The organism is Streptomyces sp. NPDC008139 (genome assembly GCF_042957025.1).
GTDB lineage: Bacteria > Actinomycetota > Actinomycetes > Streptomycetales > Streptomycetaceae > Actinacidiphila.
This window is the reverse complement of the sequence record NZ_JBIBHM010000006.1, coordinates 57428-114413: the sequence shown is the minus strand read 5'-3', so window position 1 is coordinate 114413 and position 56986 is coordinate 57428. Positions and strand designations below refer to the sequence as shown.

Below are 56986 nucleotides of genomic sequence, written 5' to 3'. Positions count from 1 at the left end.
AGGCGTGGTCGCCCTCGACCGCGATGCTCACCGGGGAGGCGCCGGACCCGCCGTCCTTGCGGTACGTGGTGAGGAGCACGGTCTTCTGCCGGACGAAAGGCGCCAGTTCGGGGCGGGTCGCTCCGTACACCCTGCCGAACACGTGCCATGCGCGCATCGGGCTGTCGTCACTCATCGTCGTCCTCCAGTCGAACGAGATGGCCCACAGCATTCCGCCGGACGGCACCGGGCGCAACCGGTCGGCCCGCCCCGGCTCCGGCGCCCCGCGAGAGGGCACCGGAGCCGGAACGGAACCGGCTAGGTGGTCGTCCAGACGAACGTCACCGGTGCGGACGCCGCAGCCGAGGACGTACGGGCGGTGACCGTCACCGTGTACGTACCCCGCTCAGTGGCCGCGCCCGTGAACCGCCCCGCCGGGCTGAGCGAGATCGCCGGGGGAAGTCCGGTCGCCGAGAAGGCCGTGCCGCTCGGGGCCTTCTGGTCCAGCGCCCAGTCCACCGCCGTGTGCAGCGGGCTGCTCATGCCGTGCGGATTGGGCACCGCGTACGAGGCGTCGCCGCCCCCCACCCGCGCCGCGGCGGCGTTCACCTGTGTCGGCACGCTGAGCGTGCCGCTCAGCGGGAGATTCCGCGACGAGTCCCCCACCAGGATCTGGTAGCTGCCCGCCGCCGTCGTCCACCCGTTGGTGCCGGTGTTCCAGTACGCCAGGTCGTGCGCGGACACCGTGAAGGTCAGCGTCTGCGACTGGCCCGGATTGAGCGTGACCCGCTGATAGCCGCGGAGCTGGTGGACCGGCTCGCCGGTGGAGGCCGGGTCGCCCACGTAGAGCTGCGCGACCTCGGTACCCGCCCGCGTCCCGGTGTTGGTCACCGTCGCGCGCACGGTGGCGTTCCCGCCGGACAGCGCGCCGACCTGGAGCCCGGAGAAGGAGAAGGTGGTGTACGACAGGCCGAAGCCGAACGGATACAGCGGCTCGATGTTCTGCGCGTCGTACCACTTGTAACCGACCTTCAGCCCCTCGCTGTACTGCACCGTGCCGTTGGTCCCCGGCCACTGCGCCGGGGTGTGCGCGGGCACGTCCGCGAGAGACTTCGGGAAGGTGACGGGCAGCTTGCCCGACGGGTTGACGTCACCGAAGATCAGCGCCGCCATCGCCGTGCCGATCTGCTGGCCCGGATAGAAGCCCTCGAAGACGCCCGCGACCTGGTTCAGCCATGGCATGTTGATCGCCGAGCTGTTGTTGAGCACCACGATGGTGTGCGGATTGGCCGCCGCCACCTGGGCGATCATGTCGTTCTGGTTGGTCTGGGCGTTGCCGACCGGCGGCAGGTCGAGCGTGGTGGTGTCGTGCTCCTCGTTGCCGTAATTGTCGCTGGCGAAGACGATCGCGACATCGGAGGAACGGGCCAGCGTGACCGCCGACGCGAGATTCGACGCGTCGTTGTACTGCACGGTGGTGCCGGTGCCCGCGACCCGGTTCTGGATGCCGGTGATCGGCCAGACCGTGCCAGAACTGGTCACCGTCGCACTGCCGCCGCCGATGGACTGCACGCCCGCGCCGCCGTCCCAGCCGATCACCGCGATCGAGTGGGTGGTGGCGGTGGACAGGGGCAGGATGCCGTTGTTCTTGAGCAGTACGGTGCCCTCCTCCGCGCCCTGGAGCGCGGTCGCCACATGCGCCGGGGTGGTGACGACGGCGTCCCGCGAACCGCTGGGCGCCTTGTCGAAGAGACCGAAGGCGAAGAACTGCGTCAGCAGCCTGCTCACCATCGTGTCCAGCGTGGCCTGGCTGACCGTCCCGTTGGCGACCGCCTGCGCGAGGAAGTCCGCGTAGAAGTAGCCGTTCGGCATCTCCACCGTCAGACCGGCGTTGGCGGACTCGACCGTGGAGTGCGCACCGCCCCAGTCGCTGGTGATGAAGCCGCCGAAGCCCGCCTGCTGGTAGAGCCCGACGTTCATCAGCGCCGGATTCTGGCAGGCCGGTACGGAGTTGACGACGCTGTACGCGCACATCGCCGCCGCCGGCGAGCCCTGCTGCACCGCGGCCTGGAACGCGGGCAGATACAGCTCCTGCATGGTCCGGTTGTCGACGACGACCGTCCCCGCCGGATTCTCGATGTTGTAGACGGCCACGTGCTTCATCTCGGCCATCACACCCTGGCTCTGGATGCCCCGGATGTCGGCCGCCGCCAGCCGCCCGTTGAGGTACGGGTCCTCGCTGAACGTCTCGAAGGCCCGGCCCCAGCGCGGGTCGCGCACGATGTTCAGCGTCGGGCCGAGCGCCACCTGCACACCCTTGCCGGCGAACTCCGCGCCGATCGCCGCGCCGTACTGCTGCTCCAGCGCGTCGTCCCACGTCGCCGCGGACGCGTTCGCCGACGGCATCTGCGTGACGCCGCCGAGGCCGTCACCGACACCGTGCGGCCCGTCCTGGAGGCCGATGTTCGGGATGCACAGCGACGGTACGCCGGTGATGTTGCCGATGTACGGCGTCGCGTTGTTGTTGCCGTGCAGGATCGAGATCTTCTGCGCGTTGGTCATCTGCGCCATGACCTGCTGGACGCGGGTGGCCACCGGAGCCGTGGAACCGACCCACGGGCAGTTGCCGTTGCCCCCGCTCGGCGGCGAGGAGGTCGTACTGCCACCGGGCGTCAGGATCGTGAACTCCCACAGCGAGTAGCCGTACTGCGTCGCCCGCTGCGTGCCGTACATCCGCACATAGCGGCCGGTCGCGTTGAACGACAGATTCTCGGTGCCACCGGCCCCGGTCGTCGTGGAGTACGCGTTGTTCCACGTGGAACCATCGGTGGAGACCTGGATCTGATACGCCTTCGCGTACGCCGCCTCCCACGTCAACTGCGCGCCGCACAGTGTCTGCGACGAGCCGAGGTCGACCTGGACCCACTGCGGGTCGGAGGCCGCGCTGGACCAGCGGGTGCCCGCGTTGCCGTCGAAGGCGGCGGAGGCGGGGGTCCCGGCGTTCTCGGTCGAGGACGCGGTGGCGGGCCTGCCGAGCGCGGCGGTCGTGGTGCCGCAGGTCGCCGGGGGCGTACCGCCGCCGGAACCGCCGTAGACCTGGAACTCCCAGAGCGAGTAACCCCATTGGGTGGCGCGCTGGGTGCCGTACATCCGCACGTAGCGGCCGGTGCCGGTGACGCTGAGCGTCTGGATGCCGCCGGTGCCGGTGGTGGTCGAGTAGACGTCGGTCCAGGCGGTCGCGTTGTCCGAGACCTGGATCTTGAAGGCTTTGCCGTACGCCGTCTCCCAGTTGAGGACGACCTGTGTGATCGGCTGCGACGAGCCCAGGTCGACCTGGAGCCACTGCGGATCGGACGCGGCGCTGGACCAGCGGGTACCGGTGTCACCGTCCACGGCGGCGCTCGCGGCGAACGCGTCCTGGACGGATGACGCGGTCGCCGGCTTGCCCTGCGAGAGCAGGGTCGGCGTCGCCGCGTGTGAGGAGGTGGGCGCCAGGGACAGATACGCCGAGGCGATCAGCACCAGCGCCATCAGCAGGACGCCCTGCGGTGACCGGGTGAGACGGAACCGGAAACGTTTACGGTGCGCGGAGAGCCCTCGTGGGGTGACCCTCATGTGTGCTCCTACGTGTCTACGTGTCGGATGACGGCTCGCGGAAGCCCGCGAGCACGGGCGCGAGAGGGTGAGGAACCGACAACGAGGGCACGTACCGCCGTCCGTGCGGAGATCCACGCGCGGCGAGCGTGCGGCCACGCACGTGACAAGCACGTGACAAGCACGCGGCAACCGTGCGGCGATGTGCGCCGCGTACGCGCGAGCCTCCGGTTGGGGGGTGGACGTCGGTGGTGCCCTGCTGCGGTGTGCGGCACCGACCCCGGTCTCGCGGCCACGATCGGCGTTCGTGCGCGGTGCGGCTGTGCGGAGGTGCGGTCGTACGCGTGCGGTCGTACGGCGGTGCGGTCGTACGCGTGCGGCGGTGCGGCGGCCCGAGGGCGCTGTCCCGCCGCCTCGCCGGACGGCTGTGAGAGCGCTCTCTGGCCGACGTGATGTCTACGCCTGGCGAAAACCGCTGTCAAGGTTCCGCGCAGCCGTGACCGGACGGCGCCGCTTTCTTCAACCGGGCCCAACGCGGGCCGGGGGCAAGGGGGTTGCGAAGTACCACCGTGGCGGGCACGGCCGGGCGCGGCGGCGCGTGGGATCGTAAGAGGATGGACGACAACGACGACGTCGGTGGTGGCGTGAGCGGAGACGGCCGGGACGGCGACGGGAGCGGGGCGGCCGGCGGCGACAAGGGCGGGATCGGCGGCGGCGGCCGGTTCAAGGTCGAGCTGGAGGGCGTACCGGAAACGCTGCTGTGGAATCTGTACAACCGGGCCGCCGAGGCCCGGCGGCCGGGGGCGCGGCTGCTGGACGACCCTCTCGCGGTGGAGCTGGTCGACCGTATCGACTACCCCTTCGAGCGGTTCGGCGGCTCGGGCATGGCGCAGTGGCACGCGCTGCGGGTGCGGTGCCTGGACGACGAGGTACGGCGGTTCGTCGCCGAACACCCCGACGGCACGGTGGTGGCGCTCGGCGAGGGCCTCGAAACGCAGTTCTGGCGGGTGGACAACGGCCGGGTGCGCTGGCTGACGGTGGACCTGCCGGAAACGGTCGAGGTCCGCGACGCTCTGCTTCCGGACGATCCGCCACGGCGCCGTTCGCTGGCCCGCTCGGCGCTGGACCTGGGCTGGATGGACGAGGTCGACGACTCCGAGGGCGTACTGGTCACCGCCCAGGGCCTGTTGATGTATCTGCCGCCGTCCGAGGTGAAACGGCTGATCGCCGCCTGCGCGGAGCGTTTCCCCGGCGGTTGGATGCTCTTCGACGCCCTCCCCCGGGGGATGGTCGCCCGCAGCCAGGCCCAGGCCGACGACCGGGCCCACGCGGACGCCCAAGCGCGGGCCGAGGCGCGCATGGACACGGACGCGGGCGGGACGGCGCCGGAGGCGGGGACGGACGCGGGGAGGGACGCGGGCGTGAGCGCGCCGCGCCCCGGCTACCGCGCGCCGCGCTGGCTGTGGGGCATGGACGGCAAGGAGTACCGCAAGGTCGCGACCGCCTCGCCGCGCATCGCCGAGGTCCGCAGCCTGCGCCTGCCGCGCGGTCGCGGCCCGTACGTCATCGCGCCCGTCTCGCATCTGATCCCGCTGCTGCGCGGGATGCGGATGTCAATTGTGTCGCTCCGCTTCGGCACCGCCGATTACCGTAACGGCGACCGTCCGTAGGGGAGTCCAGGTCGGCCGGGCGCACGGATCCGGCCACCAGGCCCGCCCCGGACCCCCGTATCGAGAGAAGAGGCGCGCGCCGAGTGACGACCGATTCCCAGCACCCACCGCAGTCCCCCGACCGGCCCCGGCCCGCGGCCCCCGCCCCGTACGCGCTGCCGACGCCCGGCCCCGCGCCCGCCGCGCCGGACGGCGAACTGCTGCCCGCCACCCGCCGCGCCCTGCTGCGCCGGATCGCGGTCGGCCAGGCCGAGGGCCGTACGCCGTCGATCGTCGGCGCGGTCGTACGGGACGGGCGGATGGTCTGGTTCGGCTCGCGCAGCATGATCGACGGGCACGCGCCGGACGCCGACACGCAGTACCGGATCGGCTCGATCACGAAGACGTTCACGGCGGTGCTGGTGATGCGGCTGCGCGACGAGGGGCTGCTGGAGCTGACCGATCCGCTGGCGCGGCACCTGCCGGACCTGCCGGACCTCACGGAGGACGTGGCCGGTCTGACGATCGGCCAACTCGTCACCCACACCTCCGGTCTGGCCTCGGAGACGCCGGGCCCCTGGTGGGAGCGGACCCCCGGCGACCTGCGGCCGGAACTGGCCGACGTCCTCGGCCCCGCCCCCGTCAAACACCCGGCCGGACGGCGCTACCACTACTCCAACCCCGGATTCGCGCTGCTCGGCGCCCTGGTGGAGGCCAAACGCGGCGTGCCGTGGGCCGAGGCCCTGAAGGCCGAAGTGCTCGACCCGCTGGGCATGCCGCGTACGACGGCGCTTCCGCAGGCCCCGGCCGCCGGGGGCTTCGCCGTGCACCCGTGGGCGGACGTGATGCGGCCCGAGGTCGTACAGGACACCGGACTGATGGCGCCCGCGGGCCAACTGTGGTCGACGGCCGAGGACCTGGCGCGCTGGGCGGGCTTCCTCGCGGCCGGGCACCCGGACGTGCTGGCCGCGGCGACACTGGCCGAGATGCGCGCGCCCGCCGCGCCGCCGCCGGACGCGGCCGACCCCGACTCGGGTTACGGCCTCGGCCTCCAGCTCACCCGGCACGGCGACCGCCCGCTCGCCGGTCATACGGGCTCGATGCCGGGCTTCCTGGCCACCGTGTGGGTGAGCGTCGCGGACGGCGTGGGCGCCCTCGCGATGGCCAACTCCACCTCGGGGCCCGCGATCGGCACCATCGCCGCCGACCTGCTGGCGATCACCGCCGACGCCGAGCCCGGCCTGCCCGCGCCCTGGCGGCCCGCCGACGCGCTCGACCCGGCGCTGCTCGACCTGGCAGGCCCTTGGTACTGGGGCACGTCCGGCTACAGCCTGCGCGTCCAGGCCTCCGGCGACCTCGCGCTCGCGCCGCTGACCGGCCAGGGCCGCGGCGCGCGCTTCCGCGCGGAATCCGACGGCACCTGGACCGGTCTCGAGGGGTACTACGCGGGCGAGACGCTGCGGCCGGTGCGGCGCGCTGACGGCTCGGTCGGCCATCTCGACCTGGGGTCCTTCGTGTTCACACGCGTGCCGTACGACCCTTCGGCGCCGCTGCCGGGCGGCCCTGGCCCTGGTCCCGGCCCTGGTCCCGGCCCTGGCTCCGGTTCCGGGCAGGGGAACTGGCCGGTGCGCTGAGGCCGTCGTCCTCGGGAGTGCGGTCGGCGCCGTCCTGCGTGCTGTCCTGAGTGCCGTTCCGCGTGCCGTCCTGCGTGCTGTCCTTCGAGCCGTCCGAGGACGGGGGCCTGAGCAGGACGGCGGCGACCGCGGCGCCGAGGACCAGCAGTCCGGCGGCGACGACGAAGGCCAGGTGGTAGCCGCTGGTCAGGGCGGCCGGTACGGAGTGGCCCGCGGCGAGCCTCCGGTCGGTGCGGGCGGCGGCCAGGGCGGCGAGTACGGAGAGGCCGAGCGCGCCGCCGATCTGCTGGGCGGTGTTGAAGACGCCGGACAGCAGTCCGGAGTCGGCGGGGGTCGCCTCCGACATGCCCAGCGTCATCAGGGAGGGCATGGCCAGGCCGAAGCCGACACCGAAGACCAGGATCGCCGGGAGGATGTCGGCGGGGTACGAGGCGTGCGCGGAGGGGGCCCTCGCCAGGATGAGGAAGCCGCCCGCGAAGAGGAGCAGACCGGGCAGCAGGACGGCGCGCTGGCCGAAGCGGGCGCCGAGCCGGGCGGACAGCAGCAGGGACATCACGCCGATCATCGCGCCGGTCGGCGCCAGCGCGAGCCCGATCCGCACCGGGCCGTAGCCGAGCACCTGCTGGAGATAGAGGCTGGTCATGAACTGGAAGCCGAAGCCGCCCGCGACCATCAGCGCCAGCACCACGTTCGCGCCCGAGACGATCCGGGAGCGGAAGATCCGCAACGGCATCAACGGCTCGGCCGCCTTGGTCTGACGGATCAGGAACCCGGCCAGCAACAGGGCGGACAGCGCCGCGAGTCCTGCGGTGGCGGGGGACGTCCAGCCCCGGTCGGTGGTCCCGACGATGGTGTAGACGCCCAGCATCAGGGCGGCGGTGACCAGGACGGCACCCGGCGCGTCGACCCCGGGACGCGCGCTCCCAACGCGGGGCTCACGGGGCGCACCACGGGACTCGCGGGACTCACGGGGCTCGCGTACGGCGGCCGGGCGGTCGTCGGGCAGCAGTCGCAGGCTGAGCAGGGCGGCGGCCGAGCCCATGGGGAGGTTGACGAAGAAGATCCAGTGCCAGTTGATGGCCTGGGTGAGGACGCCGCCCACGAGCAGGCCGAGGACGCCGCCCGCAGACTGCACGAAGCTGTAGACGCCCATGGCGCGGGCCCGGCCGCGGGCGTCGGGGTAGAGCGCGATGACCATGCCGAGGCTGACGGCCGAGACCATCGCACCGGCCGCGCCCTGGACGAAGCGGGCCGCGATCAGCAGCCCCGCGGAGTCCGCGAACCCGCACAGCAGCGAGGCGACGGTGAACGCCGCCAGGCCGGTGACCAGGATTCTGCGGCGGCCGAACAGGTCGCCGAGGCGGCCGGCGAGCAGCAGCAGCCCGGCGAAGGCGATGAGGTACGCGTTGACCACCCAGGCGAGACTGGACTGCGAAAAGCCCAGGTCGCGTCGGATGGACGGCAGCGCCACATTCACGATCGTGCCGTCGAGGATGATCATCAGGGTGCCCGCGCTGAGCACCGCGAGAGCCGCGCCGCGCGACGATCCGGCGGCATGGGGACGGAGTGGCATGAGGTCGCCTCCTGGCGAAAGGGATACCAGGAGTGACCGTAGCAGATTGTTTTGTTGGAGACTATCTCTTACGGGCTTACCTTGCGGGTGCGTGCCCGGCGGTGGAGCGGCGCGGTGCGGCGCGGGTCGGCGCGGCGCGGGGGCGGACCGCCGCGGGGCGGGCTACTTGCGGGACTGGCGCGGTCGACGCACTCCCTGGCCGCCGTCCGGTGCGCCCGCGGGGGTCGCGAGATGGCCGTTGACCAGCCGGTTCAGCGCGGAGACAAAGGCGGTGCGCTCGCTCTCCGGCAGCGCGCCGAGCACGTCCTCGTGCACGTGGTCGACGATCTCCTGGCCCTCGGCCACGATCTTCTCGCCCGCCGGGGTCACCTTGATGATCCGTGCGCGCCGGTCGGTCGCCGACGGCACCCGCTCGGCCAGCCCCGCCCGCTCCAACTGGTCGACGGTGACCACCATCGTGGTCTTGTCCAGGTCGGACAGCTCGGCGAGCTGCGCCTGGGTCCGCTCGGCCTCCAGCGCGTGCGCCAGCACGCAGTGGGCGCGCGGCGACATGCCGATCTCCGCGAGCGCCGCCGACATCTGGGTGGTCAGTACGTGGGCGGTGTGCTGGAGCAGGTACGACATGTCGGCGGTCCGCGCCGACAGGGGGACGTGCGCTGCGGTGGTCACGGCCTCTGCGGTCGCTGCTTTCTCTGCGCTCATGCGTCGAGACTAGCAAAATAGGTCCGCTACGGGACGATCCCGTAGTGGACCTATCGCGAGCGGCGGATGGGACCCCGTGGAGACCTGGAGACACGGACTCCGGGGACGGCGCGGCGGATAGTACGCGAAACCGTTTCTTCAGTGGTGACGCTTCGCGCTATTCGTCCGGCGCCCTCACGCAGCGTGGCACGCTCACACGGCACCGCAGGCAGGCTGAGCGAAGGATCGACCACCGGGAGTTCGGGGCCACGTGATCATGGATGCCAAGACCACCGACCCGGCCTCACCGGCGTCTGCGCAGCCCAGGGGGCGGCGGCGCAAGATCGCGCAGCCCCGGCAGGAGCCCGCCGTACCCATGACGAGGCCCGCCGCCGCGCAGCGGCAGGAGCCCGGACCAGGGCCGGAGCCGCGCGTTTCGGCGACGACCGAGCCGTCCGCGTACACACCGGCGTCGATACCGGCGTCGGCGTTCACGGCCGCGCCAGCATCGGCACCGGTACCAACACCCGCACCCGCGTCCGCGCTCGTACCGCCCCCCGTACTGCGGATGCCCGTACCCGAGACGCCCGCGTCCCCGGTGGCCTCCCCGGCCGGGTCCCCGTCGCCCGACGCGCTCCTCATCCGCCGCACCATGGAGGAGATCGGGCCGGTCGCGGACCGGACGGTCTCGTACTTCTACGCGCTGCTCTTCATCCACCATCCCGAGCTGCGCGACCTGTTCCCCGCCGCGATGGACGCGCAGCGCGACCGGCTGGTCAAGGCGCTGCTGACGGCGGCCGAGCACATCGACGACCCGGCGGCGCTCGGCGACTACCTGTCGCACCTGGGCCGTGGGCACCGCAAGTACGGCACCCGCGCCGAGCACTACCCGGCGGTCGGCGAGGCGCTGCTCGGCGCGCTGGCCCGGTACGCGTCGGCGGTGTGGGGCCCGGAGACCGAGGCCGCGTGGGTCCGCGCGTACGCCGCGATCTCGCAGACGATGATCGACGCGGCGGCCGAGGACGAGCGGCACGCGCCGGCCTGGTGGCAGGCCGAGATCGTCAGCCACGAGCTGCGGACCCCCGACGTCGCGGTGGTCACCGTACGGCCCGACCAGCCGTACGCCTTCCTCGCCGGGCAGTACACGATGGTGGAGACCCCGTGGTGGCCGCGGATCTGGCGGAACTACTCCTTCGCCGCCGCGCCTGGCGACGACGGCCTGCTGACCTTCCACATTCGCGCGGTCCCGGCGGGCTGGGTCAGCAACGCGCTGGTCGGCAGGGCCCGCCCCGGTGACGTCGTACGGCTCGGACCGCCCTCCGGTTCGATGGTGGCCGACCACGGCTCGGACGACGGGATGCTCTGCCTCGGCGGCGGCACCGGCATAGCGCCGATCAAGGCGCTGGTGGAGGACGTCGCCCGGCACGGGCGGCGGCGCCGGGTCGAGGTCTTCTACGGCGCCCGCCGCACCAGCGACCTCTACGACCTCGACACGATGCTGCGCATGCAGCGCGAGCACTCCTGGCTGTCGGTCCGCACCGTCGTCGCCGACACCCCCAGCGACGCGCTGTCCGGGCCGTTGCCGGACGCCGTACGCGCGCACGGGCCGTGGGAGGCGTACGACGCGTATCTGTCGGGGCCGCCGGGGATGATCCGCAGCAGCGTGGACACGCTGGTGCGGATCGGGATGCCGTCGCACCGGATACGGCACGACCTCGTGCAGGAACTGGTCGCGGCAGGGGACTGACGCGACCTGCCGCCGGTCCCCTCACAGGTGTCAGCCGAGGTCGGGGCCGAGCAGGCCCAGCACCCCTTCGATGTTCGCGTCCAGGTAGTGCCGCAGGGTCAGCGGCACGATGTCGACCGAGGCCAGGCCCATGCGGCTGAAGGGCACGCGCACGATCTCGTACTCCCCGCAGGGCTCGTCGATCTCCGGGCCGTGCCGCTGGTCGAGGTCCATCGACTCCAGGCGGCAGGCGAAGAAGTACTGCACCTTCACGCCGTGCGAGCCGTCGTCCGCGATGTGCTCGACGGTGTCGACGAAGGCGGGCACCACATCGGTGACCTTGGCGCCCAGCTCCTCGTCGACCTCGCGGTGCATGGCCGCGACCACGCTCGCGTCGTCGTCCTCGACCCCGCCGCCCGGCGTGAGCCAGTACGGGGCGAGGCCGGGCTTGGTGCGCTTGATCAGCACGAGCCGGTCGCCGTCGAGGACGATGGCGCGGGCCGTGCGCTTCACCACCGGCCGGGTGGTGGGGCCGTCATGCGTGTCCGGGGGCATGGTGGACATCTGCCGCAGTGCGCGCGGCGGCAAACTTGCCGCACGGCACAATTCCCGGCGCCGCCCCGGCGAATCGGAGCGCACCCCTCCGCGGCCGTGCCACCGCCGTGGCGCCGTGCGCCCGCGCGCCCTCACCCGTACGAAGACGCGCCTCGGCGCGCGGACGACCACGCCTTCACCCGTACGAAGACGCGCCTCGGCACGCGGACGACCACGCCTTCACCGGTACGAAGACGCGGCTCGGCGCGCGGACGACCGCGCCCTCACACGTACGAAGACGCGCCTCGGCCCCCGGCGCCCGCGCTCACCCTTACGAAGACGCCGCTTCGTCCAGCGCGCGCAGCACATCGGCCACGATGTCCTCCGGGTCCTCGACGCCCACCGAGAAGCGGACGAAGCCGGGCGGTACGGCGTCGCCGCCCCACCGTCCCCGGCGCTCCGCGGTGCTCTCGACGCTGCCGAAGCTGGTGGCCTCTGAGGTGAGGCGCAGCGCGGCCAGGAAGCGTTCGGCGTGGGCGCGGTCGGGGAGGGTGAAGGAGACGACGCTACCGAAGCGCCGCATCTGGGTGGCGGCCACCGCGTGCGCGGGGTCGGACGGCAGGCCCGGGTGACGTACGTCCGTCACCTCGGCGCGGTTCAGCAGCTCACTCGCGAGGGTGAGCGCGTTCGCGGACTGTCGGTCCACGCGCAGGGCGAGCGTCGCCAGCGAACGGTGGGCGAGCCACGCCTCCATCGGCCCCGGAATGGCGCCGACCGTCTTGCGCCACTGCCTCACGCTCGCGTTCAGCCCGGCGTCGCGCGTGGTGACGTAGCCCATCAGCAGGTCACCGTGCCCGTTGAGCGCCTTGGTGCCGCTGGCCACGGAGAAGTCCGCGCCCAGGGCGAGCGGGCGCTGCCCGAGCGGTCCCGCGAGGGTGTTGTCGACGGCGACCAGCGCGCCCGCCGCGTGCGCGGCGTCCGACAGCCGGCGGATGTCGCACACGTCAAGGCCCGGATTCGACGGCGTCTCCAGCCACACCAGCCGCGCGCCCTCCAGCGCCGCGAGCTGCCCGTCGCCGACGGTCGGCGCGAGCCGTACCGTCACGCCGTACGACTCCAGGCGGTCCCGCAGCGAGCGCGTCGCCTGGTAGCTGTCGGACGGCAGCACCACGGTGTCGCCCGCCCGCACCTGGGAGAACAGCACCGCGGCGACCGCGCCCATGCCGGAGGCGAAGGCGAGCGTCGCGGCGGCCGGGTCGCCGGGGCACTCCAGCTCCGAGACGGCCGCCTCCAGCCGCTCCCAGGTCGGATTCTCGTCCCGGCCGTACGTGTACGGGCCGCTGGCCTCGCCCGGCAGGTGGTAGTGCGAGACGAAGACCGGGCCGGGGAGCGACGGTTCGTACGCGGTCGCCGGGGGCCGTCCCGCGTGCACGCTGCGGGTGCTGTCGCCTGCGGCCTCCGGCCGGGCGGCCTGATGCCGTTCGGCCGCCCGCTGTGCCGCTTCGTGTCCTGCGGCCCCCTGGTCGGTCCCCCGCTCGATCCCCTGTGCCGCCCCCTGCCCGGTCCCCTTCTCAGGGTGGTGACTGGTCACTCGTCGTCCGGAAGGACGACGGCCAGCGCCCAGGAGACGATGCTGATGATCAGACCGCCGAGCACCGCGGTCCAGAAGCCGTGGACGTGGAAGTCGAGGCTGAGTTTGTCGGCCAGCCAGGAGGTCAGGAGCAGCATCAGGGCGTTCACCACCAGGGTGATCAGCCCGAGGGTGAGGATGAACAGCGGGAAGGACAGAACCTTCACGACCGGCTTCACGAGCCAGTTGACGACGCCGAAGACCAGGGCGACGAGGATGAGGGTGAGGACCTTGTGCCAGGTGCTGTCACCGGTGAGCGTGATGTCCTTGAGCAGCCAGACAGCGACCGCGAGGGCACCGGCGTTCGCCAAGGTCTTGACGATGAAATTCTTCATGGTGTGATCGTCGCAGAACTGATCACGCAAGCAAGAGACCGGACAAGTACCGGACGGAGTCCGGACAAGGGGAGTACGCGATGAAGGTGTTCCGGCTGGACGACCTGGACGCGGAGCGGGCCGCCAACGAGGGGGCGTATCTCCGTTTCCTGCGCGAACGCACCATGTCGGCCGGGCTCTACGCGCTCAAGGCCGGGGAGAACGACCCCCAGCAGCCGCACGCCCAGGACGAGATCTACCTGGTGGTCAGCGGCCGGGCGGCGATCACCGTGGGGGAGGAGACGACCACCGTGGGTCGCGGCAGCGTCGTCTACGTACCGGCTGGGACCCCGCACCGCTTCCACCACATCACCGAGGACCTCAGGGTCATGGTGGTCTTCTCACCCCCGGAGCCCTAAGGGTGCGTTCAGGGTCGTATCCGGCCTCCTGGCCCTCCGCCGGAGACATCGGTGGCCCTACAGTCGAAGTATCGGCGGAACACCGCCAGGACCCGAGAAGGAGAAGGAGACCGAGGACATCATGGAGAAGCTGCTGAAGGGCCTGCCGTGGTGGGTGAAGTGGGTGGCCATCCCGGTCATCGCGCTGATCATCTTCGGCTCGCTGATCGCCAGCCTGGTGAGCATCGTCTTCGGACTGCTCTTCAAGGTGATCGTGTTCGTGGTCCTGGTCGGGGCGCTGGTGCTGGTCGTCAAGCGGGTCACCGGCGGCGGCGGTGGCTCCTCCGGGTCGGGGCGGGACTGGTAGGTCCGGCGGGGACGGTCGCGCCCTTGCCGCCGTTGTCGTCACCGTCCTTGCCGCCGCTCCTTTCGTGCCGGTCGGCGCTGACCACCAACGCCGCCAGGGCCGTGGTCAGCGGCACCGAGGCGACCAGGCCGATGCTGCCCACCAGGGTGCGGACGATCTCCTCCGCCACCAGTTCGCTGCTGGCCACCCGCAGGACGCCGCTGCGCGCGATCGAGAAGAGCAGCAGCAGCGGCAGCGCGGCGCCCGCGTACGCCATCACCAAGGTGTTGACCACCGAGGCGATGTGGTCGCGGCCGATCCGCATTCCGGCGCCGTAGAGTTTGCGCCAATTCGCGCCGGGATCGGCGTCCTTCAGCTCCCACACCGCCGAGGTCTGGGTGACGGTGACGTCGTCGAGCACGCCGAGCGAGCCGATGATGACGCCCGCGAGTAGGACGCCCTTGATCTCGATGCCGGGATAGAGGCTGTGGATCACGCCCGTCTCGTCCGAGGTGTTGCCGGTCAGCCGCGCCCAGTCGATGAAGACCGAGCCCAGGACGCCGATCAGCAGCAGTGAGCAGAGCGTGCCGAGGACGGCCACCGAGGTGCGGGCGTTGACGCCGTGGCACATGTACAGCGCGATGAGCATGATGGCGCTGCCGCCGACCACCGCCACCAGCAGCGGATTGTCGCCGCGGAGGATGGCCGGAAGGATGAAGAGGGTCAAGATCCCGAACGAGACGATCAGTGCGATCAGGGCCATCAGACCGCGCAGCCGTCCGACGACGATCACCGCGACCGCGAAGATCCCGGCGAGCAGCGCGAGCGGGAAGCCGCGGTCCACGTCGGTGACCGAATAGCGCAGCCCGGCGGGGGCGTTGGGCGCGTACGCGAGGACCACGCCCTGGCCCTTGGTGTAGCGGCGGGACTGGTCGGGGTGCACGATCTCGGTGAAGGTCGTCCCCTTGTCGGGCCCCGACTCGACCTCGATGGTGGCCTTCTGGCAGGTGTCGCTCGCGGCCGACGACGACTGCCCCGCGTTCTCCGCCTTGCAGGACACGTCGACCAGCCGCACCACCTTGCCCTGCCGGGTCTGCTGGTCGAAGCCGACGCCGCTGCGGGCGTGTTGGGGCGCGCCGCCGGGCCACAGCACGATCAGGCCGACGACGACGGCGGCGGCGAAGGGGACCAGGATCGCGGCGATGACTTTGCGCAGGTGCTGGGAGACCGGCGGCACGGGGCCGTGACCATGGCCATGACTGTGGCTGTGTCCGTGACTGTGCCCGTGGCTCGCGCCGGGGCCAGGGCCGTGGCCGGGTCCGGGGCCGGGACTTGGGCTCTGCGGGGGCTCTTCCACGGGCTGATCATCGCAAGATCCCTGGTGCCTGTCCTCGCCGAACGGCTACCGTGGGGGCACCTTTGCAAACGCGGGAGCTCGGAGCACCGGGCTGAGAGGGCGCTGAACCTGTTGCCGGCACGGCATGACCGCCGGGACGAACGCTGCGCCGACCGCTGAACCTGTTACCGGGTAATGCCGGCGTAGGGAGTGGGTCTCATGACCATGCAGGACGCACACACGCCTGGATCCGACGGGGACGAATCCGCCCGTACGGAGTCGGTCGCCTCGAACCGTACGGAGTCGGTCGCCTCGAATCACACGGAAGCGGACGGCTCGAACCGTACGGAGTCGGACGGCTCGAACCGTACCGAAGTGGACGGTCCCGTACGGGACATCGGCTGGCACAAGTCGTACGTCATCGGATCGCGGCCGGACCTGCGGGTGCCGGTCCGGCAGGTGCACCTCACCAATGGGAACGACGTGACGCTGTACGACACGTCGGGCCCGTACACCGATCCGTCCGTGGAGACGGACGTCCGGCGCGGGCTCGCCCCGCTCCGGGAGCACTGGATCATCGCGCGCGGCGACACCGAGGAGTACCCGGGACGACCGGTCCGCCCCGAGGACGACGGCCTCAAGCACACCTCGCCGCGCGGCGGACTCCGCAATCTCGACGCGGTCTTCCCCGGCCGGCCCCGGCTCCCCCGCCGGGGCCGTACCGGAACGCCGGTCACCCAACTCGCCTACGCCAGGCGGGGTGAGATCACGCCGGAGATGGAGTACGTCGCGCTGCGCGAGAACGTCCCGTCCGAGATCGTCCGGGACGAGATCGCCGCAGGGAGGGCCGTACTGCCCGCCAACATCAACCACCCGGAGATCGAGCCGATGATCATCGGCAAGCGGTTCCTGGTGAAGGTCAACGCCAACATCGGCAATTCGGCGGTCACTTCCTCCATCGAGGAGGAGGTCGACAAGATGACCTGGGCCACCCGCTGGGGCGCCGACACGGTCATGGACCTGTCGACCGGCCGCAACATCCACACCACCCGCGAGTGGGTGCTGCGCAATTCCCCCGTCCCCATCGGCACCGTCCCGCTCTACCAGGCGCTGGAGAAGGTCGACGGCCGCGCGGAGGAGCTGAGTTGGGACGTCTACCGTGACACCGTCATCGAACAGGCCGAGCAGGGCGTCGACTACATGACGGTGCACGCGGGCGTGCTGCTCCGCTACGTCCCGCTGACCGCCCGCCGCAAGACCGGCATCGTCTCGCGCGGCGGCTCGATCATGGCCGCGTGGTGCCTGGCGCACCACCAGGAGAGCTTCCTCTACACGCACTTCGAGGAGCTGTGCGAGATCCTGGCCGCGTACGACGTCACGTACTCGCTCGGCGACGGTCTGCGCCCCGGCTCCATCGCGGACGCCAACGACGAGGCGCAGTTCGCCGAACTGCGCACCCTCGGCGAGCTGAACACCATCGCCAAGCAGCACCAGGTGCAGACGATGATCGAGGGCCCCGGGCACGTGCCCATGCACAAGATCAAGGAGAACATCGACCTCCAGCAGGAGATCTGCGAAGAGGCCCCGTTCTACACGCTCGGCCCGCTCACCACCGACATCGCCCCCGCCTACGACCACATCACCTCCGGCATCGGCGCCGCGATGATCGCCTGGTGGGGCACCGCGATGCTCTGCTACGTCACCCCCAAGGAACACCTCGGGCTGCCCGACCGCGACGACGTCAAGACCGGCGTGATCACCTACAAGATCGCCGCCCACGCCGCCGACCTCGCCAAGGGCCACGAGGGCGCTCAGGCGTGGGACGACGCCCTCTCCGACGCGCGCTTCGAATTCCGCTGGGAAGACCAGTTCAACCTCGCCCTCGACCCCGCCACCGCTCGCGCCTTCCACGACGAGACGCTCCCCGCCGAGCCCGCCAAAACCGCCCACTTCTGCTCCATGTGCGGCCCGAAATTCTGCTCCATGAAAATCAGTAAAAGCATCACAGAGCGGTTCGCACCCGACCTGGCCTCATCGGCGTCCGACGCCGACATCGAGGCGGGCATGCTGGAGAAGTCCAAGGAGTTCGCAGCAGCGGGCAACCGCGTCTACCTCCCCCTGACCGACTGACCTCGACCGGTGGAGGCCCCGGTGCGATATACCGGGGCCCTCACCGGGTCGATGTGGTGTTGATCAGTCGTTGTCTTTGAGAACGGTCGCCAACTGACGGCCCTCCTTCGCTCCTCGCCGCATGAGTACCGCAGCGGTGGTGTGGAGTTCGTTCCATGAGTGCGGGCGGCCGATGTCGGAGGCGTCCGGGACGCTCGCCAGGGCCACAGTGGCGGCGCGCGCTGATTCGCCTGACGCGGCGAGAGCATGGGCGAGGCAGGTGCGATACCAGGTCTTGTCGCGCCGGAAGTCGTCCGGCAGGGCGCCGAGCCCGGCCGTGAGGTGGCCGACGGCCGACCGCCAGTCGTGGAGGTGCATGGCCGCCATGCCGCGTTGCAGGGTGAACCAGGTCTCGCCGTAGAAGTACATCCAGACCGGTTCGTCCTCCGGGCGCGCGGCCGCCCGGCTGATGATGTCCTGGGCTTCGTCCAGCAGTCGGTGGGCGTCGTCGGCTTCGCCGTTGAGGGCGTGCCCGCGAGCCGCCATTTGCGTGGCCATCCCCTGTACGCCGAGCGAGGTGCCAGGAGCCGACCAACGCGAGGCTTCGGCGAGCTTGACGCATCGCGTGCCGCGGCCCCTCGACCAGGCCATGTGGGCCTTCATATTGAGGGTCGTGGCCGCCATGTTGGCGTCTCCAGCTTCCAACGCCCATTCGTGGGAGCGGTCGTACCAGGCCAACGCCGTGGCCGCATCGTCCTGGTCCTGCGCCATCCACGCGAGGAACTGGGCGTGTTCGGCAGCGAGCCGTACGACACGGTCGGCCAGCGGGCCACGGGCGCCCGCGTACAAGTCGACGACTGTGCGCAGTTGGTGACGCATGACATCGACGAGCGGGCGTGATCCGATCTCGTCCTCGGCCCTGCGGTGTTCGGCCAGCAGTCGGTCGAGCCAGTCGAGCGTGGGCGCGTCCACCCGGCGCGAGGTGTCGACAACACTGGTGACCCGTACCAACAGGTCTTCGTCTGGTGCTATCCCGGGCAGGGCCAGGCCCGATACGGGTGCCTCGGGCGAATGCCGTTGTCTCATATGGGAGTTGAGGGCGGCGGGGATACCCAAGCCGTCCACGATGCGCTGGCGTACTTCGGTCGAGGTCACGCGGCGATTGCCGCGCTCGATGTCGGAGACATCGGGTTGGACGAGTCCGACGCGTGCGCCGAGCTTGGTCTGGCTCAGGCCGGTGAGCTTTCGGTACGTACGGAAGACGGCGCCCCAGTCCTCACCGGTGACCGCTGCCGCCAATTGCGGGTGGGACCACAGGATCCCGGGAGTATCCCCCATACCTCAAATATAGGACGACCCCATAGGGACGTGGGATGGGTTCAGCAGGCTATCGCCGCAAGGGTTTTGAGGGTGAGATCCGCGCGACCGGGTGAACGATCCGGTGGTGTGGCCGACCTGACGAGAGCGGGCTGACATGCGCGAGTTCATTCACCGCCATTGCGGACGTACGGGGGCTGTGCGGTGAGGACGGGAGTGCTGGAGGGGCGTCCTTCGGTCGCGGTGCATCGGTGGCGCCGCGACCCCCGCAATGTGGCCAAGGCGCGGCATGCGCTGCTGGGTCACATGGGCGAGTGGGGCATGACCGGACTGGCGGACACCGCCGTACTTGTCCTGTCGGAGTTGTTCACCAATGCCGTGCGGCACGCGCGCGGGCCGGCGGACCGGCTGGTCGAGACCCGGTACGAGCGGCTGACGGACGGCGCGCTGCGGATCGAGGTGCATGACGCCAACAGCGTCCGGCCCGAAGCCCGGGAGCCGTCCGTGGACGCCGAATCCGGGCGCGGCCTGGCCCTGGTCGACGTACTGACCGCCGGACGCTGGGGAGTGAGTGAACGCTTGGGCGTCGGGAAACTCGTCTGGGCCGTGTGCTCCGACGACACCGCTGGCGAGGTGCCCCGGTGAGCCTGCGAGAAGCATTGCGGTTACGGGCACGGGGACCGTCGTACGAGGTGGGCGACCCGTGCGAGGGCTGCGGCAGGGCCCTCGTGTTGTGCGTGCAGTGCGGTGAGGACGTGCGCTGTCCGAACTGCGTTCCGTACGAACGGCCCTCGGCACGGGACGAGGCCCTGCGCGCCACGGTTCGGCTGGTGCGGGACCGTCCCGAGGCGGGACTGCTGGCCGGGGCGCTGGCCTGTTTGCCGCCCGCCATGCTCGGCTGGGTCGGGATGACGTTCGTCGCACCCGGCCTGCTGCGCACCGGGGGCGCCCTGGCAGGGGCCGTCGCGTGCTGTGCCTTTCTCGCCATGGGCGCGACGGCGCGCGGGTTGCCGCTTGCCGGGGAGGTACCCACCTGCTGGATCAACCGCACGACAGCGCCGTACGACCGCTGGTCGTGGACCGGAGCCGGGGCGGTGGCGGTCCAGATCGTCCTGGTGTCCCTCGGCGTCGCGGCCGCCTGAGCCCGCCCCGATGCTGACGGCCACTTCGGGCAACGGCCACGCACTAGCCTGAAGCCGAAGGCCCCGGCGCGATATGTCGGGGCCCTCGGCTTGTGTACGGCCGCTTCCGCGCGTACGGGAGGCCGGCGGAGGCGGCTCCGGCCTTGTGGCGCAGCTTGCGGCGGCCCCGCCGGCGCTGCTCGGCGAACAGCACGAGGGGCGCCTCGGTGAGGACCTGTGGACGGGCTGTTGGGGGAAAAGGGGGGTGGGGGAGAATCGGGCGGGTCGGGTGGTGGGTGGGGAAGAGGGCAGGGGATGGGGCAGGCGAGGGGTGAGGGGCGGGATATCGAGTCCGCCGTCGTGATCTATACGGCGGTGGCGAACGGCGGTGGCGCTCCGTACGCGGGGCTGGCAGGGCTGGTGGGGCTGGACGAGGGGCGGCTGGAGTCGGGGCTGCGGACCTTGGAGGGCATGGGGCTGGTCCGGCTGGTGGAGGGGCGGGTCGAGACCGTCGACCCGGACGCCGCGCTGGCGGTGGCGATGGACACGTATCTGGGCACGGCCGCGGCGCAGTTGCGGAACGCGGCGGAGCTCAGTGAGACGACGCAGGCGCTGCTGACGGTGTTCCGGCCGGCGGCGGCGCGGCTCCAGGAGCAGGTGGTCGTCCAGAACTTCGAGGACCTGGAGACCAGGATGAGCGCGCTGGCCGACATCGACGCCACCGCGCGGGAGTCCGTGGACTCGCTGCACCCGGGCCCGATGCCGCAGGACATGGCGGTGCTGGAGCACTCCCTGGCCGGGGACGCGGCGATGGTACGGCGCGGGGTGCGGGTCCGCGCCCTGTACCCGCGCTCGCTGCTCCAGATCCCGAAGTACAGCAAGTATCTGAACGACCTGACCGACGTGGGCGTCGGCGTCCGGCTGATCGACCACGGCCCGCACGACCTGCTGGTGGTGGACCGGCACACCGTCGTCCTGCCGGGCGTCCCGCACGTACGGTCGTCGATGACGCTGGTGCGCGGCGCGGTGCTGGCCCGCTCGTACGTCTCGGTCTACGAGGACTACTGGCTGCGGGCGAAGCCGATGCCGCACATGGCGCGCGGCGGCCAAGGCACCCCCGCCCCCGCCCCCGACAGCGACGACGACACCGGCGCCGCCACGGACTTCACCGACCAGGAGCGGACCATCATCCGGCTGATGGCCAACGGCTACAGCGACGACCGCATCGCCAGGACGCTGGGCGTCGCCCGGCGCACCGTGCAGCGCGTGATGACCAAGCTGATGGAACGGCTCCAGGTCTCCAGCCGCTTCGAGGTCGGCATGAAGCTGGCCCGGCTGCTCGACCCGGACGACCTCTGACCGGCCGCACCGTACCCCCGCGGGCCGCACCGTACGGCCAGGGGCCGCCACCGTCCATCCACCGCACCGGGACGACCACCGCACGGGGACGACCACCGCACCCGCGCGACCACCCCACCGCGACGACCACCCCACCGTACTGGTGAACCACCCCACCACCCCACCACCGAAGTGTGTCGCACTTGGGACAGTGCCCGATGTGGACAAGGCGATTCCGGCGGCTCGCGAGCATCCCCGCTTAGCATGAGCGGGGGCGCGAAATCGCAGGCCGCGGACGCCGGGGTGACCCCTCACGCCCAAGGACGCGGCAGCCGAGAAGATCCGGGGGACAAGCCATGGACCGTCGTTCCGACGAGGACCCACCGCTGATCCAGGAGTTCCTGCGCGAGGCCCGCAGAAATTTCGCGGGCGAACCCGAGCCCATCACGGGCCACAACGGCTACCGCCCGCCGGGCCTGAGCCAGCACGCGGTGGCCCAGCGCCTGGGCATATCACCGCGTCTCTACCAGGATTGGGAGGGCTGCGGACGCCCCATCCCCGCCCACCGCCTCGACAGCCTCGCCAACGCGCTGCGGCTGGACTCGCGCAAGCGCGACGAGCTGTGGTTCATCGTCACCGGCGGCTACCCGCCGCGCGGCCCGGCGGAACCCGACCCCGAGGCCGTCACCGGCTGGACGTCGTACCTCCACGCGCTCCAGGTCCCCGCCCTCACCGTGGACGGCGCCTGGCGGATTCTGGAGACCAACCAGGCGTGGCGCCAGCTCTTCGAGCCCGCGGGCCAGCCGCCGCCCGCGAATCTGCTGCGCTTCGTGCTCTTCGCGCCGTACGCACGGCAGTTGTGCGCCGAGTGGCGGACCGGCTGGGCGACGGCGTTCCTGCGCCAGCTCCGGCTCCAGGCGCAGACCGCGCACCACCAGCCGCAGACCGGGCCCGACCAGGAGCTGCTCCGCGTCATCGCCGAACTGCGCGAGGACCCCGAACTGGCCCGGCTGTGGCAGGCGGAGAGCGAGTCCACCCGGGTCGCGCTGCACCACGACGGCCAGGTACGGCTGCTGCGGCCACCGGCCGGCGGTTACGTCCAGCGGGTCCGCATGCTCGTGTCGTCCCCGGCGCACGATCCCCGGCGCAGAGTGCTGATGTTCATGCCCGCCGTGACGGCGCCCGGCCTGGCGGGGCCCGCCGGGACAGCACCCGGTACGACGGCGTCCGCGACGACGGCGTCCGCGACGACGGCGCCCGGTACGGCGGGCCCCGCCGTCCCGACGCTGCGCAGGACCGGCCCCTACTCGGGCGTGTTGTCGGGGCCGCCGAAGTCCGGGCTGGTGAAGTCAGGACTGCTGTAGCGCGGACCGGAGAAGCGCGGTGCGGCGGGCGGCAGCGGCGCGGCCGGGTCGGGCGCCGGGCTGCTGAAGTCCGGGCGGGAGTAGCCGAGTCGCGGCATGCGGCTGAGGTCCTGCCCGGTGGCGGGGCCGGGCACCGGGCTCACCGCAGGGCCGCGCGGCGGCTCGTGGGCGGTGGTCGGGGCGAGCGCCGCGCCGGCCGCCGCGTCCTCCAGGAAGGGCAGCATCCCGCGCTCCAGCAGCGCCCGGTACCAGGCGTCGCGCGCGTCGGCGACCTCGGGCGGCAACGCGTCGGGCGAGTCGTGTATGGCGGAGGAGCCGTCGCGCAGCGCCGTGAGCAGCAGTCCGACCGCGCCGAGCAGTATCGACGCGGCGGTGACGGCGGCGAACAGCCAGCCCGCGGTGCGCAGCGGCGACGCGATGGCGGGTTCGGGGGCCATCGCGCGCAGCGCGTAACCGATCAGCAGGAAGATCACCGCGGCGGCGCCCGCGAGCAGCGGCGTCAGGACGGCGAGGACGGCGATCAGGCCCGCGCCGGAGCCCGCGCCCTCCGCGACGCCCATCGCCGCGTAGCCGAAGGACCGGTTGTCGCGGACGCGCGCCGACTCGCGGGCGGCCTCCCGCGACGCCTCCCGGACGCCGCGGTACGTCTCGTACTCGGCGGTCGCCGCGTCGCCGATGAGTTCGGCCGCGCCGAGCGCCAGGGTGCGCAACTGCTCGCTGTTCAGGGCGGAGTGACCGTCGGAGTGGTTCGCCCGCCGCGAGGCGGGGCGGCTCTCCTCCACGTCCCCGCCGTCCGGCCCGAGGGCCCGCTCACGGTCGGGTTCGTGATCCCGCAGGACCGTGCGCAGCGCCTCGTCCAGCGCGCGTTCAAAGTCCGGGCGGTCTTCGGTGAGCAGATGTGGAGCGCTGGTCATGTGCATCCCCCGATGCTCCGACTCCCCGAGCGCGGCCGGTGTTCCCTGAGGGGAACCGGCCCGGTCGGCCGAGTACGCGGAGAGCGGCGTGCCTACGGATACAGCGATGGTAGAGCGGGGAGGCGAGACCGTGACAGGGTGCAACCAGGAAATCTGACGGCGCGAAATGTGCCGGACACCGACACGCCACCCCAAAGACGCCGCGCGGGAAGCCCCGGCGCGCTCCCCGGCCGTACCTTCCGGAGCGGGCCCGACCGCGAAACGCCGGGCCGGCACGGCGAAGTGCCTGGCCCGCCGCGCGAAACGCCTGGCCCGCCGCGCGGAGCGCGACGGACCCGCTAACCCACCAGCGGCAGTTGGGCGACCAGCAGCCGTCCGTCCATCGTGACGCCGCCGTCCATCGCCACCGCCAGATTCTCCGCGTAGACCATCGGTCCGTTGACGGTGTGCACCCGCTCCTCGCCGTCGGCCGGATATTCGCCGCCGACCTCACCGAGCAGGTACGGGATCGGGCTGTGCCCGTGCACGACGCGGTTGCCGCCGTAGGTGCCGAGCAGTTCGCGGGCGGCCTGCGGCCCGCCGTCGCCGCGGAAGGCGAACCGCTTGGTGAGCTTGCGGAACAGGTCCCAGCACTCGTCGGCGTCGCCGCGCTGGAGCACGCCGGTGACCGTGTCGTTCATCTCCTCGACGCTGCTGCCGTAGTCCAGATACGCGGTGGTGTCGGAGTGCACCAACAGGTGGCCGTCGGTGACGTGGGCCGCGTCCAGCCGGGACATCCAGGTCAGATGGCGGTCCTCAAGACGGTCCATGTCGGTCGGCTGGCCGCCGTTGAGCCGCCAGGCGGCGAGGAAGGAGGCGGTGCCGCCCGTGGAGTTGACGGGGGTGTCGCCGAAGCGGTGCGCGCCGAGCAGCAGCAGTTCGTGATTGCCCATCAGGGCACGGCAGTAGCCGCCCGCCGCCGCGGCCTCCGCCGAGAGCTGCATGACCAGTTCGATGACGCCGATGCCGTCGGGGCCGCGGTCGGTGAAGTCGCCGAGGAACCACAGCCGGGCGCTGCCCGCCGCCCAGTGGCCCTCCTCGTCCACCAGGCCGCACTCGCCGAGCGCCGCCAGCAACTCGTCCAGATAGCCGTGCACATCGCCGACCACGTACAGCGGTCCCGGCCGGTCGCCCGCCGCGCCGTCCGCGGTGATCACCGGCAGGTCGTGGGCGGTCGGCGTGTAGTCCGCGGGGACCAGGGGCGCGTCGGGTCGCGTCGGCTCGTACGCGGCGGGCCGCTGTGCGGGCGGCGCGCTGTCGTACGCGGGCGGCGCCGGTGGTACGGCGGCGCGGGCCGGTTCGTACGCCGGTGCCACACCCGTCCCGTCGGTGGTCGCCGACGGCACGGACGGTACGGGCGCGGCGGCCGGGACCGCTGCCCCCGTGTCGGCCGGAGCCGGAGCCGAATCGACCAGCACGGGAGCCGGTTCCGTCGGAGCCGGAGCCGGCGCCGCGGCCCCGCCGTATCCGCCGGACGTCTCCCCGTAGCCGCCGCGCGGCTCGAATCCGACCGTCGGCTCAAACGCCGGAGCCGTGCCGAAACCGGCCGTCGGCTCGTGCCCGGACACGTACGCGGACGCCTCGGGACGCCAGCCTTCCGAAGTCCCGGGCTCGGGTCCCTGACCTGCCCCCTGAGTCATCGACCCCTCCACGATCGCGCCGCCATCCGCCCATCATAGGAATGACGCTGTCGCGTTGTGACATACCCAGGCACCTGGTTTTCGCAGGGCGCAGACAAACCATCCCTTAGCTCCCTCGTACGCCCGCACGATTCGTCTTCCGGCCGTCGGCGGGGGCTCGGTCACCCGTTCGGCCGATCACTCGCGGGGGTGCCCGGCAGAGCCGTCCGGCCGGACGGCCGCTCTTCCTCAGCCGCCTGCGGGCCCCCGCGGATGACTGACCGTCGTGCGGTGCGCACGCCGCTGCGAAGAGGTGCGGACGATCAACTCGGTCGGCATCACCTGCTGTACGGGATGCGCGCCGCCGACGCCCTCGATGGCGTCGATGAGCAACTGCACGACCGCCGTACCGATCCGCCGCGGCTTCAGCGACAGCGTGGTGATCGGCGGCTCGGTGCTGGCGTAGACGGTGCTCTCGCTACAGCAGACCAGCAGCAGGTCGTCGGGCACGCGCAGGCCGTAACGGCGGGCGGCGGCCAGCAGATCGGTGCCGTTGGGGTCGAAGAGCCCGTAGACGGCGTCGGGACGGTCGGGCCGCGCCAGTAAGCGGTCGGCGGCGACCGCGCCCGCCCGCGGGTCGTGCGCGGGATACGACTCGTAGACCGGCTCCTGGCCGACCCGCTCGCACCACTCCAGATACGCGGTGGTGGACAGCCGGGTGTACGTGTCGGTGGTGGTGCCGGTGAGCAGGCCGATCCGGCGGGCGCCCGCGGCGGCGAGGTGGTCGAGGATGCCGAGGACGGCGGCCTCGTGGTCGTTGTCGACCCAGGCGTGCACGGGCACGCTGCCCGCCGGGCGGCCGTCGCTGACCACCGGGACGCCCTGCCGGACCAGTTCGGCGACCAGCGGGTCGTGGTCGGAGGGGTCGATGACGACGGTGCCGTCCAGCGCCACGTTCCCCCACACGTCGTGCCGGGAGGAGGCGGGCAGGATGACCAGGGCGTAGCCGCGGGCCAGGGCGGCGGAGGTGGCGGCCCTGGCCATCTCCGCGAAGTACGCGAATTCGGTGAAGGTGAACGGTTCTTCGCCGTAGGTCGTCACGGTCAGGCCGATCAGGCCCGATCTGCCGGTGCGCAGTGTGCGGGCGGCGGCGGACGGGCGGTAGCCCAGCCGGTCGGCGACCTCGCGCACATGGCGGCGGGTGGCGTCGGGCAGTCGGCCCTTGCCGTTGAGTGCGTCGGAGACAGTCGTGATCGAGACTCCGGCGGCGGCGGCGACGTCCCTGATGCCCGCCCGCTCAAGCCGGCGTCCGATGGGCCGGCTCGCCTGGTGGTTCCCTGCTGCTGTCATGGCCTGCCGATATTAGGACGGCGCTGGTCCGGTCGGCGCCTGCCGCTTCTACCCCCAAGAAGATAGGTTTCTGCAAGATCGAACCCCGTATGCAAAGTGGAATATGCAGGCGGCAGGGCGTGCCTTGTGGGTGATACCGGCGCGGGTGCGGCCGATGCCCGTCCATTGGTCCACCGATAGGAGTGACGTCAACTCACTCCTACGAGGGACGCGGGGTGCTTTTTTTGGCCGCCTTCTCGCCTCCGGCGGCTCAGACCCGGTATCGACGCTTCTCTTCGACGGTCGCTCGTTCCTCGCTTCCTGCTCATCGTCGCTTTCGATACCGGCGCCGCCTTTGGCTCGCCGGCTACCGGCGAACCCACCTACGCAATCGCACCCCGGCGGCGCGACCTTTCGCGCAGGCGCACCCGGCGGCGGACCCCACCGCGTAGCGGCGCCGTAGGGGCGCGGCCCTTCGCGCAGGCGTGTTCGGCGGGGAACCGCCCCGCCCAGGCGCACCCCGGCGGGAGCCGTTCTGTGCGGCGGCGGGGGTGTGGGGTACCGCACCTCCACAGGGGGCGCGGGCACTCGTAGGGTGTGGCCATGACCCCCAAGCTGCGCGCGGAACTGGACGGCATCCCCACGTACAAGCCCGGGCGACCCCCGGCCGTGGACGAGAGCGGTGCCCAGGCCGGGCCCGCCTTCAAGCTGTCCTCCAACGAGAACCCGTACCCTCCGCTGCCCGGTGTGCTGGAGGCGGCCACCGCCGCCGCGGCCACGTTCAACCGCTATCCCGACCTGGCCTGCTCGGCGCTGACCGCCGAGCTGGCGGGACGTTTCGGCGTGCCCGAGGCGCACGTGGCGACCGGCACCGGCTCGGTCGGTGTGGCCCAGCAGTTGCTCCAGTCGACCTCGGGCCCCGGTGACGAGGTGATCTACGCCTGGCGGTCCTTCGAGGCGTATCCGATCATCACCCGGATCAGCGGCGCGCTGCCGGTGCAGGTGCCGCTGGACGCGGACGAGGTGCACGACCTGGACGCGATGGCGGCGGCGGTCACCGACCGTACACGGCTGATCTTCGTCTGCAATCCCAACAACCCGACCGGCACGGTGGTGCGCCGGGCCGAGCTGGAACGATTCCTCGACCGGGTGCCGTCCGACGTCCTGGTGGTGCTGGACGAGGCGTACCGCGAATTCATCACCGACCCCGATGTTCCCGATGGAATCGATCTGTACCGGGACCGTCCGAATGTGGCGGTGCTGCGGACCTTCTCCAAGGCGTACGGCCTGGCGGGCCTGCGGGTCGGCTTCGCGGTGGCGCACGAGCCGGTGGCGGCTGCGCTGCGCAAGACGGCGGTGCCCTTCGGCGTCAGCCAGCTCGCGCAGGACGCGGCGGTCGCCAGCCTGCGCGCGGAGCCGGCGCTGCTGGAGCGGGTCGCGGGCCTGGTCACCGAGCGGACCCGGGTGGTCGAGGCGCTGACCGCGCAGGGCTGGACGGTGCCCGAGACGCAGGCCAACTTCGTCTGGCTGCGGCTGGGGGAGCGCACCACGGACTTCGCGGCGGCGGCCGAGCGGGCCGGCACCACCGTCCGCCCCTTCGCGGGCGAGGGCGTACGGATCACCATCGGCGAGACCGAGGCCAACGATCTGCTGCTGCGGACCGCCGAAAGCTTCCGCAAGGAGCTGTGACGCGGCGGCGCGCCCGTCGGCACGATCCTCCGAAACCCACTCCCACCTGCACTTTCGCCCCTTGCGACCCCCCGGTTGCAGGGGGCGAACTGCTGTGCGTGATACTGAGCTTGTGAATGTATTCACGTTCACAAGCTGATCGGGTTGTAGGAGAAAAGGAGACGGATCGTGCAACTCGCAATGGGTCCACTGGACGTCGCCCGATGGCAGTTCGGCATCACGACCGTCTACCACTTCCTCTTCGTGCCGCTGACGATCTCGCTGTCCGCGCTCACGGCCGGACTCCAGACCGCGTGGGTGCGCAGCGGCAACGAGAAGTACCTGAAGGCCACCAAGTTCTGGGGCAAGCTCTTCCTGATCAACATCGCCATGGGCGTGGTGACGGGCATCGTCCAGGAGTTCCAGTTCGGCATGAACTGGTCGGACTACTCGCGCTTCGTCGGCGACATCTTCGGCGCCCCGCTCGCCTTCGAGGCGCTGATCGCCTTCTTCTTCGAGTCCACCTTCATCGGCCTGTGGATCTTCGGCTGGGACAAGCTGCCGAAGAAGATCCACCTCGCCTGCATCTGGATGGTCTCGATCGGGACGATCCTGTCCGCGTACTTCATCCTGGCCGCCAACTCCTGGATGCAGCACCCGGTCGGCTACCGTTACAACCCGACGACCAAGCGCGCAGAACTCACCGACTTCTGGGCGGTGCTCACCCAGGACACCGCGCTGGCGCAGTTCTTCCACACCATGTCCGCCGCCTTCCTCACCGGCGCCGCGTTCATGATCGGGATCGCCGCCTACCACCTGGCCCGCAAGCAGCACATCTCCGTGATGCGCTCCTCACTGCGGCTGGCCCTCGTCGTCGCCGTCGTCGCGGGCGCGCTCACCGCGATCAGCGGCGACACCCTCGGCAAGGTCATGTTCAAGCAGCAGCCGATGAAGATGGCCGCCGCCGAGGCGCTGTGGGACGGCCAGAAGGGCGCGCCCTTCTCGATCTTCGCGGTCGGCGACGTCAACAAGGGCCACAACAAGGTGGCCATAGACATTCCGAACCTGCTGTCCTTCCTGGCCACCGACAACTTCAACGCCTACGTGGGCGGCATCAACGACGTCAACAAGGAAGAGCAGGCGAAGTACGGCCCCGGCGACTACCGGCCGAACATCCCCGTCGCCTACTGGGGCTTCCGCTGGATGATCGGCTTCGGCGTCGTCTCGATCGGCGTCGGCGCGGCCGGCCTGTGGCTCACCCGCCGCAAGTTCTGGCTGGCGCCCGCGCACCGCACGGGCGACGACGAGGTCCCGCACCTGATGCTCACCAGGAACGGGCAGATCGGCCCCCGGCTCACGCGCTGGTACTGGTGGATCGCCCTGTGGACCATGGTCTTCCCGCTGATCGCCAACTCCTGGGGCTGGATCTTCACCGAGACCGGCCGCCAGCCCTGGGTGGTCTACGGCGTCCTGCGCACCCGCGACGCGGTCTCCCCCACGGTCTCCACCGGTGAGGTCTTCACCTCCCTGATCGTCTTCACCCTCCTCTACGCGGCCCTCGCCGTCGTCGAGGTGCGGCTGCTCCTGAAGTACGCCAAGGCGGGTCCGCCGGAGCTCACCGACGACGACCGCCGCTCCCCCACCCGCATCGGCGGCGACGACGACGGCGCGGACGCCGACCGCCCGATGGCCTTCTCGTACTGAGCGTCCGTACCGACTGATCCGTGCTGACTGATCCGTACCGACTGTTCCGTACTGACTGAGAGGAGTGCGACATGCATCTGCACGACGTCTGGTTCGTCCTCATCGCGGTCCTGTGGACCGGCTACTTCTTCCTTGAGGGCTTCGACTTCGGGATCGGCGTCCTGACCAAGCTGCTGGCCCGCGACCGTACCGAGAAGCGGGTCCTGATCAACACCATCGGCCCGGTCTGGGACGGCAACGAGGTGTGGCTGCTCACCGCGGGCGGCGCGACCTTCGCGGCCTTCCCCGACTGGTACGCCACCCTCTTCTCCGGCTTCTACCTGCCGCTGCTGATCATCCTGTTCTGCCTGATCGTGCGCGGCGTCGCCTTCGAGTACCGCGCCAAGCGCGACGACGAGCGCTGGCAGCGCAACTGGGAGAACGCGATCTTCTGGACCTCCCTGGTCCCGGCGCTGCTCTGGGGCGTCGCCTTCGCGAACATCGTGCGGGGTGTGAAGATCGACGCGAACAAGGAGTACGTCGGCAACTTCTGGGACCTGCTCAACGGGTACTCGATCCTCGGCGGACTCGTCACCCTGAGCCTCTTCACCTTCCACGGCGCCGTCTTCGCCTCGCTCAAGACCCTCGGCGACATCCGCGACCGCGCCCGCGCGCTGGCCACCCGCGTCGGCGTGCTCACCGCGCTCCTCGCGCTGGCCTTCCTGATCTGGACCCAGGCCGCGCACGGCGACGGCCGCAGCCTGCCCGCGCTGATCGTCGCCGTCGCCGCCCTGGTCGGGGCCCTCGGCGCCAATCTCGCGGGACGCGAGGGCTGGTCGTTCGCGCTGTCCGGCGTCACGGTCGCGGCGACCATCGCCATGTTCTTCCTGACGCTCTTCCCCGCCGTCATGCCGTCGTCGCTGAACGACGCCTGGAGCCTGACCGTCACCAACGCCTCCTCCACGCCGTACACGCTGCGGATCATGACGTGGTGCGCGGGCATCGCCACGCCCCTCGTCCTGCTCTACCAGGGCTGGACGTACTGGGTCTTCCGCAAGCGCATCGGCACCCAGCACATCGCGGGCGCGGCGACCGGTCACTGACGCGACTGATCGCTGAGGGCCGATCGCTGAGGGCCGATCACTGATAGCCGGTCACTGACAGCCGGTCACTGACAGCCGGTCACTGACCGAAGGGAGATGTTCCACGTGAAACCTGTCGATCCGCGACTGCTGCGGTACGCGCGTACGACCCGGGTCTTCCTCGCCGGGGCGGTGCTGCTCGGGCTGGCCGGGGCGGGGTTGATCATCGCCCAGGCGGTGCTGATCGCCGATGTGGTGGTCGGCGGGTTCCGGGACGGGGAGGGTGCCGGGGAGCTGCGCGGGACGCTCGCGTGGCTGGTGGCGGTCGCCGTCGGGCGCGCGCTGGTCGGCTGGCTCACCGAGCTGTGCGCGCACCGGGCGGGGGCCGCGGTGAAGTCGCAGCTGCGCGGGCAGTTGCTGGAGCGGGCCACCGCGCTCGGCCCCGGCTGGCTGACCGGGCGGCGCAGCGGTGAGCTGACCACGCTCGCCACCCGCGGGATCGACGCGCTGGACGACTACTTCTCGCGGTATCTGCCGCAGCTCGGCCTCGCGGTGGTCGTGCCCGCGGTCGTGCTGGCCCGGATCGTCACCGCCGACTGGATCTCGGCCGCCACCATCGCGGTGACGCTGCCGCTGATCCCGCTGTTCATGGTGCTGGTCGGCTGGGCGACCCGCGAGCGGATGGACCGGCAGTGGAAGCTGCTGGCCCGGCTGTCCGGGCACTTCCTCGACGTCGTCGCGGGGCTGCCCACGCTCAAGGTCTTCGGCCGGGCCAAGGCGCAGGCCGACAACATCCGCGCCATCACCGGCGAGTACCGGCGGGCCACGCTCAAGACGCTGCGGATCGCGTTCCTGTCCTCCTTCGTCCTCGAACTGCTCGCCACCATCTCCGTCGCGCTGGTCGCGGTCGGGATCGGCATGCGGCTCGTCCACGGCGAGCTGTCCCTGCGGACGGGCCTGCTGGTGCTGATCCTCGCGCCCGAGGCGTATCTGCCGCTGCGGCAGGTGGGCGCGCAGTACCACGCGGCAGCCGAGGGCCTGGCGGCGGCGGAGCAGGTCTTCGAGGTACTGGAGACCTCGCCGCGGACCGGGGCGGGTGCGGTACGGGGGCGGGCCGCCGCGCCGGATCCGCGGGGTGCCGCGATCACGGTCGAGGGGCTTGTCGTACGGGAGGGCGGGTCGCTGGCCGCGACGACGTTCACCCTCGCGCCGGGTGAGACGGTGGCCGTCACCGGGCCCAGCGGGGTGGGGAAGACGACCCTGCTCAACGCGCTGCTCGGCTTCGTTCCCGCCGCCGAGGGGCGGATTCTGGTCGGCGACACCGACCTCGCCGCGATCGACCCGGCCGACTGGCACCGCTGGATCGCCTGGGTCCCCCAGCACCCGCACCTGTTCGCCGGGACCGTCGCCGACAACGTACGGCTCGCCCGGCCCGACGCCGACGACGCCGCCGTACGTACCGCGCTCGCCGACGCCGACGCGCTCTCCTTCGTCTCCCCCGCCACCGTCCTCACCGAGGACGGCGCGAACCTCTCCGCGGGTCAGCGCCAGCGCATCGCCCTGGCCCGCGCCTTCCTCGCCGACCGCCCCCTGCTCCTCCTCGACGAGCCCACCGCCAACCTCGACGGTGCCACCGAGGCCGAGATCGTCACGACCCTCCACCGCCTCACCGCCACCCGCACCGTCCTCCTCATCGCCCACCGCCCCGCCCTCCTCCCCCTCGCCACCAAAGTCCTCCCCCTCCGCCCGCCCCGCATCTCCGCCGTCGACGGCGACCCGGTCGCGGCGGGGGACGGGGCGTCTGCGGGGACGGGTCTGGTGCCTGGGGGCACGGCCGTTACGGGGGTGTGGTCCGGGGGGGACGTCACCCCGTCCGAGCCCGCGCCTGTCGTGGCGGCGGCTCGCGCGGGCGACGGTGGCGGGGGGTCTGCGGGGACGGGTCTGGTGCCTGGCGGCGCGGCTGTCACGGGGGTGTGGTCCGGGGGGGACGTCACCCCGTCCGAGCCCGCGCCTGTCGTGGCGGCGGCTCGCGCGGCGGTGGTCTCTGCGGGGGGTGGCGAGCCGGGCGCGGCGCAAGCGGCTGTCGTGGCGGCCGAGCGGGCGGATGGCGGGGTTGTCCGGCGGGTGGGGCTGCGGGTGCGGCGGGCGGCTGTGGGGGTGTTGGGGCGGTCCGGGCCGGAGGTGCTGCGCGTTCGTGGTGGCGGCGCGCGGGGGCGGTTCGTGGGGGCCGTCGGGCTGGGGGCGGCGGCGTTGCTGTCGGCCGTGGGGCTCATGGCGACGTCGGGGTGGCTGATCAGCCGGGCGTCGCAGCAGCCGCCGGTGCTGTATCTGATGGTGGCCGTGACGGCGACGCGGGCGTTCGGGATCGGGCGGGCCGTGTTCCGTTACGGCGAGCGGCTGGTGGCGCACGACGCGGTGTTCCGGGCGCTGGCCGGGGTACGGGTGGCGGTGTTCCGGCGGCTGGAGCGGCTGGCGCCCGCGGGACTCGGCGGGACGCGCCGCGGTGACCTCCTCTCGCGCCTGGTCGCGGACGTGGACGCCGTCCAGGACCACTACCTGCGGTGGCTGCTGCCCGCGCTGACCGGCGGCCTCGTGTCCGTGGCGACCGCGGCCTTCACCGGCTGGCTGCTGCCCGCCGCCGGGCTGATCCTGGCCTGCGGGCTGCTCGCCGCCGGCGTGGCCGTCCCCGCGCTGTCGGCCGCCGTCGCCCGCCGTACCGAGGCGCGCCTCGCGCCCGCCAGGGGCGAACTGTCCGCCCGCGTCCTCGGCCTGTTCACCGGCACCGCCGAACTGACCGTGGCGGGCGCCCTCCCGCGCCGCCGCGCCGACGCCGCGCGCGCCGACCGTACGCTCACCCGGATCGCCGCCCGTTCGGCCGCCGCCACCGCGCTCGGCGCCGGACTGACCGCGCTGGTCAGCGGGGTGACGGTGACGGCGTGCGCGTACGTCGGCGTCCGGGCCGTCAGCGGCCACCACCTCCAGGGCGTCGCGCTGGCCGTGCTCGTCCTGACGCCGCTGGCCGCCTTCGAGGCCGTCGCCGGGATGCCGCTCGCGGCCCAGCAGCGGCAGCGGAGCCGGCGCTCGGCGGCGCGGGTGAGCGAGGTGCTGGACGCGCCGCTGCCCGTACGCGAGCCGGAGCGGCCCGCGACCCCGCCCGCGTCACCGTTCCCGTTGGTCGTACGGGAGGTGACGGCCCGCCACCCGGGCCAGGACGTACCGGCGCTGGACGGCGTCGGCCTCACCCTCACCGAGGGCCGCAGGATCGCGGTCGTCGGCGCCTCGGGCGCGGGCAAGACGACGCTCGCGCACGTACTGCTGCGGTTCCTGGACACCGAGTCGGGCACGTACACGCTGGCGGGGCAGGACGCGGCGGCCCTGGACGGCGACGACGTACGCCGCCTCGTCGGCCTGTGCGCCCAGGACGCGCACGTCTTCGACAGCACCGTCCGGGAGAATCTGCGGCTCGCCCGCCCCGGCGCGGACGACGGCGAACTGCGGGACGCGCTGGCCGCCGCCCGGCTGGACATCGCCCTGGACACCCTCGTCGGCGAACACGGTGCCCGGCTGTCCGGCGGCATGCGCCAGCGCCTCGCCCTGGCCCGCGCGCTGCTCGCCCGTTTCCCCGTCCTCGTCCTGGACGAGCCTGCGGAACACCTCGACCTGGCCACCGCCGACGCCCTGACCGCCGATCTGCTGGCCGCCACGCGCGGCCGTACGACGCTGCTGATCACCCACCGGCTGGCCGGTCTCGCGGGCGGCGCGGTCGACGAGATCGTGGTGCTGGAGCGGGGACGGGTCGTGCAGCGCGGCGGCTACGCGGAACTGGCGGCGGCCGAGGGGCCGTTCCGCCGCACCCTGGAGCGGGAACGGCTCGCGGACACGGCGCTGGCGGGGGCCACGGCCGCCGCGTCGGGCCCGCGTTCGCTCGTGGGCACGGGCACCGCCTGACTTTCCCGGACATACGCCACCAAATAACCTCGGCTCATGGCCTCAGACAGCGAGACGCCCGGCGAGATGCCGGCCGGGACGCCCGCGGAAGCGGGCACGGAGACGGCCGGGGCGGCCCCGAACGAGGACGCCCCGGCGCCCCCCGCGGCACCGTCCTCTCCCGGACGGACCCCGGGCGACGGGGAGACCCCCGAGCCGACCACCCTCAGCTTCCAGGGCATCGCCTCCCAGATCACCGTGCGGCTGCCGGAACTGCTGGAAGCGGTCGTCTCGGTCGGCACCGGCATCGAACTGCACACCACGCTGCGCCGCATCGTGGAGACGGCGGCCGAGCTGGCCGGGGCGCGTTACGCCGCGCTCGGCGTCCTCGACGCGGACGGCTCGGGGCTCGCGGACTTCATCACGTACGGGATCAACGAGGCCGACGCCGAGCGGATGGGCGCGCTGCCCGACGGCCACACCGGGCTGCTCGGCGAGCTGATCCGGCATCCGGTGCCGCTGCGGCTGGCCGACCTGTCGGACGACGCCCGCGCGGTGGGCCTGCCGCCCGGCCACCCGCCGATGAGCAGCTTCCTGGGCGTCCCGATCCGCGTCCACACCGAGATCTTCGGCAATCTCTACCTCACCGAGAAGCGCGGCGGCCGGCAGTTCACCGACGAGGACACCGCCATGCTGCGCATCCTCGCCATGGAGGCCGGGATCGCGATCGGCAACGCCCGGCAGTACGAGGCCACCCGGCAGCGCGAGCACTGGATCAGCGGCGCCGCCGCCGTCACCACGGCCCTGCTCACCGGGGACGGCACCAGCGACGCGCTCGACGTCGTCGCGGTGTGGGCCCGCAAGCTCGCCGAGTCCGCCGCCGCGCTGGTCATGCTGCCGAGCCTCGACGAGAACGGGGCCGGGGACGGCGGCCTCGAGGTCGTCGCGGCCTCCGCCGCCGAGCCGGCCGGCATGGTCGGCACCGTCATCCCGCCGCAGAATCCGATCGCGGCCCAACTCCTCAACGGCGAGGCCGTCTTCGTGGCGGACGCCGCCTCCGACCCGCGCACCACCACGCGGCTGGCGGAACGCTTCGGGCCGACCATGATGCTCCCGTTGCGGAGCAACGACCGTGTCATCGGCATCCTCGCGCTGCCGCGCGAGCCCGGCGGCCGTCCGTTCACCGAGGCCGAACGCGTACTGGCCACCCAGTTCGCCGCCCAGGCCGCGCTCGCCCTCGTCCTGGCCGATGTGCAGCGCGACCGCGAACGCCTCGCCGTCTACAAGGACCGCGACCGTATCGCCCGTGACCTGCACGACCTCGTCATCCAGCGGCTCTTCGCCACCGGCATGATGCTGGAGGGCGCGGGGCGCAGGGCCCGCACGCCCGAGGTGCGCGAGGGCATCGGCCACGCCGTCGACGAACTCGACGCCACCATCCAGGAGGTGCGCACCGCCGTCTACGCCCTCCAGCAGGCGCCCGACGACGCCCCCTCCGGACTGCGCGCCCGCGTCCTGCGCGAGGTCGGCACCGCCGCCGTACCGCTCGGTTTCCAGCCGTCCGTACGTTTCATCGGACCGGTCGACGCGCTGGTGGGCGAGCCCACCGCCAAGAACCTCGTCGCGGCGCTGCGTGAAGTCCTCTCCAACGCCTTCCGGCACGCCCGCGCCTCGCGCATCGACATCACCCTCGACGCCACCGCCACCCTTCCCGGCGGCGCCGACGCGGTCCGCCTGACCGCCACCGACGACGGCGTCGGCATCCCCCCGGCCGGCCGGCGCAGCGGCCTGCGCAATCTCTCCCGCCGCGCCCAATCGCTGGGCGGATCGAGCCATTTCGGGCCGGGCCCCGAGGGTGCGGGCACGACGGTGCGGTGGGAGGCGCCGCTGCGTACGGACTGACCGGGCGGAGCGGGTGCGGTGCGGTGCGACCAGCGCTCCCCGTACGGGCTAGGCGGTTCCGTCGCCGTGCCGGGCGGCGATGATCCGCTCGATGACGCGGGCGACCCCGTCGTCGTTGTTGGACTCGGTCCGGTGCGTGGTCGTGGCCAGGACGCGGGGATGGGCGTTCGCGACGGCGTACGACGTACCGGCCCATCCGAGCATCGCGAGGTCGTTCGGCATGTCGCCGAAGGCGACGACCTCGGCGGCGGACACCCCGCGCTCGGCGCAACATCGCGCCAGCGTCGTGGCCTTGCTGACGCCCTCGCCGCTGATCTCCAGCAGCGCGCTGTCGCTGGACCGGGTGATCTCGCCGTGCTGCCCCGCCACGCTCAGCCCGATGGCGAGGAATTCGTCCGGGTCGATGGACGGGTGCTTGGCGAGCAGCTTCAGCAGCGGCTGGCGCGCGTCGCGCACGGCGAGCAGTTCCTCGATCGGGGCCGTGGGGCCGAAGTCCGGCTCGATGACGCGGGGGTAGTCCGGCTCGCGGTAGAAGGTGTCGGCGCGTTCGACGGCGAAGGTCGTGCCGGGCACGGCGGCGCGCAGCGCGTGCGCGACGGCGAGGGCGTCGTCCTCCGGCAGCGGGAACGCCTCGATCAACTCGCCTTTGTGCAGGTCCCAGACGGAGGCGCCGTTGGCCAGGATGGCCATGCCGTGCCCCGCGAGGTGGGCCGCGACGGTGTCCATCCAGCGTGCGGGGCGCCCGGTGACGAAGAAGACCTCGATGCCCGCGGCCTCGGCGTCGGCGAGCGCCGCGACCGTACGCGGGGACACCGTCTTGTCGTCGCGCAGCAGCGTGCCGTCCAGGTCGGTGGCGATCAGCCGCGGCGGAGGGGCGGAGTAGGAGGCGGCGGACGACACGTCCGCTGATCGATGCTGCCCGCTGGGCTCATTGGCTGAGGTCACGGGCCCATCCTTGCGCATCCTTGCCCCGCCCGCACAAAGGTGCGGATACCCGCTCAGCCGAGCCCGTTTCGGCCGCGATTCCGGCTTGATCCCATCGCTCCCGGGGACGTCACAGGGGCGCGGGTCACGCGATCACGGCAGGGGTACGGGCTGACGGACTGGCAGCGGATACGGCTGACGGTACGACTGGCTGGTGCGGCCGCCGGCGCGGCTGCTGGTGCGACGAGGGTGAGCGCTGCGCTTGTGGGGCGCAGAAATCTGTGGGGTTGGTGCGGTGCTGGTCGTACAAGAAGCTTGTACAGAAGGGGAGTTCGTGCGGGGACTATGTCCCGGGAAGTTCCTGCGGGATCTCCGTGCGGGGACCACGTGCGGGGACTTCGTACGCGGTCCGGCTCAGCGGACGAGCACCGCTTCGTCCGCGGTGCTGGTCAGGGCGTGGTCCGCGAGGGCCGGACTGGCGGGGTACGGCAGGGCCTCGCCGGTGTCCGGGGCGATACTGCGGGCAGAGGGGGAGGAGCCGTGCGCCTCGGCCCTGATGCGCTGCTTCATCGTGGGCGGCAGCGAGCGGCTGCTCGGGCGCGGGGCCGGCAGCAGTGCGGCGCAGGACGGCGTCCTGGTCGGCGTCGGCGCGGTGCCCGGCGCGGCGCCCGTACCGTTCGCCACGGCGACGGCGGTGGCCGGAACGGCGGCGGCCTGGGCGGCGGCGGTGTGGACGCGGGCGGTGCGGGCCGGAGTGGCGAAGCCGAGCCCGGCGACGAGCTTGAGGAGCACGCCGACGAAGGCGCTCCAGAAGGCGGTGACGTTCTTGAAGACGTTCATGACCTCTCGATTCCTTGGTGCGGAAATCTGACTTCTCCGATCATGAGGAAGACGGCACGGAATCGTGGGAGCCGCACCCCGGATTCGCGGATATACACATAAACGCCACTCATTCGGACCAATGGGGTCCTGTGTCGCCCGGCGCCGACGGGGCCGCGGCCGGTCCTGAGGCGCTGGATAAGGTGGCGCCGTGTCCCCTCACGAGGAGTCGCCCCGGCGCGGCGAACAGGCCGAGGTCGCCGCGTTCCGCCAGGCCCTGGGCCTCGACGCCCTCATCGACGTGCACACCCACTTCATGCCCGAGCGCGTCATGGCCAAGGTGTGGGCGTACTTCGACGCGGCCGGTCCGCTCGTCGGCCGCGCCTGGCCGATCGCGTACCGCGAGGAGGAGCAGCGGCGTGTCGAGACCCTGCGCGGCTTCGGCGTCCGGGCCTTCACCTCGATGCTCTATCCGCACAAGCCCGGCATGGCGCGGTGGCTGAACGACTGGGCCGCCGACTTCGCCGCCCGCACCCCTGACTGCCTGCACACCGCGACGTTCTTCGCCGAGCCCAGCGCCGCCGACGACGTACGCCGCGCCCTCGCCCAGGGCGCGCGCGTCTTCAAGTGCCACCTCCAGGTCGGCGGCTACGACCCCAACGACCCGCTGCTCGACGAGGTCTGGGGCCTGCTCGCCGACACCGGCGTCCCCGTCGTCACCCACTGCGGCTCCGGCCCGGTCCCCGGCCCCTTCACCGGCCCCGCCCCCGTCGCCGCCCTGCTCGCCAGGCACCCGCGCCTGCGGCTCGTCGTCGCCCACCTGGGAATGCCGGAGTACGAGGACTTCCTCGGCCTCGCCGAACGGCACGAGCGGGTCCTGCTCGACACCACCATGGCCTTCACCGACTTCAGCGAGTCCGCCGCCCCCTTCCCGCCCGCGGCCCTGCCCCGCCTGTCCGCCCTCGCCGACCGCGTCCTGCTCGGCACGGACTTCCCCAACATCCCCTATCCCTACGCCCACGCCCTCCGCGCCCTGGAATCCACCGGCCTCGGCCCCGCCTGGCTCCGCGCCGTCTGCCACGACAACGCCGCCCGCCTCTTCGCCCTCCCGGCCCTCTCCTAGCGGGCGGAGTCGGGGTCGGGGTCCGGGGCGGGGTCCGGGCTCGGGTCTTGGGGGGTCAGCATTTGCAGGAGGAGGGTGCGGAGCTCGGCGTCGGGGAGGGCGGGGAGGTGGGTGAAGGCGCCGGAGCCGCGGGCCAGGACGACGCCGATGAAGGCGGCGGCGATGAGTTCGGCGCGCAGGGCGGGATCGAGGGTGCCATCGGCGAGCAGGCGCCGGTGGAGGGGGTCCACGACACGGCGGTGCAGCTCCGCGCGGGTGGCCTGCTGACCGGCCGGGTCCTCGTGGGGGCGGACGGCGACCTGGTAGACGGGGTTGGGGCCGTGGCGCCGGGTGCGGTCGAGGATGGTCGCCAGACGGTCGGGGTCGAGGAGGTCGACGATGTCGTCCGGGCCGTCGTTGGTGCGCAGCGTGGCGATGTAGAGCTGGGCCTTGCCGCCGAAGTAGCGGGCGATCATCGCCGGATCGACCCCGGCGCGGCTGCCGATGGCCCGCGCGGTGGTGCGGTCGTACCCGTGCTCGGCGAACAGCTCGCCCGCGGCCTTCAGCAGGCGTTCGCGGCTGCCCGCCGCGTCGCGCCGGTGCCGGTCCGCCCCGGCGGGCCGTTCGTCGGCCGGTGTCGTTCCACTCATTCCGCGGCCGTTCCGTCCAGTTCGTGGAGGTCGTCGTGTTCGCCGGGCCGCGCCGGCACTTGGGGGCGCGCCTGGGCCGCCACCGCGGGCCGTGCCGACGAGCCGGGCCGTGCCGACGAGCCGCGTCGGCGCCACGGAACCGTGCCTGTGCGTGCAGATGGCAGGCGTCAGATCGCCTCGACTGCGATGCGGGGACGGCAAAGTCGACGCAGGTCCTCCACATCGCTGGTCACGACCGTCACATCGCCGTGTTCTGCGTGTGCGGTAGCAGCCAGCATCGCGTCGATGGCGTACTTGTGCCCGTGAAGTCCCTCCGCGACCAGGAGCTTGCTCGCCGAGCGGGCGGTCTCCTCCGTGATCGGTCGCACCTTGGTGAGGGAGACCGCGAAGTCGAACGCCGCCTGGACGACCTTGGGATCGCGCGCCTCAACGAGAGTTGCCGCACTGGTCACGATCAGTAGATCGAGGGTACGAGCGACATCCAGCCACACCGTCATGTCACGGTGTCGCCGGGCCAGCTTGGACAGGGCTTCACTGTCCAGGACAAGAGTGCCGCTCACGCAGCGTCCGCTGGCGAGGCGTCGCCACGATGGGCTGTGTGGTGCGCCCGGATTCTCTCGGCGCGCGCTGCCACCTCGGCCTGGTCAACGGGACCGTGCTCGGCCTCGTACTCCGCGATGTACTCATCTACCGCCTCACGCTGAAGCTGACGCTGCACGGCTTCCTCGATGTATGAGGAAACGCCTTGCTTGCCTGCGCGCGAGCGAATCGCCTCCAGGGTCTCGGCGCGAAGAGAAACGCTGGTGACTCGGGTCTTGCCCGGGCGTGACGTGTCCACAGGAATAGTGTAATACATGTCCTGTTAACTCGCTGGCGATCCGCGCGCGGGAGGCTCATCCAACGGCTGGTGGTGGGATTACGAGCGGCACCCTGATGTGTGCTGTGTGAGTCACGTTCGGCCCCTTCATACAGGCCAGTTCGCAGAAGTGTCCTGAGTATGGGAGGCCGTACCTCAACCGGTCCAGTCACGGTACGCGTCGATCCCCTCCGCGCCCTCCTCGGCGCCGAGGACTGCCGTGGCGAAGGGCACATCGAGGTACTCCTCAAGCATGGTGAACAGGCCCCGCTGTCTGATCGTCCTCGTTGCAGGCGTCGACAGTCACTTCGTCGATCACGGCCGCGAGCTCGGCCTTGCCCGATGTGCTCACGGATCAACGCCAGTGGTCAACGGGGGTGGCGCCGGGCTGCTTCAGCACCTGCTCAGCCGGACGGCTGAGGTGGTCGGCAGTCCGCGTATCGTCGGCGGCAGGCGTCTGAGTGTGGTGATTCTGCCGATCTACCGCTGGGCCGCCGAGGGGCGGGAGGTGTGGCGGCGGGCCGAGGATCTGGGGTTCGGGACCGCCTATACGTATGACCATCTGTCGTGGCGGAGCTTCCGGGACAAGCCGTGGTACGGAGCGGTGCCGACGCTGACCGCTGCCGCCGCGGTCACCGGCCGGATGCGCCCGGGCACCCTGGTGACGTCGGTCAAGCCGCGTTCACGCGTCACGGGCTGACCTGCGGTTCTGCGGCTCAGAGGCCGATGAGCCCGATCCGCTTGCCGCACAGGCGGGCCATGTCGTCGATGTCCGACGTCAGGAGGACCACGGGCACGGCTTGCCGCAGGGCCGCTTCCGCGACGGTCGCGTCGATGGCGTACTTGTGCCCGTGCAGGCCGGCCGTCTTGAGTAGCTTCGCCGCTTCCTTGGCGGTCTGTTCGGTGACCGGCTCCACCTTGACCCGGGAGAGCGTCCACTGGAGCCGCGGCATGTTCACGCGAGTGTGGCTGATCTCCACGATGGTGTTCGCGCTGATGATCAGATCTGCGCCCATCTCGTGGAACACCTTCAGCAGGCCGAGGACTTTCCGGTCCTGGGCGACCCAGGCAGACAGGCCCTCGCTGTCCAGAACCACGGATTCGATGTACTGACTCACGCGGCGCTCGCGCCGCCTGCGGTCTCCGTCGCCCCCGTGATACGCGCACGGGCCTCGGCCAGTTCCTCTTCGCTGAAGGAGCCGTGCTCGTCTTCGTAGTTCCGCAGATCGGCCCCGAGCAGCTGGTGCCTGATCTGACGGGCGACTGCCTCGGCCACATAACCGGAGACGTTGTCCGTGAGCTTCTTCAGCTCTGCCACCTGCTCGGTCGGCAGCGTGACCGTGATCCTGGTCGTGTCAGCCATAAGGCGAGCATACCGCAGTATGCACGCCGTACGCCTTTCTCGGTCGCCGGGTGTGCAGTCTGTGAAGCTCCCGGCATGCGCTCAGCGCGGCCGGACGCGGAGCAGCTCATTGAGCCGGTCACCGATCACGGAGACGCCGGGGCGCGGCTCGCTCTCGTAGTACCAGGGTTTGCGTCGGCGCAGCAGGGCGTCGCCGTGCTCGCTCCAGGTGAAGCCGGGCTGCCGCAGGAGTCTGCGGAACACCGTGTCGACGTTCTGCGGGTGTGCGGCGGCCAGTCGGCGGATGGGCAGCGGCGTGATCGTCTCCTCGCGCAAGTATGTGCGGAGCAGGTCCTGATGGTGCTTGCGGCCCGCGAGGTCGGGGTTCGCGAACAGGTCGCGCAGCGACCCGTAGTCCGCGTAGAAGTTGAGCCCGTCGACCTGGTCGTAGATGACGCCCACGGTGTCCGAGTCCGCCAGTTCGGGCGGCAGCGTGAAGAGGGGCATGTCCGGGGCGGGCCGCCGCTTGCCTCGGGTGGGGCGGGGGCGTTGCCCGGCGGGGACCTGCTGCCGGTGGCGGTAGTAGGCGTTGATGCGGTCCTCGGTTTCTTCGGGCGCGAGGATCAGTTCGTCGCTACCGCAGAACTCGATGAATGCCGCCTGATCCTCCCGCATCGAGCGCCATCCCTGCTCGATCTTCGCGGGGTTGCGGAAGACCAGCTCAGGTCGGCTGGTGGCCAGTTCGAGGGCCGCACCGGCGATGTCCGGCGCGGCGGCCCGGGGGTAGGCGGACATCACGCCGGAGACGAGCCATGCGCCGGGTACCCCCGCCAGGGCGACCAGTCGGGCGCCGAGGAAACCACCTTTGGCGACGCTCCGGAAGGCCGACTGCCCGGCGTTGGTGTATGTCCGGTACTCGAGGTCGTCCAGCAGGTTGAGCAGGCGCAGGCACTCGCCGTCCTTGCCTCCTACCTCGAAGAGCCCTTCCACCGGATCGCGCCACGCCAGGACCATCTGCCGGTCGGCTTCGGACAGAGACGTTCGCCGAGCGACGAAGCGGTCGGCGACCGTGCTGCCGTCAGGCAGGCGGTACTGCAGCAGGAAGTGGTCGATGACGTTGACCGCGGTCGCCTCGTCCAACGAGCCGTGGGCGTCGGCGGCCTCCACCAGGAGCGGGTCGAGGAAACGCTCGAAGGCGCGGCCCTTCCCGAACGCGACGAGTTCTTCCTTCAGCTCGGCGCTGTGCCGCAGGGCATATGCGAGATCCGGGGCGGTGTTCATGTCGTGCTCCTACGTGCTTCGGCTCTCGTCCGGGTCCGCTTCCTCAGCTACCGGCCAAGCGCCGGTACGCCTCGACCCAGTGCGCCCCGTCCGGAGGCTGTTCCGGCAGGGGCGGTTCAGCCAGGCCGATGTCCTGCCGGAACTCTTCCCGGACGCAACGAGCGACCATGCGGGAGTCGTTCGTGAGGTCGATCTCGACCACTGTCACCTCGACGCCCAGGACGGTCGTGGTGAAAGGAACCGTCAGGTGTTCATCGATGGCCGCCAGGAACCCGTTGACCGCCTCGATCTCGTCGTACGTTTCGACGGTCGCTTCCTCGGTCAGCGCATCCAGTTCGGCGCCGCTCCTTGTGCTCACCTCAGCCACGGTAGCGAGCGGTGCGCGTTCGGTGGGCCGCGTTCCTCGGAAAGTGCCTGACTGGTCCGTGCGCCGACGCCTTGCGGACAGGCTGAAGCGCGGTGGCGTCCGACACAGGACCGCTGGCACGGCGCAGCCATGCTTCGTTTCTGCTGCGTGGTCCGTTGCTCGTAAGGTCGTGTGCATGCGTCTGAGTGTTGTGATTCTGCCGATCTACCGCTGGGCCGCTGAGGGGCGGGAGGTGTGGCGGCGGGCCGAGGATCTGGGGTTCGGGACCGCCTATACGTATGACCATCTGTCCTGGCGGAGCTTTCGGGACAAGCCGTGGTACGGCGCGCTGCCGACGCTGACCGCTGCCGCCGCGGTCACCGGCCGGATGCGGCTGGGCACCCTGGTGACGTCGCCGAATTTCCGGCACCCGGTCACGCTCGCCAAGGACTTGATGACGCTCGACGACGTGAGCGAGGGGCGGGTGACGCTGGGGATCGGGGCCGGGGGGAGCGGGTTCGACGCGACGGCGCTGGGGCAGGAGCCGTGGTCGCCGCGGGAGCGGGCGGACCGGTTCGGGGAGTTCGTACGGCTGCTGGACCGGCTGCTGACGAACGGCCAGGTGTCGTACGAGGGGGAGTTCTACTCGGCGCACGAGGCGCGGACGATTCCGGGGTGTGTGCAGCGGCCGAGGATTCCGTTCGCGGTGGCGGCGACGGGGCCGCGGGGGATGCGGCTGGCCGCGCGGTACGGGCAGGCGTGGGTGACGACGGGGGACCCGGCGCTGTACGAGACGGGGACGCCGGAGGAGTCGCTGGCGGCGGTACGCGGGCAGGTGGATCGGCTGGGCGCGGCGTGCGCGCAGGCCGGGCGGGACGTGCTGAAGGTGCCGAAGGTGATGCTGACCGGCTTCACCCCTGACCAGGGGCGCCCGCTGGAGTCGGTGGACGCCTTCGTGGACTTCGCCGGCCGGCACGCGGAGGCCGGGATCGACGAGATGGTCATCCACTGGCCCATCCCCGACAGCGACTTCGACACCGATCCCGCCGCCTTCGAGCGGATCGCCCTGGAGGCTCCCGCCCAACTGGCCTGATCCGCGCGCCGGTTGGTCAGCGATCCGGGCGGTCAGTGCTCCGGGTCGTCGGGGCGCCGGGCTGTCAGGTCGTCCATGCGGCGGGCCGCGATCTCCCGGTCGGCGGCGGCCGTCACGAACTCCGGTACGTGGTCGGGCCCGACCAGCTCCCGGACCGCGGCGACCGTGGCCGCCGGGAGGGGCACCGGGACGTGCGAGGGCGGCTCGGCGGCCGGGCGCGGCGGCGGCGCGGGGAGCACGGCGTCGCCGAGGTGACGGCGTACGTGCTCGGTGGCGAGCATCCGCATGGCGCGTGCCAGCTCCGCGTCGACGGTCTGCTGGGCCAGCGGGCGCAGCCGCCGGACCAGGGCCGCCGCCTCCTCGGCCTCCTCGTCGGTCGGCGGGTGGCGCAGGAACCGCTCGAAGACGTACTCCGTGGTGAACTCCAGGAACCGCTCCGAGATGTGCTCGACCTGGACCCGCAGCTCCCGCAGGTGGCCGGTGATCGCGGGCAGCGGCACGCCGGCGGCGTGCAGTTCCGCGGCGACCGCCAGCTCCTGGGGGCTCGGTACGAGGAATTCCTCGTCGCTGCCCGGCACCGGCTCCAGGATGCCCAGTTGCAGGCCCTCCTCGACGGCCGTCAGATCCGCCGTCCCGCCGAACGCCTCGATCAGCTCGGCCAGGCTGATGCGCGCGGGCGTCTCGTCCGACCACGGCCGGTCCACCTCACCGACCAGGCCGAGCACTCCGCCGAGGCCGGTGCCCGCGTCCCACGCCGCCAGCAGCTCCTTGATGCTGGCCAGCGTGTATCCGCGCTCCAGGAGATCGGCGATCTGCCGCAGCCGGGCCAGATGCGTGTCGTCGTACACATTGGCCCGGCCGCGGCGCTCCGGCTTCGGGAGCAGCCCGCGATCGGTGTAGGCGCGGATCGTACGGACCGTCGTCCCGCTCAGATGGGACAGGTCCTCGATCCGGTACGCGCGCTGCTCGGCGGCGGTGGTCACGCCCACACTCCTCGGTACTCCTCGGTGGTCAGGAGGCCGCGGTGCGGCCCGCCGGTCTTTCGCTGGCCCTGGCCGCGGGGGACATGGCCAGATACTCGACGGCCTTGCTCAGCGACCCTTCCTGTGACGGATGGTACGACCGGCGCAGGTACCTGGGCATCGCCCCGTTGAGCGCGGCCCAGGACGGCAGCAGGCCGCGGCGGGCGGCGGCGCGGTGGTTCCTGAACCGGTACTTGCCCTTGACCAGCCCCGGGTCGTGCCGCATCAGGTAGCGGGCGCCTACCACCCACAGATAGAACAGCGTCGGCCAGGCGAACGCCATGCCCTCCGCGCGCCGCAGATACCGCGCCGCGCCGCCCCCGCCGACGTGCTGGTACATGTCGAACGCGACCGCCCGGTGCTCGACCTCCTCCGCGCCGTGCCAGCGCAGCAGGTCCAGCATCACCTCGTCGGTGTCCACCTCGTCCAGCGCGTCGGCGTCCAGGATCCAGTCGCCGAGGACGGCGGTGAAGTGCTCGATCCCCGCGATCAGCGACAGCCGGAACCGCAGCCACTCGCGCCGGGTGACCGGCGCGCCCCACGGCGGCTTCTCGCCGAGCAGCACGTCGAACATCCACTCCACGTGCTTGGTGTAGCCGCTGGTGTCGAGATTCTGCTCGGCCAGGTGCTCCAGCACATACGCGTGCTGCACGCTGTGGGTGGCCTCCTGGCCCATGAACCCCTTGACGTCCTTGAGTAGTTGCTCGTCGCTGACGTAGGGGAGCGCCTCCTTGAACACCTTCACGAACCACCGCTCCCCCGCGGGCAGCAGCAGGTGCAGCACATTGATGACGTGCGTCGCGGTCGGCTCGCCCGGAATCCAGTGCAGAGGGGTCTGCTTCCAGTCGAACGTGACCCGGCGCGGCTTGATCGCGTAACTCATGGCGGTGCGTCCTCCTTCGGAGAAGATCGGCGGTGTCGGCGTGGGGATCGGTGTCGGTGTCAAGGCCGGTGTCGAGGCCGGTGTGGGGATCGGTGCTGCCGGCACGGTGCCGGTGGTGAGTTGGCGGCGGTGGCCCTACAGCGGCGGGTCCACGCGGGCCAGCGCCCGCAGCGTCTTGGGGGAGAGCCGGGACAGCAGCCGCGCCCCGCGGGCCTCCGGCGTGACCGGGACGACCGCGGAGTTGCGCTCCACCGCCCGGACGATCGCGCGGGCGACCTTCTCCGGCGGGTAGTTGCGCAGCCCGTAGAGCCGGGCGGAGCGTGCCCTGCGCCGCTCCTGCTCCTCCTCGCCGACCCCGGCGAACCGCGCGCTGCGGGTGATGGGCGTGTTGACCAGCCCCGGGCAGATCGCGCTCACCCCGATGCCGTGCGGCGCCAACTCCGCCCGCAGGCACTCGCTGAGCATCAGCACCGCCGCCTTCGACGTGCTGTACGCGGGCAGGGAGCGGGACGGCTGGAAGGCGGCGGCCGACGCGGTGTTGACGATGTGACCGCCCTGGCCGCGCTCCACCATCTGCCGGCCGAACAGGCGGCAGCCGTGGATGACGCCCCACAGATTGACGTCGAGCACCTGCTTCCAGTCCTCGGGTGTGGTGTCGAGGAAGGCGCCCGCCAGGCCGATCCCCGCGTTGTTCACCACCACGTCGGGGACGCCGTGGAGGCCGGCCGTGCGCTCGGCCAGTTCCTCCATCGCCTCGGCGTCCGACACGTCGACGGTCTCGGGCCACGCGTCGGGCGCGCCGATCAGCCGGGCCAACTCGGCGGTCCTCGCGGCGCCTTCCGCGTCCCGGTCCACCGCGACGATCCGCGCGCCCGCCTCCGCGAAGGCGAAGGCGGTGGCCCGGCCGATGCCGCTGGCCGCGCCGGTGACCAACACCAGTTGGCCGCCGAACCTCTCCTTGGCTCCGGTCTCCGCCTTCCCGAGCACCGTCCTGCCCGCCCCGGTGACGGTCGAGGTCGCGGCCAGGACTGCGGGGCCGCCGTACTCGTGCGCCGTGACGAACTCGCCGATCCAGCGCGACAGTTGCTCGGGCCGGGAGCGCGGCACCCAGTGCTTGGCGGCCACGGTGCGCCGGGTCAGCCGGGGCACCCACTGCTCCAGGTCGTCGTAGAGCCGCTGCGACAGGAAGACGTCGCCGGTCGGCGTGATGAGCTGCACGGGGACGTGGGCGTACGCGTCGGTGCGCGGACTGCCCAGCCTGCGGCGGACGTTGTCCCGGTACAGCCAGGCGCCGTGCGCCGCGTCCTCGGGGAGCGAGGCGGTCGGGTAGCCGTCGGACGGCAGCTTCTCGGCGCGGGAGAGCAGCTTGGGCCACTGCTTGCCGAGCGCCCCGCGCCAGGCCAGCTCCGGCAGCACGGGGGTGTGCAGCGCGTACACGTACCAGGACTTGGCCCCCTGGCCGAGCACTTGGGCGACCCGGCGCGGGGTGGGGCGGCGCACCCGGCGCTTGATCCAGTGGCCGAAGTGGTCGAGCGACGGGCCCGAGATCGAGGTGAAGGAGGAGATCCGGCCCTCGGTCCCGCCGACCGTGACGAATTCCCAGCCCTGCACCGAACCCCAGTCGTGCCCGACCAGGTGCACCGGGCGGTCCGGGCTGACCGCGTCCGCCACCGCCAGGAAGTCCTCGGTGAGCTTCTCCAGCGTGAAGCCGCCCTTGAGCCGCGCCGGGGCGCTCGACCTGCCGTGCCCGCGCACGTCGTAGAGCACCACGTGGAAGCGGTCGGCGAGCAGCCCGGCCACCTCCGACCACACCTCTTTGCTGTCCGGGTAGCCGTGCACCAGCACCACCGTCGGCAGCGCCGCGTCCCCGTACTCGGCGACGCACAGCCGTACGCCGCCGCCCCCGGTCACGAACCGCTCCCGCGCCGCCGCGTCGGCCGCCCCGTCCCGTACCGCTTCGCCCGGGCCCTCGCCGCCCTCGCCCGGACCCGCGTCCTCGTCCCGGTCGTCCCGCTCTTCCCACTCGTCCCGAGTCATGCCGCCACCCCCGTCCCCGAACCCGATTCTGTGCCCGTCCCCATCCGTGACCTCGACATCGATCCCGTCCTCGTGTCCGCGTCCGTCTCCCGCCAGCGCCTGACGTGCGGCAGGTCGTCGTCCAGCCAGTAGGCGTCGGTCTCCGTGACCACGAGGATCTCCTCGAACTTCGCGCCGGTGCCGCGGAATCCCACATGTGGCTCCACCGCCCACAGACCGGGGTATGGGGGGTGGTCGGACATGCGGTGCGGACTCCACAGCGGTGACCAGCCCTCGCGGTGTCCGTGCAGCGCGTCGGAGGCCAGCCCCTTCAGGCTCCGCGTGCCGAATCCGGCGATCCGCGGCGACCAGCGGCGCTCGCGCACCCGGTCGACCTTGTGGGCGATCACGCCGAAGGGATACGCGCGATGCCGGTTGGCGTACCCCTGCCTGACCATCAGCCGGTCGACGTCCTGGTAGACGGTGCGCAGCGGGCGCCGCTCGCGCACCCCACGCAGGATCAGCTCGCGGTGCTCGCGCAGATCCGCCATCAGCCGTTCCTGCACCGGATTGGGGCCGAGCGAGCCGGAGTAGCCGACGTCGGCGGTGCAGCCTGCGTATACAGGGGCCAGGTCGAGGATGAACGGCATGCCGGGTTCGAGCCGCCGCCCGGTCGGGAAGAACTGGAGCGGCACCTTGAAGCCGGTGAAGGCCGTACGGTCGCCGAACCAGGCGAAGGGCAGATGGAACCAGTCGCGGACCCCGCGCTCCCGCGCCCACACCCGCATCGCGTGCGCCGCGTCCCGCTCCGTCGTCCCCGGCCGCAGCTCCGCCGCGACCGCCTCCGCGCACGCGTACGCCAGCCGCTGCGCCTCACGGAACCCGTCGAGCCCGTCGACCTCACCGCGCCCGTCGAGTCCGTTGAGCCGATCGTGTCCACCGAGCCCGTCGTGTCCACTGAGCCCGTTGAGCCCGTCGTGTCGACCGCGCCCGTCGTGTCGACCGCGCACGTCACACCCGTCGCGCCCGCCGTCCCACCCCTCGCCCATGGCCGCTCACCCCAGACCCCGCGCCGACATTCGAAAGCTGACAGCAATCAATGTGACATCAGCTCGTGGCAGGGTCAAGAGCCCTGCGACCCCCTGTGGATAACTCCCGGAAACTCCCCGACCCCTACGGGTGGTCAGCCCGCAGGAGTACCCCGATCGCGGCGGATCCGATCCTCGGGACGGACGCGGGAGCGTGGCGCCCGCCGCTACGGTCGGACACGTGACTGTGATCGCTACCGAAAGCCTGAGCAAGCGGTACCCGAGGGTGACCGCTCTTGACCGGCTGACCGTCGACATCACCCCCGGTGTGACCGGGCTGGTGGGTGCCAACGGCGCCGGGAAATCGACCCTGATCAAGATCCTGCTGGGACTGTCCCCGGCGACCGAGGGTCGTGCCGCCGTGCTCGGACTCGACGTGGCCACCAACGGCGCCGAGATCCGCGGCCTCGTCGGCTACATGCCCGAGCACGACTGCCTGCCGCCCGACGTCTCGGCGACCGAATTCGTCGTCCACATGGCCCGGATGTCGGGGCTGCCGCCGACCGCCGCGCGCGAGCGGACCGCCGACACGCTGCGCCACGTGGGCCTCTACGAGGAGCGGTACCGCCCGATGGGCGGCTACTCGACGGGCATGAAGCAGCGCGTCAAGCTGGCGCAGGCGCTGGTCCACGACCCGCAGCTCGTCCTGCTCGACGAGCCGACCAACGGCCTCGACCCGGCGGGCCGCGACGAGATGCTGGGCCTGATCCGCCGCGTGCACACCGACTTCGGCATCTCGGTGCTGGTCACCTCGCACCTGCTCGGCGAGCTGGAGCGCACCAGCGACCACATCGTCGTCATCGACGGCGGCACACTGCTGCGCGCCTCCTCCACCAGCGACTTCACGCAGGCCACGGCGTCGCTTGCGGTCGAGGTCACCGACCGTGAGAAGGAACTGCTGGCCGCGCTGACCGGCGCCGGGCTCACCGCCCAGACCAAGGGCCACCTGCTGCACGTCGACATAGCGGACGACGCGACGTACGACACCGTCCGCGACGCCGTCGCCGCTCTCGGGGTCGGCCTGGTGCGCATGGAGCAGCGCCGCCACCGCATCGCCGAGCTGTTCACGGACGACGAGGACCTGACGTACGACGACCCGGACGACCCCGACCGCCCGGACCCCGACCCCCCGCACGACCCCGGCGGCACGAACACCACGCAGGTCCCCGCCGGTACGAACACCCCGCACGACACGAGCACCCCGAACGCCCCGGACACCGCGACCCTGACCAAGGAAGGAGAAGGCCGTGACGCAGCCTGACACGGTGACGCCCGGCACGCCGAACCCCGGCCCCCCGGTCACCGGCACCGCCCCCGACGTCATCCACAACATCGGTTACCGCAAGTACACCGGCCCGCGCCTCGGCCGCGCCTACGCCCGGCGCTCCCTCTTCAGCCAGAGCCTGCGCGGCGCGTACGGCCTCGGCCGCAGCGCGAAGTCCAAGGTGCTGCCGATGATCCTGCTCGCCGCGATGTGCGCGCCCGCGCTGATCATGGTGGCGGTCGCGATCTTCACCAATATGACGAAGCTGCCGGTCGACTACACCCGTTACGCGGTGATCCTCCAGGCGGTCATCACCCTCTTCGTCGCCTCGCAGGCCCCGCAGTCGGTCTCCCGCGACCTGCGGTTCAAGACCACTCCGCTGTACTTCTCGCGGCCCATCGAGCGCGTCGACTACGTGGCCGCCAAATACGCGGCGCTCGCCACGGCGCTGTTCCTGCTGACCGCGCTGCCCCTGCTCATCCTCTACATCGGCGCGCTGCTGGCGAAGCTCAGCTTCGGCACCCAGACCGCCGGGTTCGCGAAGGGTCTGGTGTCCGTACTCCTGCTGTCGCTGCTCTTCGCGGGCATCGCGCTCGTCATCGCCGCGATCACCCCGCGCCGCGGCTTCGGCGTCGCCGCGATCATCGCGGTGTTCGTCATCACCTACGGCGCGGTCTCCAGCGTCCAGGGCGTCGCCTCCGTGCAGGAGAACTACGACGTGATCGGCTGGCTCGGCCTCTTCTCGCCGATCACGCTGATCGACGGCTTCCAGACCTGGTTCCTCGGCGCGAGCTCGGCCTTCCCGCACGCCTCGGGACCGCCGGACGCGCTGGCCGGCATCGTCTATCTGCTGGCCGTTCTCACCATCATCACCGGCAGCTTCGGCCTCCTGATGCGCCGCTACCAGAAGGTCGGTCTCTCGTGACGACGATCAGCATCGACAACGTCTCGCGCTGGTTCGGCAACGTGGTGGCGGTCAACGACATCACCATGACGATCGGCCCCGGCGTCACCGGCCTGCTCGGCCCCAACGGCGCGGGAAAATCCACCCTCATCAACATGATGGCGGGTTTCCTGGCCCCCTCCACCGGCTCCGTCACCCTCGACGGGACGCCCATCTGGCGCAATGAGCAGTCGTACCGCGAGATCGGCATCGTGCCCGAGCGCGAGGCGATGTACGACTTCCTCACCGCCCGCGAGTTCGTGGTCGCCAACGCGGAGCTGCACGGCCTGCCCGACCCGGACGCCGCTGCCCGGCGGGCGCTGGCCACGGTCGAGATGGAGTACGCCCAGGACCGGCAGATCGACACGTACAGCAAGGGCATGCGGCAGCGCGCCAAGATGGCGTCCGCGCTGGTCCACGACCCGTCGGTGCTGCTGCTCGACGAGCCGTTCAACGGCATGGACCCGCGGCAGCGGCTGCACCTGATGGAGCTGCTGCGGCGGATGGGCGCCGAGGGCAGGACCGTCCTGTTCTCCTCGCACATCCTGGAGGAGGTCGAGCAGCTCGCACACCACATCGAGGTCGTGGTGGCGGGGCGCCACGCGGCCTCCGGCGACTTCCGCAAGATCCGCCGCCTGATGACCGACCGCCCGCACCGCTATCTCGTACGGTCGAGCGACGACCGGCTGCTCGCGTCCGTGCTGATCGCGCACGCGTCCACCGCCGCGATCGAGCTGGACTGGTCGGAGAAGGCGCTGCGCGTCCAGGCCATCGACTTCGCCGGATTCACCGAATTCCTGCCCCGGATCGCCCGCGACCACGGCATCCGGCTCTTCACCGTCTCGCCGTCCGACGAGTCCCTGGAGAGCGTCTTCTCCTACCTGGTCACGGCATAAGGAGCCGACACAGATGTCCGCCACCCAGACCCCCGCGCCGCCGAGCGGCAGGGCCGCGGCCCCCGCCCGCTCAGGGCCCGCCGTGTTCCACCCCACCGTGGCCCGGCTCACCTACCGCGCGCTGCTCGGCCGCCGCCGCGCCCTGCTGCTCTTCGCGCTGCCGATGCTGCTGCTGATCATCTCCGTCGCGGTCCGCGCGCTGACCGGCGCGGACGACTCCACCGCCAACGACATCCTCCAGGGCTTCGCGCTCAGCGCGATGGTCCCGCTGGTCGGCGTCATCGCCGGCACCGGCGCGATCGGCCCGGAGATCGACGACGGCGCGATCGTCTACCTGCTGGCCAAGCCGATCAGACGGTCCACGATCGTGTCCACCAAGCTCATCGTGGCGATAGGCGTCGTCGCCGCCTTCTCCGCCATCCCCACCCTGCTCGCCGGATTCATCCTCAACGGCAACGGGCAGAACGTCGCGGTCGCCTTCGGGGTGGCCGCCGCCGTCGCGTCCGTCGCCTACGCGGCGATCTTCCTGATGCTCGGCGTCCTCACCCGGCACGCGGTGATCGTCGGCCTGGTCTACGCCCTGGTCTGGGAGTCCGTCATCGGCAATGTGGTGCCGGGCGCCAGGACCCTCAGCGTCCAGCAGTGGTCGCTCGCGGTCGCGCAGAAGCTGGGCCACGGCAACATCGTCAGTTCCGACGTCGGTCTGCCGACGGCGATCGTGCTGCTCGCGGTGGTCACCGTCGGCACCACCTGGTTCGCCGGACACAAGCTGCGCACCCTCAAGCTCGCGGGTGAGGAGTAGGGACCGGGGCCAAGGCACCCGCAGGGAAGAGACCGGGGCACGTCACCCGGAAGTAGAGACCACTCGGAAGTAGAGACCACCCGCGAGAAGAGACCACCCGCAGGAACGGGAACACGGTGTGACGGCGGCGCAAGCTGTGAATGCGGTGTCAATGGAAGGGAGCGAGTCGCAGCCCGGCTGTGATCGGTGAAGACTGGTCGCGATGGCCCCGGCTCACGAGTCCTCCACCGCCGCCCGCGAGCGCCGCCGCGTCACCCCGCGTGACGCGCGGCGCTTCGCCGCGCAATGGATACGTGCCTCACCCGGCACCCACATCTGGCTGCTGATCCTGATCATCACCAGCGGCATCGTCGCCGTCGTGTCGCCGCACGTCCGTTCGTATCTGCTGCACCACGTCAGCACCAACCTGGTCCAGCTGCGGCAGCACCCGCTGCGGGTGCTGTTCGCCAGTGCCCTGTGGATAGAGACGCCCTCGGGCCTCGTCCTCTACTTCTTCCTCTTCGAGCTGATCCACGCCCCGGCCGAACGCTGGCTCGGCACCTGGCGCTGGCTGGTCGTCGTCGCGACCGCGCACATCGGCGCGACGCTCGTCAGCGAGAAGGCCGTCATGTTCGGCATCAGGGACCAGCGGCTGCCGCGCTCCCTCGCGCACACCGTGGACATCGGGGTCAGCTACGGCCTCGCGGGCATCGTCGGCGTCCTCACGTATCTGGTGCCGCGCCCCTGGCGCTGGGGATATCTCCTCGGCGTGCTGGGCTTCTTCGGCTATCCGCTGCTCGGCGACGCGACCTACACCGACCTCGGCCACTTCACGGCCGCGCTGATCGGCCTGAGCTGTTACGCGATCACGCCGCCGGGCCGCGCCCGCGAGAAGACCGCCTGAACCGCCGCGCCCCAGCCCCGCCCCAGCCCCGACACACCCCGACCCGGCCTCCAGCGCACCCCGGGCACACCCGGCCGCGCGGTTCAGAACGGCCCGAAGAGCCGTTCCAGCACCACCGCGATGCCGTCCTCGTCGTTCGACAGCGTCACCTCGTCGGCGACCCGCCGCAGCTCCGGATGGGCGTTGGCCATCGCCACGCCGTACCCCGCCCAGGCGAACATCGGCAGGTCGTTGGGCATGTCACCGAAGGCGATCGTCTCGGCGGCCGTCACGCCGAGCCGCCGCGCGGCCAGCGAGAGCCCGGTCGCCTTGGTGAGGCCGAGCGGCAGCAGCTCCACGATGCCCTCGCCCGCCATCGTCACGCCCACCAGGTCACCGGCCACCTCGCGGGCGGCCCGCGCCAGACCGTCGTCCCCCAGCCCCGGGTGCTGTATGTACAGCTTGTTGATGGGCGCGGACCACAGCTCGGCCGGGTCCGACATGAGGATGACCGGCAGCTCGGGGTTGTACCTGTACCCCTCGCCGATCAGGACGTCGCCGGCCAGGCCGTCGCGGCTGGCCGCGAGGAACAGCGGGCCCACCTCGGCCTCGATCTTGGCCAGCGCGAGCCCGGCGAGCTGCCGGTCGAGGGTGACCGAGGTCAGCAGCCGGTGCGTGCCCGCGTCGTAGAGCTGCGCGCCCTGGCCGCAGACCGCCAGGCCTTCGTAACCGAGGTCGTCCAGTACGTGCCGGGTCCACGGCACCGAGCGGCCGGTGACGATGATGTGCACCGCGCCCGCCGCCACCGTCGCGGCGAGCGCGTCCCTCGTCACCCGCGAGACGGTGTTGTCGCCGCGCAGCAGCGTCCCGTCCAGGTCGGTGGCGACCATCCGGTACGGAATCGCCGCCGCGTCGGCCGCGTCGGCGGCCGGGGCCCTGTCCGCGGCTCTGTCCGCAGCTCCGGTGACGGTTCCGGCGCCGGTGACGGCTCCGGTGACGGCTTCGGCTCTGTCCGCGGCCACCGCACCCGGTCCCGTACCGGCGAGAGCCCCGGCCTCCGACTCGCTCACTTGGCGCTGGACGTGACGGGCTCCAGCAGCTCCCGGCCGCCCAGGTACGGCCGCAGCACTTCCGGCACCCGTACAGAACCGTCCGCGAGCTGGTGGTTCTCCAGGATCGCCACGATCGTCCGCGGCACCGCGCACAGCGTGCCGTTCAGCGTGGCCAGCGGCCGTGTGCCCTTCTCGTCACGCAGCCGGATCGACAGGCGACGGGACTGGAACTCGGTCGTGTTCGACGTCGAGGTCAGCTCGCGGTACTTGCCCTGCGTCGGGATCCACGCCTCGCAGTCGAACTTCCGCGACGCCGAGGAGCCCAGGTCGCCCGAGGCCAGCTCGATCACCTGGAACGGCAGCTCGAGCGCGGACAGCCACTGCTTCTCCCAGGCCAGCAGCCGCTGGTGCTCGGCCTCCGCGTCCTCCGGCGTGGTGTAGACGAACATCTCCACCTTGTCGAACTGGTGGACGCGGATGATGCCGCGGGTGTCCTTGCCGTACGAGCCCGCCTCGCGCCGGTAGCAGGGCGAGAAACCGGCGTAGCGCAGCGGCAGCTTGCCCGCGTCGATGATCTCGTCCATGTGGTACGCGGCGAGCGGGACCTCGGAGGTGCCGACCAGGTACAGGTCGTCCTTCTCCAGGTAGTAGACGTCGTCCTCGACCTGGCCGAGGTAGCCGGTGCCCGCCATCGCGGACGGCTTGACCAGGGTCGGGGTCAGGACGGGCGTGAAACCGGCGGCGGTGGCCTGCGCGACGGCCGCGTTGACCAGGGCCAGTTCGAGCAGGGCGCCGACACCGGTCAGGTAGTAGAAGCGCGAGCCGGACACCTTGGCGCCGCGGTCGACGTCGATGGCGCCGAGCAGTTCGCCCAGCTCCAGGTGGTCCTTGGGGGTGAAGCCCTCGGCGGCGAAGTCGCGCGGCGCGCCGTGCTGTTCG

General features: G+C 71.7%; 49 protein-coding genes, 1 pseudogene and 1 riboswitch (2 of these 51 cut by a window edge). Of the genes and pseudogenes, 24 read left to right on the top strand and 26 right to left on the bottom strand.

Translation table 11 applies throughout. The features are described 5' to 3' along the window. On the bottom strand, positions 1-175 hold the 5' portion of the coding sequence (locus tag ACFZBB_RS14085) for a PPOX class F420-dependent oxidoreductase (RefSeq protein ID WP_391121384.1). The gene continues 320 nt to the left of window position 1, outside the view; the window shows 175 of its 495 coding nt (coding positions 1-175); its start codon is at positions 173-175; its stop codon lies off the left edge, out of view. Positions 176-297: 122 nt separating this feature from the next. Continuing rightward, positions 298-3594 carry a discoidin domain-containing protein gene (locus ACFZBB_RS14080; protein WP_391121381.1) on the bottom strand — a complete coding sequence of 1099 codons (3297 nt, stop codon included), beginning with the start codon at positions 3592-3594 and terminating at the stop codon, positions 298-300. 593 nt (positions 3595-4187) lie between these two features. Between ACFZBB_RS14080 and ACFZBB_RS14075 the strand changes: the two genes are divergently transcribed. Both ACFZBB_RS14075 and ACFZBB_RS14070 read left to right on the top strand, forming a co-directional pair. After that, positions 4188-5243 carry a class I SAM-dependent methyltransferase gene (locus ACFZBB_RS14075; protein ID WP_391121378.1) on the top strand — a complete coding sequence of 352 codons (1056 nt, stop codon included), beginning with the start codon at positions 4188-4190 and terminating at the stop codon, positions 5241-5243. Positions 5244-5440: 197 nt separating this feature from the next. Then, positions 5441-6856, top strand: coding sequence for a serine hydrolase (locus ACFZBB_RS14070; RefSeq protein WP_391122246.1), 1416 nt, complete (start codon positions 5441-5443; stop codon positions 6854-6856). On the opposite strand, the gene ACFZBB_RS14065 is transcribed toward ACFZBB_RS14070, so the two are convergent. Together ACFZBB_RS14065 and ACFZBB_RS14060 are read right to left on the bottom strand one after the other, a co-directional pair. Then, entirely contained in the window at positions 6741-8429 is a 1689-nt protein-coding gene (locus ACFZBB_RS14065; protein ID WP_391121375.1) for an MFS transporter, read from the bottom strand. The two genes, ACFZBB_RS14070 and ACFZBB_RS14065, sit on opposite strands and share 116 nt — an antisense overlap. Positions 8430-8591: 162 nt before the next feature. Then, positions 8592-9053, bottom strand: a complete 462-nt coding sequence (locus ACFZBB_RS14060; RefSeq protein ID WP_391122243.1) for a MarR family transcriptional regulator — start codon at positions 9051-9053, stop codon at positions 8592-8594. Between the two features lie 625 nt (positions 9054-9678). Between ACFZBB_RS14060 and ACFZBB_RS14055 the strand changes: the two genes are divergently transcribed. Continuing rightward, positions 9679-10857 carry a globin domain-containing protein gene (locus tag ACFZBB_RS14055; protein ID WP_391121373.1) on the top strand — a complete coding sequence of 393 codons (1179 nt, stop codon included), beginning with the start codon at positions 9679-9681 and terminating at the stop codon, positions 10855-10857. A gap of 30 nt (positions 10858-10887) precedes the next feature. Here the strand turns inward: ACFZBB_RS14055 and ACFZBB_RS14050 are convergent, their stop codons facing one another. The 3 genes from ACFZBB_RS14050 to ACFZBB_RS14040 all read right to left on the bottom strand — a co-directional run bounded on the left by ACFZBB_RS14050 (position 10888) and on the right by ACFZBB_RS14040 (position 13335). Continuing rightward, entirely contained in the window at positions 10888-11391 is a 504-nt protein-coding gene (locus tag ACFZBB_RS14050) for an NUDIX hydrolase (RefSeq protein WP_355336765.1), read from the bottom strand. 310 nt (positions 11392-11701) lie between these two features. Beyond that, positions 11702-12802, bottom strand: a complete 1101-nt coding sequence (locus ACFZBB_RS14045) for a cystathionine gamma-lyase (protein ID WP_391122240.1) — start codon at positions 12800-12802, stop codon at positions 11702-11704. A 155-nt stretch (positions 12803-12957) separates the two neighbouring features. Beyond that, on the bottom strand, positions 12958-13335 hold the full coding sequence (locus tag ACFZBB_RS14040; protein ID WP_355336636.1) for a phage holin family protein: 378 nt from the start codon (positions 13333-13335) through the stop codon (positions 12958-12960). 80 nt (positions 13336-13415) lie between these two features. Between ACFZBB_RS14040 and ACFZBB_RS14035 the strand changes: the two genes are divergently transcribed. Both ACFZBB_RS14035 and ACFZBB_RS14030 read left to right on the top strand, forming a co-directional pair. Next, positions 13416-13733 (top strand): cupin domain-containing protein, encoded by a 318-nt coding sequence (locus tag ACFZBB_RS14035; protein WP_355336635.1) that lies wholly within the window; start codon positions 13416-13418, stop codon positions 13731-13733. A gap of 121 nt (positions 13734-13854) precedes the next feature. Then, on the top strand, positions 13855-14079 hold the full coding sequence (locus tag ACFZBB_RS14030) for a DUF5326 family protein (RefSeq protein ID WP_391121371.1): 225 nt from the start codon (positions 13855-13857) through the stop codon (positions 14077-14079). On the opposite strand, the gene ACFZBB_RS14025 is transcribed toward ACFZBB_RS14030, so the two are convergent. Further along, positions 14033-15415 (bottom strand): YibE/F family protein, encoded by a 1383-nt coding sequence (locus ACFZBB_RS14025; protein WP_391121368.1) that lies wholly within the window; start codon positions 15413-15415, stop codon positions 14033-14035. The genes ACFZBB_RS14030 and ACFZBB_RS14025 overlap by 47 nt on opposite strands. A gap of 60 nt (positions 15416-15475) precedes the next feature. Next, a riboswitch (TPP riboswitch) is annotated at positions 15476-15621 on the top strand. On the opposite strand from ACFZBB_RS14025, the gene thiC reads away from it, so the two are divergent. Beyond that, positions 15614-17524, top strand: coding sequence for a phosphomethylpyrimidine synthase ThiC (gene thiC, locus ACFZBB_RS14020; RefSeq protein WP_391121365.1), 1911 nt, complete (start codon positions 15614-15616; stop codon positions 17522-17524). Its footprint overlaps the riboswitch before it by 8 nt. A 63-nt stretch (positions 17525-17587) precedes the next feature. Here thiC and ACFZBB_RS14015 read toward each other — a convergent pair whose 3' ends face one another. After that, positions 17588-18841, bottom strand: coding sequence for a helix-turn-helix domain-containing protein (locus tag ACFZBB_RS14015; protein WP_391121363.1), 1254 nt, complete (start codon positions 18839-18841; stop codon positions 17588-17590). A gap of 183 nt (positions 18842-19024) precedes the next feature. On the opposite strand from ACFZBB_RS14015, the gene ACFZBB_RS14010 reads away from it, so the two are divergent. From ACFZBB_RS14010 to ACFZBB_RS13995, 4 genes are all read left to right on the top strand, one after another. Continuing rightward, complete coding sequence (locus ACFZBB_RS14010; RefSeq protein ID WP_391121359.1) at positions 19025-19465, top strand: ATP-binding protein; 441 nt, start codon at positions 19025-19027, stop codon at positions 19463-19465. 185 nt (positions 19466-19650) lie between these two features. Further along, the gene (locus ACFZBB_RS14005) at positions 19651-19962 is read left to right on the top strand and encodes a hypothetical protein (protein WP_391121355.1); all 312 of its coding nucleotides are present in this window, start codon (positions 19651-19653) and stop codon (positions 19960-19962) included. A 294-nt stretch (positions 19963-20256) separates the two neighbouring features. Beyond that, entirely contained in the window at positions 20257-21300 is a 1044-nt protein-coding gene (locus tag ACFZBB_RS14000; RefSeq protein WP_391121352.1) for a LuxR C-terminal-related transcriptional regulator, read from the top strand. A 335-nt stretch (positions 21301-21635) separates the two neighbouring features. Beyond that, complete coding sequence (locus ACFZBB_RS13995) at positions 21636-22643, top strand: helix-turn-helix domain-containing protein (protein ID WP_391121349.1); 1008 nt, start codon at positions 21636-21638, stop codon at positions 22641-22643. Here the strand turns inward: ACFZBB_RS13995 and ACFZBB_RS13990 are convergent. The 3 genes from ACFZBB_RS13990 to ACFZBB_RS13980 form a co-directional block, all read right to left on the bottom strand. After that, the gene (locus ACFZBB_RS13990; protein ID WP_391121346.1) at positions 22583-23563 is read right to left on the bottom strand and encodes a hypothetical protein; all 981 of its coding nucleotides are present in this window, start codon (positions 23561-23563) and stop codon (positions 22583-22585) included. The two genes, ACFZBB_RS13995 and ACFZBB_RS13990, sit on opposite strands and share 61 nt — an antisense overlap. A gap of 332 nt (positions 23564-23895) precedes the next feature. Continuing rightward, the gene (locus ACFZBB_RS13985; RefSeq protein WP_391121343.1) at positions 23896-25236 is read right to left on the bottom strand and encodes a metallophosphoesterase; all 1341 of its coding nucleotides are present in this window, start codon (positions 25234-25236) and stop codon (positions 23896-23898) included. Between the two features lie 228 nt (positions 25237-25464). Then, entirely contained in the window at positions 25465-26565 is a 1101-nt protein-coding gene (locus tag ACFZBB_RS13980; protein ID WP_355336624.1) for a LacI family DNA-binding transcriptional regulator, read from the bottom strand. A 582-nt stretch (positions 26566-27147) separates the two neighbouring features. Here ACFZBB_RS13980 and hisC point away from each other — a divergent pair. From hisC to ACFZBB_RS13955, 5 genes are all read left to right on the top strand, one after another. Further along, a complete protein-coding gene (gene hisC, locus ACFZBB_RS13975) occupies positions 27148-28233 on the top strand; it encodes a histidinol-phosphate transaminase (RefSeq protein WP_391121340.1) in 1086 nt (361 codons plus the stop codon). Between the two features lie 180 nt (positions 28234-28413). Continuing rightward, on the top strand, positions 28414-29916 hold the full coding sequence (locus tag ACFZBB_RS13970) for a cytochrome ubiquinol oxidase subunit I (protein WP_391122237.1): 1503 nt from the start codon (positions 28414-28416) through the stop codon (positions 29914-29916). A 71-nt stretch (positions 29917-29987) separates the two neighbouring features. Beyond that, positions 29988-30998 carry a cytochrome d ubiquinol oxidase subunit II gene (gene cydB / locus ACFZBB_RS13965; protein ID WP_391121337.1) on the top strand — a complete coding sequence of 337 codons (1011 nt, stop codon included), beginning with the start codon at positions 29988-29990 and terminating at the stop codon, positions 30996-30998. A 105-nt stretch (positions 30999-31103) separates the two neighbouring features. Then, entirely contained in the window at positions 31104-34925 is a 3822-nt protein-coding gene (gene cydD / locus ACFZBB_RS13960; RefSeq protein WP_391121333.1) for a thiol reductant ABC exporter subunit CydD, read from the top strand. A 36-nt stretch (positions 34926-34961) separates the two neighbouring features. Next, positions 34962-36806, top strand: coding sequence for a GAF domain-containing protein (locus ACFZBB_RS13955; protein ID WP_391121330.1), 1845 nt, complete (start codon positions 34962-34964; stop codon positions 36804-36806). Between the two features lie 48 nt (positions 36807-36854). On the opposite strand, the gene ACFZBB_RS13950 is transcribed toward ACFZBB_RS13955, so the two are convergent. Both ACFZBB_RS13950 and ACFZBB_RS13945 read right to left on the bottom strand, forming a co-directional pair. Next, positions 36855-37769, bottom strand: coding sequence for a Cof-type HAD-IIB family hydrolase (locus tag ACFZBB_RS13950; RefSeq protein WP_391121327.1), 915 nt, complete (start codon positions 37767-37769; stop codon positions 36855-36857). A gap of 375 nt (positions 37770-38144) precedes the next feature. Continuing rightward, entirely contained in the window at positions 38145-38570 is a 426-nt protein-coding gene (locus ACFZBB_RS13945) for a DUF6344 domain-containing protein (protein WP_391121324.1), read from the bottom strand. A 295-nt stretch (positions 38571-38865) separates the two neighbouring features. On the opposite strand from ACFZBB_RS13945, the gene ACFZBB_RS13940 reads away from it, so the two are divergent. Continuing rightward, positions 38866-39672: an amidohydrolase family protein gene (locus tag ACFZBB_RS13940; protein ID WP_391122234.1), complete on the top strand. Its 807-nt coding sequence runs from the start codon at positions 38866-38868 to the stop codon at positions 39670-39672. Here the strand turns inward: ACFZBB_RS13940 and ACFZBB_RS13935 are convergent. Then, a complete protein-coding gene (locus ACFZBB_RS13935) occupies positions 39669-40301 on the bottom strand; it encodes a TetR family transcriptional regulator (RefSeq protein ID WP_391121321.1) in 633 nt (210 codons plus the stop codon). The genes ACFZBB_RS13940 and ACFZBB_RS13935 overlap by 4 nt on opposite strands. 167 nt (positions 40302-40468) lie before the next feature. Continuing rightward, positions 40469-40861: a type II toxin-antitoxin system VapC family toxin gene (locus tag ACFZBB_RS13930; protein ID WP_391121318.1), complete on the bottom strand. Its 393-nt coding sequence runs from the start codon at positions 40859-40861 to the stop codon at positions 40469-40471. Positions 40862-40899: 38 nt separating this feature from the next. Here ACFZBB_RS13930 and ACFZBB_RS13925 point away from each other — a divergent pair, with 38 nt between their 5' ends. Beyond that, complete coding sequence (locus tag ACFZBB_RS13925; RefSeq protein ID WP_391121315.1) at positions 40900-41037, top strand: hypothetical protein; 138 nt, start codon at positions 40900-40902, stop codon at positions 41035-41037. A gap of 559 nt (positions 41038-41596) precedes the next feature. Then, a pseudogene (locus ACFZBB_RS13920) lies at positions 41597-41851 on the top strand (LLM class flavin-dependent oxidoreductase); the annotation flags it as partial. Positions 41852-41873: 22 nt separating this feature from the next. Here the strand turns inward: ACFZBB_RS13920 and ACFZBB_RS13915 are convergent. From ACFZBB_RS13915 to ACFZBB_RS13900, 4 genes are all read right to left on the bottom strand, one after another. Continuing rightward, positions 41874-42275, bottom strand: a complete 402-nt coding sequence (locus tag ACFZBB_RS13915; RefSeq protein WP_391121312.1) for a PIN domain-containing protein — start codon at positions 42273-42275, stop codon at positions 41874-41876. Next, on the bottom strand, positions 42272-42520 hold the full coding sequence (locus ACFZBB_RS13910) for a hypothetical protein (protein WP_391121309.1): 249 nt from the start codon (positions 42518-42520) through the stop codon (positions 42272-42274). Before ACFZBB_RS13910 ends, ACFZBB_RS13915 begins: the two co-directional genes overlap by 4 nt. An 81-nt stretch (positions 42521-42601) precedes the next feature. After that, positions 42602-43780, bottom strand: coding sequence for a hypothetical protein (locus ACFZBB_RS13905; protein ID WP_391121306.1), 1179 nt, complete (start codon positions 43778-43780; stop codon positions 42602-42604). Positions 43781-43823: 43 nt separating this feature from the next. Next, positions 43824-44138 carry a hypothetical protein gene (locus ACFZBB_RS13900; RefSeq protein ID WP_391121303.1) on the bottom strand — a complete coding sequence of 105 codons (315 nt, stop codon included), beginning with the start codon at positions 44136-44138 and terminating at the stop codon, positions 43824-43826. Positions 44139-44322: 184 nt separating this feature from the next. Here ACFZBB_RS13900 and ACFZBB_RS13895 point away from each other — a divergent pair, with 184 nt between their 5' ends. Continuing rightward, entirely contained in the window at positions 44323-45219 is an 897-nt protein-coding gene (locus ACFZBB_RS13895) for an LLM class flavin-dependent oxidoreductase (RefSeq protein ID WP_391121301.1), read from the top strand. Positions 45220-45251: 32 nt separating this feature from the next. Here ACFZBB_RS13895 and ACFZBB_RS13890 read toward each other — a convergent pair whose 3' ends face one another. The 4 genes from ACFZBB_RS13890 to ACFZBB_RS13875 form a co-directional block, all read right to left on the bottom strand. After that, the gene (locus tag ACFZBB_RS13890; RefSeq protein ID WP_391121298.1) at positions 45252-46202 is read right to left on the bottom strand and encodes a MerR family transcriptional regulator; all 951 of its coding nucleotides are present in this window, start codon (positions 46200-46202) and stop codon (positions 45252-45254) included. Positions 46203-46230: 28 nt separating this feature from the next. Then, a complete protein-coding gene (locus tag ACFZBB_RS13885) occupies positions 46231-47124 on the bottom strand; it encodes a metal-dependent hydrolase (RefSeq protein ID WP_391121295.1) in 894 nt (297 codons plus the stop codon). Between the two features lie 135 nt (positions 47125-47259). Next, positions 47260-49161 (bottom strand): SDR family oxidoreductase, encoded by a 1902-nt coding sequence (locus ACFZBB_RS13880; RefSeq protein ID WP_391121293.1) that lies wholly within the window; start codon positions 49159-49161, stop codon positions 47260-47262. Then, entirely contained in the window at positions 49158-50150 is a 993-nt protein-coding gene (locus tag ACFZBB_RS13875) for a M24 family metallopeptidase (protein WP_391121290.1), read from the bottom strand. Before ACFZBB_RS13875 ends, ACFZBB_RS13880 begins: the two co-directional genes overlap by 4 nt. Before the next feature lie 265 nt (positions 50151-50415). On the opposite strand from ACFZBB_RS13875, the gene ACFZBB_RS13870 reads away from it, so the two are divergent. The 5 genes from ACFZBB_RS13870 (at position 50416) to ACFZBB_RS13850 (ending at position 55016) form a co-directional block, all read left to right on the top strand. Beyond that, positions 50416-51489, top strand: a complete 1074-nt coding sequence (locus tag ACFZBB_RS13870; RefSeq protein ID WP_391122231.1) for an ATP-binding cassette domain-containing protein — start codon at positions 50416-50418, stop codon at positions 51487-51489. Between the two features lie 4 nt (positions 51490-51493). Beyond that, complete coding sequence (locus tag ACFZBB_RS13865; RefSeq protein WP_391122228.1) at positions 51494-52417, top strand: ABC-2 transporter permease; 924 nt, start codon at positions 51494-51496, stop codon at positions 52415-52417. Continuing rightward, a complete protein-coding gene (locus tag ACFZBB_RS13860; RefSeq protein ID WP_391121287.1) occupies positions 52414-53331 on the top strand; it encodes an ATP-binding cassette domain-containing protein in 918 nt (305 codons plus the stop codon). Before ACFZBB_RS13865 ends, ACFZBB_RS13860 begins: the two co-directional genes overlap by 4 nt. Positions 53332-53413: 82 nt before the next feature. After that, complete coding sequence (locus tag ACFZBB_RS13855) at positions 53414-54133, top strand: ABC transporter permease subunit (protein ID WP_391122225.1); 720 nt, start codon at positions 53414-53416, stop codon at positions 54131-54133. 202 nt (positions 54134-54335) lie between these two features. Then, positions 54336-55016, top strand: coding sequence for a rhomboid-like protein (locus ACFZBB_RS13850; protein ID WP_355336601.1), 681 nt, complete (start codon positions 54336-54338; stop codon positions 55014-55016). 83 nt (positions 55017-55099) lie between these two features. On the opposite strand, the gene ACFZBB_RS13845 is transcribed toward ACFZBB_RS13850, so the two are convergent. Next, the gene (locus ACFZBB_RS13845; protein ID WP_391122222.1) at positions 55100-55885 is read right to left on the bottom strand and encodes an HAD hydrolase family protein; all 786 of its coding nucleotides are present in this window, start codon (positions 55883-55885) and stop codon (positions 55100-55102) included. A 176-nt stretch (positions 55886-56061) separates the two neighbouring features. Continuing rightward, positions 56062-56986 carry the 3' portion of a serine--tRNA ligase gene (gene serS, locus ACFZBB_RS13840; protein WP_391121284.1) on the bottom strand. Its footprint extends 362 nt past the window's final position, so only the last 925 of its 1287 coding nucleotides appear in the window; its start codon lies off the right edge, out of view — the gene reads right to left on this strand; its stop codon occupies positions 56062-56064.

What these genes read in the sequence shown, in the direction of transcription:
- ACFZBB_RS14080 (WP_391121381.1), bottom strand. Translation starts at nt 3,594, where the DNA reads ATGAGGGTCACCCCACGAGGGCTCTCCGCGCACCGTAAACGTTTCCGG.
- ACFZBB_RS14075 (WP_391121378.1), top strand. Translation starts at nt 4,188, where the DNA reads ATGGACGACAACGACGACGTCGGTGGTGGCGTGAGCGGAGACGGCCGG.
- ACFZBB_RS14065 (WP_391121375.1), bottom strand. Translation starts at nt 8,429, where the DNA reads ATGCCACTCCGTCCCCATGCCGCCGGATCGTCGCGCGGCGCGGCTCTC.
- ACFZBB_RS14060 (WP_391122243.1), bottom strand. Translation starts at nt 9,053, where the DNA reads ATGTCGTACCTGCTCCAGCACACCGCCCACGTACTGACCACCCAGATG.
- ACFZBB_RS14055 (WP_391121373.1), top strand. Translation starts at nt 9,679, where the DNA reads ATGCCCGTACCCGAGACGCCCGCGTCCCCGGTGGCCTCCCCGGCCGGG.
- ACFZBB_RS14050 (WP_355336765.1), bottom strand. Translation starts at nt 11,391, where the DNA reads ATGCCCCCGGACACGCATGACGGCCCCACCACCCGGCCGGTGGTGAAG.
- ACFZBB_RS14040 (WP_355336636.1), bottom strand. Translation starts at nt 13,335, where the DNA reads ATGAAGAATTTCATCGTCAAGACCTTGGCGAACGCCGGTGCCCTCGCG.
- ACFZBB_RS14035 (WP_355336635.1), top strand. Translation starts at nt 13,416, where the DNA reads ATGAAGGTGTTCCGGCTGGACGACCTGGACGCGGAGCGGGCCGCCAAC.
- ACFZBB_RS14030 (WP_391121371.1), top strand. Translation starts at nt 13,855, where the DNA reads ATGGAGAAGCTGCTGAAGGGCCTGCCGTGGTGGGTGAAGTGGGTGGCC.
- thiC (WP_391121365.1), top strand. Translation starts at nt 15,614, where the DNA reads ATGACCATGCAGGACGCACACACGCCTGGATCCGACGGGGACGAATCC.
- ACFZBB_RS14015 (WP_391121363.1), bottom strand. Translation starts at nt 18,841, where the DNA reads ATGGGGGATACTCCCGGGATCCTGTGGTCCCACCCGCAATTGGCGGCA.
- ACFZBB_RS14000 (WP_391121352.1), top strand. Translation starts at nt 20,257, where the DNA reads ATGGGGCAGGCGAGGGGTGAGGGGCGGGATATCGAGTCCGCCGTCGTG.
- ACFZBB_RS13995 (WP_391121349.1), top strand. Translation starts at nt 21,636, where the DNA reads ATGGACCGTCGTTCCGACGAGGACCCACCGCTGATCCAGGAGTTCCTG.
- ACFZBB_RS13990 (WP_391121346.1), bottom strand. Translation starts at nt 23,563, where the DNA reads ATGCACATGACCAGCGCTCCACATCTGCTCACCGAAGACCGCCCGGAC.
- ACFZBB_RS13985 (WP_391121343.1), bottom strand. Translation starts at nt 25,236, where the DNA reads ATGACTCAGGGGGCAGGTCAGGGACCCGAGCCCGGGACTTCGGAAGGC.
- ACFZBB_RS13980 (WP_355336624.1), bottom strand. Translation starts at nt 26,565, where the DNA reads ATGACAGCAGCAGGGAACCACCAGGCGAGCCGGCCCATCGGACGCCGG.
- hisC (WP_391121340.1), top strand. Translation starts at nt 27,148, where the DNA reads ATGACCCCCAAGCTGCGCGCGGAACTGGACGGCATCCCCACGTACAAG.
- ACFZBB_RS13970 (WP_391122237.1), top strand. Translation starts at nt 28,414, where the DNA reads ATGGGTCCACTGGACGTCGCCCGATGGCAGTTCGGCATCACGACCGTC.
- cydB (WP_391121337.1), top strand. Translation starts at nt 29,988, where the DNA reads ATGCATCTGCACGACGTCTGGTTCGTCCTCATCGCGGTCCTGTGGACC.
- ACFZBB_RS13955 (WP_391121330.1), top strand. Translation starts at nt 34,962, where the DNA reads ATGGCCTCAGACAGCGAGACGCCCGGCGAGATGCCGGCCGGGACGCCC.
- ACFZBB_RS13950 (WP_391121327.1), bottom strand. Translation starts at nt 37,769, where the DNA reads ATGCGCAAGGATGGGCCCGTGACCTCAGCCAATGAGCCCAGCGGGCAG.
- ACFZBB_RS13945 (WP_391121324.1), bottom strand. Translation starts at nt 38,570, where the DNA reads ATGAACGTCTTCAAGAACGTCACCGCCTTCTGGAGCGCCTTCGTCGGC.
- ACFZBB_RS13940 (WP_391122234.1), top strand. Translation starts at nt 38,866, where the DNA reads ATGCCCGAGCGCGTCATGGCCAAGGTGTGGGCGTACTTCGACGCGGCC.
- ACFZBB_RS13935 (WP_391121321.1), bottom strand. Translation starts at nt 40,301, where the DNA reads ATGAGTGGAACGACACCGGCCGACGAACGGCCCGCCGGGGCGGACCGG.
- ACFZBB_RS13910 (WP_391121309.1), bottom strand. Translation starts at nt 42,520, where the DNA reads ATGGCTGACACGACCAGGATCACGGTCACGCTGCCGACCGAGCAGGTG.
- ACFZBB_RS13905 (WP_391121306.1), bottom strand. Translation starts at nt 43,780, where the DNA reads ATGAACACCGCCCCGGATCTCGCATATGCCCTGCGGCACAGCGCCGAG.
- ACFZBB_RS13895 (WP_391121301.1), top strand. Translation starts at nt 44,323, where the DNA reads ATGCGTCTGAGTGTTGTGATTCTGCCGATCTACCGCTGGGCCGCTGAG.
- ACFZBB_RS13885 (WP_391121295.1), bottom strand. Translation starts at nt 47,124, where the DNA reads ATGAGTTACGCGATCAAGCCGCGCCGGGTCACGTTCGACTGGAAGCAG.
- ACFZBB_RS13880 (WP_391121293.1), bottom strand. Translation starts at nt 49,161, where the DNA reads ATGACTCGGGACGAGTGGGAAGAGCGGGACGACCGGGACGAGGACGCG.
- ACFZBB_RS13850 (WP_355336601.1), top strand. Translation starts at nt 54,336, where the DNA reads ATGGCCCCGGCTCACGAGTCCTCCACCGCCGCCCGCGAGCGCCGCCGC.
- ACFZBB_RS13845 (WP_391122222.1), bottom strand. Translation starts at nt 55,885, where the DNA reads ATGGTCGCCACCGACCTGGACGGGACGCTGCTGCGCGGCGACAACACC.